This is a genomic window from Paenibacillus sp. Y5S-9 (genome assembly GCF_036894235.1).
In the GTDB taxonomy this organism is placed as follows: Bacteria; Bacillota; Bacilli; order Paenibacillales; family Paenibacillaceae; genus Paenibacillus.
Window position 1 is genome coordinate 4267687 of record NZ_CP145887.1, and the last position, 57671, is coordinate 4325357.

Genomic DNA, 57671 nt, shown 5'->3' on the forward strand with positions numbered 1-57671 from the left:
CCAGACGGTTGATTGGGTCCCAGAAGTTGCCGACATAGTTGGCAAAAGCAACAAGTAATCCCACAGTCAACTGACCATCCTGAATCAGATAGGCACCAAACCAGAAGAGGATTAATGTACCGAATCCGCCGGTAATCTCAATCAGTGGTCCGAAGCCTTGGTTCATCGCTGACGCTTTATCCCATGACTTTTTGCTGGACAGATTCATGTTGTCAAAATACTTCATGTTCTCTTTTTCCTGTGTATAAGCCTGAGTCACGCGAATCCCCTGAATGGATTCATTCAAGTGAGAGTTAATCCGGGAGTTCTTCATGCGTACATCCTGCCAGGCACGACGGATCAGCACCCGCAGCTTGGTTGAGATGATAAACATGATTGGCACCGTAATAATTACGGCAAGACCCAGTTTCCAGTTAATCAACAGCAAGATTACAATGATCCCGAGCAGTTGCACACAGTCGATCATGACGTTAACTGCACCATTGGTGAATAGATCCTGAAGGGAGTTAATATCATTCGTCACACGCACCAGTACGGAACCCGCCGGTCTTTTGTCAAAAAAGTTAAAGGACAGCTTCTGGATATGCTTGAACAGATCCGAGCGAAGATCATAAATAACACGCTGTCCGATAATGTTTGTCAGTTTGATCCGATAAGTATTAGCAGCCCATTGAACAAGGTACAACAACAATATGGAGCCTGCGATAATATAAAGCATAGTCATGCTTGGTAACCCTGTTGCCGGTGCGATGGCCCGGTCAATCGCCAGACTGATGAGAAAAGGTACGGACAATTTCGTAATGGTACCCAAAATCATCATTAGAATAACAAGTGGTAACAGTTGTTTCGCATAAGGTTTCATGTATGCAAATAAACGTCCGAACTCTTTCCAGTTAAACGGTTTTTCAATAATTTCATCATCCTGATACACAAATCGTTCATTCAGTTTCTTCTCAGAGGCCCCTTTGGCCTCGCGCCTGTCTGCTATCGTTTCGGCACTCATGAATTCACCTGCTCCCCAGCCTCCCGCTTACCGCGGGCAATATAATCTGCATATTGAATTTTATAAACATCCTGGTATGGTCCAGGCACTTCAATGAGTTCGGTATGTTTGCCCCGTTGTACCACGCGGCCTTCATCGAGCACCAGAATCTCATCTGCATGTCGTAGTGAAGAAATACGGTGTGCAATAATAAATGTCGTTCTGCCGCGCATAACTTCCTGGAAACCGGATTGAATCTCATGTTCTGTCTCCATATCCACAGCGCTGGTTGCATCATCAAGTACCAGAATTTTCGGATTTTTCAGCAAAGCCCTTGCGATCGCAATCCGCTGTTTCTGTCCACCCGATAATCCCATGCCGCGTTCACCTACTACCGTGTCATATCCGTCCGGGAACTCCATAATAAATTCATGAGCCTTGGCCAGCTTCGCTGCACGGATAATCTCATCCATGGTGACATTCTTAAGTCCGTAGGAAATATTATTGCGAATACTGGATGAGAACAGGAATGTTTCCTGGAAAACAGAAGCGATCTGACTCCGCAGACTGCGAATGCCTATATCTTTGATGTTTTTGCCATCCAGCTTGATCGTACCCGAGTTGACGTTATATGCACGCATCAGAAGCTGAATGATGGTTGATTTACCAGACCCTGTCCCCCCGAGGAAACCGATTACAGAACCGGGTGCAGCATCAAAATTAATATCGGTTACCGCTGGCATTTTGTTGCCGTAGGCAAAGGTAACGGATTCAAATGTCACATGGCCGTTCACCTGGTCTGCCTCCACAATGACCGGATCTTGCGTTTCTTCCACGTCCACTGGCGTATTGAGCAGTTCGAGCACCCGTTCACCTGAAGCTTTGGATTGCGTATAGTTGTTGATATGGAACCCAAGGTTCCACATTGGACCGATTATGTACCAGATCAAACTGAAAAAGGCAACGAGTTCACCGAGTGTCAGCGTCTTCTGTATAACCATTCTTCCACCAATCACCAGCAACAGCACGATACTCACCGAAGCAAGAATCTCCATGATCGGAAAATAACGACTCCACAATGTTGCAGCATGAATCTGATTTGTCTTGTAACGCTCATTACGTGTAGAGAATTTCTCCACTTCATAAGGCTCACGCGCAAAGGATTTTACCGTACGTACGCCAGTGATATTCTCCTGTACCGCTGTTGTCAGTGAACTGAGCGCCAGCCGCATCTCCTGAAACGCAGGGTGAATTTTGGATTCGAATCTCAGCGCAACGAAGGCAAGTAATGGGATGCATATGAGTGTGAACAGTGTAAGCTGCCAACTCATGGTCATCATCATGATTGCGCCGAATACGACCATCAAAACCATGTTGAGAATCTGGGCGAAACCAAATCCGATAAAGTTACGGATGGCTTCCAAATCTCCCGTGAGGCGGGACATCAGATCACCTGTCTTGGCCGTATCATAATAACGGAAGGATAAAAATTGAAGCTTTTCATAACATGCGTTACGAAGTCTGTACGCCAGGAAGTTACCCAAGCGTCCTCCAAAAAAGCCATGTAAAAATTGCATTCCCGCTTTCAAAATAACTACACCTAACACAGTCAAGGCAATTATGGGAACGTCTTCAAAAGTTCGCGGAACAATAACATCATCAATCAGTATCCTCAGCATGTACGGATACACCAACCCAAGTGCGGTCGCTAAGGCGAGGAACAAGATTGATACAAATAAATACGTTCGCTTTTCCCAAAAAAAGTTTTGCAGTTGCCTAAGAACATCCATGTTTCTCCTCCTCTTATGTCGTTCAAAAATACTATGAACATTTATGAAGTTTATCACCGTACCCCATTCGCGGCAAAGCGAATAACAGACCATATTCTGCCTGCTTTCAGCTTATTGACGCATTAACGAAGGTAAATACCCACCTTTCAATCAAATGTTTGAATATTCTCTTTATTTCAGGTTGTTCGCACCAAAAAAAGGCTCCCTATATGCCTTTTCGGCAGGGGCCTTTTTGGGTTGATTTTCGCAACATTTTCAATGTGTTGCTGTATCATTCATTTTGTTTTACAAAGACTTCCAGAGAATACGCGTTATGCCGCAATTTTAACTACGTTCAATCTGTTCCAGTTGGTTAGACAAGTTGGTCCATTGCTCCGCCGGAATTCCGCTCTCCAGTGTATCTTGAATTCCACTTACCGCCTCGTCCAGACGTTCTTCCAACTGACGGGATTGGTGTTGCAATGATTGACAGAGCTGGTTGTCATAAAACTGAATCAGTTTGTCTTGCGCAGCAGGAAGAACTTCAATGATCATCTGTTTGAGGACAGGATCAAGTGCCTCTTGTAACCGCTGACGTCCATCCCCTTCGAAGAACTGTTTTGGATTGCGGAAATAATTCAAATAGCTTTTCCATCCAGACGGTTCTTCCAGACGAACTTCTTCAAGCACAGGTGTACTCCAGCGTTCGTTCAGTGGCAGTGACACATCCACGCCTCCAGATAACTGTCTCACCTCGTCTATACAATCCGTAACTTGCTTCATCAGCCAGGTCTGACCTGCCTGTTCAAGTCTGAGGGTGGTAGCAAGCAGTTCCTGCTCCAGTTCAATGGCAATCATACGTAACAGTTCACGTCCACAGGCTGCAAAAGCCGTCTTCAGATTGCCCCGATCCTCCCGAAGTACGGAAGGATGGAATGCTTCTGCCATGAATAGGCCCAGACGATAGGCAAGTCGCTGCCGCACATGGAACAGTAATTCTACTGTTTCCTGTGACAATTCTTCCTTCATGGATCTTGCTGCAAGTTGCTGTATGCGCTGGCGTGACTGTCCCTGTATAGTCTCCAGTTCATCCCGTCGTTGCTGCAATACTTCTTCGCCCTGAGCCGCATCCTCTGCACGCTTCTTCAGCCGCTGAATGACACGTGCCATCTCTTCGGAAGCGCCACCTACGGCAAGATCGGCTAATTCTCTGCCTGCAAATTGATTGAACTCTTCCTCAAAACGGATAAAACCGGATTGCTCCAGCAGCTTCGAATCACCTGCCATCTTGCCTTCCATCGCCAGTATGCTGGATACCGGGAAGAGTCGTGGTGCCCGAATTCCATTACTGCGCAGTTGGGTACTCACATGATCGAGAACCTGCTCCAGTTCTTCCTCAGAGGAAGACAAGTCACTGGCATTCACAACAAAGAACATCTGATCCATGGCAGAACTATCCTTAACACGTCCCAACTGATTCAGGAACTGGCGATCTCCTTGGGAGAAAGCATGGTTGTAATACGTTACAAAAATGAGTGCATCTGCATTCTTCATATAATTGAAGGTTACACCCGTATGACGAGCATTCACGGAGTCTGCTCCTGGTGTGTCCACCAATACAATGCCTTGTTCAGTCACATCGCAACTGTAGTACAGATCAATACTGTCTACAAAACAGGACTTTTTCTCGTTTGCAACAAAGTTACGATACCCGTCCAGATCCACCAGCACATCCTGACCTAACTGGTCCGCTGTTTCTTCCCAACCGGCTGCCGCAGCCTGCAAAAAGCTGTAATGCGGGCGCCCCGCCGGATGTACATCCTGTGGTGAGAGGGAACGTACTCGCTTCTGCCACTCCGCTCCAGGCTCACCCAGTCCGAGCAGACGGAAGGAATAGCCGAGGTCTTCCTGGAAGGCGTCCCGGGTCTTCATGCGGACCCGGGCTGTTCCATGCTCCGCGCCCCCGGCAGGAGCCATGATCCGGTTAATCGCCGCAGTTGTTGGATGCGGTGAGACGGGCAGTACGGCTTCGCCCAGCAACGCATTGGCGAAGGAGGATTTGCCGGCGCTGAATGCTCCGAACAGCGCCAATGTGAACGTGCCGCCCGCAAGCGAAGCCGCGCGTGCACGCAGATCCCGTACCGCCGACCCCATGGCGGGGTACGGCTCCACCAGCGCAGCAGCGGCTTCAAGCCGTGCCGCTGCTGCGTCCAGGCGTCGGCGGCGTTCAGCGCCTGCCGCCGACGATGGCCCAGGCACCGCCGCTGCTACTGCGCGCTGCGCTGGCGGTGCCTCTTGCGTCTGTGGCTGCGCAGCCACAGACGTTGACGTGCCCGCATGCGAACCGGGAGCTTCGCCCGGTTCAGGCACCGCGGGCACGTGCGGGCCCTTCACCTCCGGCAATAGCCCGGAGGGGAGGGGGCCCGCATGGGGCAGCAGGCTGCGCAGCCCTGCTGCCTCGACGGCGGCGCTGCGCTGGAGCGCCGTGTAGCGCGCCGCCGCCGCGGATTGCGCCAGCAGCGCTGCGCGGCTGGCGTCCAGCGCCTGGAGCGTGGCTTCGCCTCGCGCTGCCAGCGCTTCCAGCATGCGGTCGGCCAGCATCATGGCCGACCTGCGATAGCGGGCCTCAATTTCGCCCCGCACATCTTTACTGAACTGAATCACATACTCTGGAGATACCTCTGCACTCGCACTACGTTTCATCTCCAATAGTGCTTCATCTACAGCAGGCAGCTCCGTATTAAGCGCTTGCTCCCACTCCGCTCCCCATAGCTGATGGGATTCACCCAGCTGCCTCAGCATCGTACGAATATGTACTTCCACTTGTCCGGAAGCCTGATCCTGTAATAACCGCACCAGTTCAGAAGCACGGCGTTGTTTCTCCTGCTCGGTTTTGCCACCTGAGAATAATAAACCTACCCTGAAGCCCGGTTTGCGGCTCTCCAAATAGGCAGCAGCAGACGCACGAATATCCGCAGGAGTAAGATTGGCATTCGCCAGAAGAGGTTCAAGCTCTGCCCGGAATTTCTCGCGCACTCGCGAAGGCCCGTTACGAATGTCTGCTGCTTGTTGATCAAGAAGCTCCAGCTCTCGTTCCAAGCGTTCAATTCCTTCCTTGCCACCAATCTCATCCAGCAGAGAATTTTCTTCGTCTTCACGTTTCTCCGCTTCTCGTGTCAGATGTTGCTCCGTTACATGACTGGCCGAACTTGCCAAACTGTGCGTAATTAACGCTTCCTTCTCTTGCATCATATGTCCAATGAGTTCCGGAAGCACATCCCACTGGTTGTAGCGATGCTGCTTGTCGCGAAGGGAAGTAAACAACAGTCCGTCATATCTGACTTCCCAGGCTGCAAATATAGCTTCGACACCTTCGGTATATTGGTCAAAAGAAAGCTCACGTTCACGATGCTTGTCGATCTGGTTCACGATCAAAAACAATGGTTTGCCCCAATCCGACAGACTCTTGGCAAATGAAAGGTTCGTCTCGGACTGAACATGATTATAGTCCATGACATAGAAGACCACATCCGCCAGATGGAGCGCGGAATGGGTCGCGAGACTATGTCCGCGATCTGTTGAATCCACACCTGGTGTATCCAGCAGGACAGCATCATCTTTCAGCAGCGGAATATCATCCCATACCTCAATTGAGCTGTAAGCTCCACCATTTTTGCAATACGCCTCCAATTCCTCTGGAGAAACTTCAAGTGTTCCTGCTCCATTGTCAGCGCTTACGTTTGGAGTAGTATAAATAAGCGCTCTTGGCTTACCATTACGTATGGATACCACATTTGCACTTGTTGGAACGGGACTTGAAGGCAGCACCCGCTTACCGCATAAACTGTTGATGAGACTCGATTTGCCTGCAGAGAAATGACCACAGAACGCAATCGTCAGATGTTTCATTTCCGCCTTGCTGATTAAATCCGTTATAGCCTGTACAGCCGTATGGTCCCCTGTCTGCTCCATCGCTTCACGCAGCGGAAGCAGAGGTTTGGCCATTTCTTTTGGGTAATCTGTTCTGGACATGACTGGCCTTCCCCCTGGCTCCTCTAATTTGACATCCGTTTCCACGTCTATCTCTTTTACAACATTTATTTTAACATTATCAAGTTTGAATTTGAACGGTTGGAATTGAATATACATAAATGAACGTATAAGTTCTATAATCTAAAAAAAATAAAACCGAACAAGTCGGTTTTATCTGTAATACGTTTTATACTCGGTATTTAGCAAATGCTTACGCCAAGTGTCTGTTGCATGAATGCGATGCGATCACCTTAACCACAACGATCCTCATGACATTAATACAACAGAACCAATAGTGTAATCACTTCTTATGAAACTGCGTTCTCCATGGAAGGCAGCAAGATTTCAAATACTTGTCCATGTTGCAGAATTGTAATGTCTCTGCCTTTGTCTCTCATAACAACAACTTCGGGTTTAACGGACATACGCTCCAGATAATGTTCAGGCACGTCGCCAGAGTGGCTTACTGTGATGCCTTCTACTTCTTTTTCTTCATTTTCAGCCATTTCCTGTTCAACGATTTGTTCAAAAATATCGGAGAAGGCCTCAAAATTGTCAGTATACACGGAAATGCATTTCATGATTATTCATCCTTTTCTGCTCATTAATTTATTTTTCGTTTTCGGGTGGTGACACGTTCCTTATCTTTCCTGATTTGGGACGTTTTCATACGTTTTTTCCCTTCCCTGCATATGTCCAGCAATGGACAGATATGACAAGCAGGGTTCTGTGCCTTGCAATGGTAGCGTCCAAAAAATATAAACCGGTGGTGAGTTAAAGTCCACTCGTCCCGGGGTACGCGCTTCATTAGTTTCTTTTCGACTTCAAGTACGGAGTCATCCCAACCTGCAAGCGCCAGCCGCTTGGATACACGTTCCACATGAGTATCTACCGCAATTGCCGGTACTCCAAACGCATTGGATACAACTACATTCGCGGTTTTCCGCCCGACACCTGGTAGCGTCACAAGCTGATCATGTTCCTGCGGTACATCGCCGCCATACTGCTCTATTAAAATTCGGCACATGTTCTGAATATGCTTGGCCTTGTTCCGGTACAAACCGATTCGCCGAATATCCTGTTCCAACTCTTCGAGAGGGACCGCCAGATAATCTGCTGGGCTTCTGTACTTCTGGAACAGATCTGCGGTTACCTTGTTCACCGTTTCATCGGTGCACTGGGCAGACAAAAGGACAGCTACCGTCAATTCAAATGCATTGCTGTGATTTAATTCGCAATGTGCATCAGGAAACATTGCTTCCATAGTTTCGAGTATATGTCTAACCGTCGCTGCATTCATGAAGAGCTACCTCCCACAAAATGACTCCACGCTGCGGAGCCTTACTTCGAAGCTTCATCCGAGTACTTTGCGGGGACCTCAAAAAGCTTGCAAAAAAAACGTCTTGATGCGGGAAAGATCCCGTATCAAGACGGTCATTCTTTTGATCCTCGAAAAGAAACGATTACTGTTTTTGAATCTCCAGAATAACATTGTTCAGGAGATACAATACAATATTATCATTATCTCTGAGAGATTGCACGCTTAAAGTATTGTCACCCTGGTGAACAAATACACTTGATCCGAGTGCAAAACGATAGTTCGTGTCTGCTGTCGTTTCCCGTTTAACCAAAATCTGGTTACCAACGCCATCATAAGACCAGAATTGTTTGCTCATGACAGTTAATACTCTGAAGCGTGTGGAATTATCCGTATCTTTTGTCATTTCCACACGATCTCCTACCGTAAGACTAGTCAATGAAGTTAATGTGGAGCCAGATTTTACGACTTTAACAGAACCGCTAACAGGCACGGTTTCAGTCTGGCCGTTAAACTGTTTGAGCGTTACAGATGAAGCATCCACTGCTGTAACTTCAGCCAGCGTACGCTTCACAACTTGAACCGCTTTTGGCGTAGCTCCTTCAAACGTTACATTAATCAGGTTACCTGCTGTCAGTTGTGAAGGCGTGATCGTCTGACCACTCTCTCCTGTCAGTACCGCTTGATCCACGTAGAACTGACTTGTCAACAGATCGGATTTTACTCGAATACGACTATTTGCTTCCAAGGCAACCACTTCGAATTGAGCCACAGTGTTCAGTGCAACCTTCTGCACAACATCCTGATTTGCTCCAAGCGTTACGGTAACTTTGTCACCAATCTTCAAATCTCCCAGACTTGCGCCGGATTTGTTATAAATCTCAACTGTAGGAACCGTAGAATAAGGCACTGTAATTGTCTGATTACCAGACAACAAGCTGATTTTCTTGCCAGAAGTATCAATGTTGCTGATCGTACCTTCATACTTGTAAATCACTTTAACGGACAATGCACGTGTTCCCACATAGGTCAGATCCAATTTGCGACCATCATTTAAGAGTGACTCCAGACCAGCCAGTGTAGGTTTGGTTGTATTATAATCCAGCTTGGTTTTCTCATCCAATGTAAATACAAACGGTTTTTTGTTGTTATCTAACACGGTAAGTAACTTTGTTTTACTGTTGTAAGACACAACCGTTACCCCGTTCATAGGTTCCATTTGACGTCCAATCACCTGAATACGCGTTACCTGGTCGTCAGAGTTCAATGTCAACTCCACCTGATCTCCGTTCGTTGCATCCGTGATGAGATCATTCAGCGTTGCATCCTGAATGCCATTGATAATGACTTCCGGCTTTTCAGTCAGCAATTTCGCCTCAAGGGAACCCCCTTCACGTTTGAACGTTAACGTGGACTGGTTACCACCAATCTCAACCAGTGTTCCGCGCACAGATTGCTCCACACCTTGAGACAACTCGATCGTTTGCACGATGCTGTCTTTCACGGTATATTTCACGGCACTGCCTGCTTTAAGCTCTGCCAGAGAGAGAATGCGGTCCTGGTAACGAATAATCAGATTGTCATTATACGTATATTGCTCTGTATTGCCCGCTGCGTTAACAAGCTTAATTGTTTTGCCAGAAGTGGATACTTCAGCGATTACGCCATTGTCACTCTTGTTAACAATGCCTGATTTCACACGAATAGCGACTGTTTTTTTGTCAGCTGAGAACGTCTCACGCTGAACTTCGATGATACTATCTGCCGTAATATCGGACAGTTTGATTGCATTACCATTCTGATCGATGAATGCAGTTGCCTCATCATAACTGTACGTTTCGTAATTCTCGCCCACAAAGATACCAATTTTATTACCAGACAATGAACGCGCAAACGTACCTTCAACGCTCTCCACCTGCGGTGTAGCATCAACAACTTCCACATAGGAAGCCCCACCTGCCGAACCTACAACCATAACTTTCGTATATAGTTTCACATCTGTGGCGGAAGCACGAGTTTCACTGTCTTTCGTAAAGTAAGGCGTACTGCTGTTCACTGCGAAGTTAACGGCTTTGCCGTCCACAACCAGCGTGATCTGCCCATCTTTCAATCCTGTCACATAACCCGTGGATGTGTTCGGGTACTTTGTATCCGTTAACGATTCACCACGACTGAAGAAGGTAGCCAGTTGAGCACGGGTTACGGAACCGGTTGGATTGAATTTGTTGCCTTCCACACCTTTGGCCAGATCCAGGCTAACAGCCAGATTGACATAACCTTTACCACTTTCGGAAATACTTGCATTATCAGCAAATCCGGTAGATTGATTATTTTGTGCCTTTGCTTCAGCATCCTTGTCCAATGAACGGATTAACAATTTCGTAATCCATTCCCGTGAAGCCGGCTTTTGACCCCAGGAGATCTTGGATACATCCACTGTTGATTCTTCCGTTTTGTCAATCAGTCCCAGTTGAAGTGCCAGCGCGACATATGGCTTGAAATAATTTCCCACTTCCATGTTTGTCGGTAATGCCGCAGCCGTGTCGGTATTCAACTGGCCCTCTTGATTCATAAAACGGATTGCCATCGTTACAGCTTCTTGCTGTGTTACCGCGTCTCCTGGACGGAACAGGCCGTTGTTACCGAGAAGAATGCCTTGATATGCCAGTTTGTACACATGTTTTTCAGCCCAGTATCCGACCTTGATGTCACTGAACAAACCAGTTGGTGCAGCCGTATTTGTTATTGCAGCAGTCTGACCCTGCCCCGTTTCTGTTGATTCTGCTGCCATGGCAGCTCCGCCGGCGCTAAGGGCCATCATGCCTGCAAGCACGGCTGATACTACTTTTTTAGAGTGTGATGGATTGTTATATTTAAAAGTCACCTATGATTCCCCTCTCTCATGTAAAACGACCCATATTCCGTGGATTCACGGTACAACAGCATGCTGTACAGCCTATTCGGATCTTGTCATTGGATGTTCAAGATCCACATGGCCCATCAGACTCTCCGTCTGCTGACCATCCACCAGTAAATCAAGTGATTTTACTTCATCAAACTGGAAGAACGTTTGTTTTAGAGCATCCAGCGCATAAGATTCTCCACCTGCTCCAAGACGCGCCGTATCTGGCATATGAATATCCAGCGTAAGAGCTCCATCCTTGAACTGAACAGACTTCAATTCAATTTCTTTAGACCACAGCGGAACAAGCTTAGCGTCTTTGCTCTGTTGCAGTGATTCAAAGGCAGCTTTATATTTGGCATCATCCGATGCGTATGAAATCTCTGCCGAAGCTTTGTGCAACTCCAGTTCTTCTTCATCCGTATAGAATACAGTGATCGTTTTCTTTTCATTACTTTCGGAAGTTGCCGGCTTCTCCGTAGACGTTTCGCTTGGCGGAGTAGTTGTAGTCGCTTCCTCCGAACTGCCTTCCGTCGATTCTGTAGGCGTTGTATTCTCTTCAGGCTCAGCTGTTACCGGTTCGGTAATTGTTTCACCTTCAACCTCGGTTACATTGTTTTCAGTTCCTGCGCCTTGCGTCTGATTCGGAGCAGCTGTTGGCTTACTTCCACATCCAGCAGCAACTGCCATAACCGTTACCAGCAAGGCTGCAATCCATATTTTCTTGTTCATTCTAACTCCGCCTCCTCAACATAAGGGCTTGTCCCTTATTTAATTCCCAGATACTCCTTGATTCCTGCAACAATCCCTTTGGCAACACTGTTCTGGAAACTCTCAGTGAACAGGGCTGCTTCGTCGCTCTTATTGCTAAGGAATCCACCTTCCAGCAGAACTGCTGGCATTGTCGTTTCACGGGTCACATGGAGACTTGCCGTTTTCACTCCACGATCTTTCAGTCCGGAAGACTGTAAAAGATACTTGTGCATCACTGTAGCAAGTGCTTTGCTGTTGGAGCGTGTATAGAATGTCTCTACACCGTTCGCAGCAGCAGGGCCACTGTTAGCGTGAATGGAGATGAAGATATCCGCTTTTATGTCTTGTGCAATCTTCACACGTTCTTTCAATGCCAAAAATGTATCATCGCTGCGCGTTAACACAACGTCAATTTTGGATTCTTTTTTCAACAAGGCTTCCACTTTCAGAGCCATTGCCAGATTGAAGTCTTTTTCACGTTTACCAGTTACACCGATTGCCCCAGGATCCTGATCTCCGTGACCTGCATCGATAACGACAACTTTTTTGCCATTATTACCAACCGGAGGAGCAGGTGTACCACTTTGATTGTCGAGGTTAATCATAACCAGTCCGGAATCATTTTGCACACTGTACCCTTTTGAACTGGACAGATCTATTACAAAACGAATTGTAGATGGACTGTTGCTGTATAACGAGTAACGAATCTTCGACACATCCGGATAGCCGCTAACGACGAGTTGTCCATTCTGGTTGCTGTCTAGAGCCTGTCCTTCACTGAACGAATCAGCAAATGCGGTATTCGGCAAGTCTATAACGATTCGATCTGGTCCTGTCATCGTGAAGACGTTCGGCTTCGTACTTCCGCTAGTTGCAATCATGAAGCGGTTGTCGCTGAAGCTGATGCCGTTCACCAGTACAAGACCTTCCTGATCCGATCCTCCGCCATTATTGCCAGAGTTCGGAGGTGTGGTTGTCCCGTTTCCGGAACCTGAATTCTGGGTAACTAATGTTACCGTCTTCGTGGTATTGTTCCAACCCACCTTAAGACCCATTTCCTCACCAATAAATCGGAGAGGTACGAGCGTAGTACCATTTTTCACGAGTGGCGGGGCATCCAGGTTTACGTTACTGCCGTTCACCGTTGCCGTCTTCTGTCCAACAATCATCTGCATGGCAGTGTTGTCTTTGCTAATAGTCACCGTTTGCGTTTGCTGCTTCCACTCCACGCTATATCCAAGATTTTCGGACACAACCCGGATCGGAACCATCACCTTGCTGTTGATAATTTCCGCTTTTGTATCCGATGGCTGTACGATTTCTTTTCCGTCTAGGATAATTTTCGTGTCTGTTGCTGCGTGACTATAGCCCGGGAATACGAGCCCAAAGACAAATAACAGTACCAAAAAACCGAACTTCTTCATCCTTCACCCCTACCATTCTCATATTTTTTTGCCGCATGTTGTCATTTTCCAACTCCGACTGACCGCTTGGGCATTACCAGACACCTATTAGACGCCCCTCGCTCTTAAAAGTTGCGAATTTATTCCAACATAACAGAAAAAAAACGTTGTCAGATCAAGCTTTTTTTACATTTTAATGTCTTATTTTTTCCTTATTTATCAAATATACATCTCTAAACAACGTACTACCCTAACCTTCACATTTGCGCACAATTCAATTTACAGTCCCAAAAATTCAACTATTCCGTCTACAATCGCCTGTGCACATTTGTCCTGGTATTCTTCCGTGAGCATAACTGCTTCATCTATAGGGCTACTTAAAAAACCAAGTTCAAGTAACACAGCAGGCATGGTTGTTTCACGCGTCACATGCAGACTAGCCGTTTTAACCCCACGATCCTTGAGTCCTGTTATCGGCAATACATATTTGTGAAGAGTATCAGCCAATGTCTTGCTTTCTTTACGACTGTAGAGCGTTTCAATGCCGTTTGGTACCGGTGTAGTGAATTTGTTTCCATGAATGGACACAAAAACATCTGCCTGATTCAATTCAGCAATATCCACACGCTGTTTGAGCGAAAGTTCTGTATCATCCTGGCGTGTAATGACTGTTTGAATATTTGGGTATTTTTGAAGGATTGCCTGTACCTTCAGTCCTACAGCCAGATTGAAATCCTTCTCATAAGCTCCTGACAAACTCACTGCACCCGATTGACGACCACCATGTCCCGGATCAATGACCACAATCGTTTTACCATCATTTGTAGGTACTGCCGGTTGGCTTGTCGGTTCTCCACTCGTGGCTGTCAGGTCAACGAGCAAGACATTGTTATCTCCAACAGACCATTTGGCTGTAACCGTCTGATTCAGATCCAGAACGACACGCACGGTAGAAGGCGATTTACTGAACATGGCATACCGGACTTTGGAAACTAAGGATGAATCCGTAACGAGAATCTGTCCACTGCCATCCACATTAGATGCTTGTCCCTGAATGAATTCCTGAGAGAATGTCGCCGATGGCAGATCAACAATAATTCGGTCTGGCCCACCAATACTGGATACTTTGGGGCTAATTTTACCGTTTGTTGCTACAATCAAGCGATCTCCGCTGAAGCTGATGCCTTGAAGCTCTGTCAGACCATCCGGGACAGGTGCCTCGACGGGGTCACTGTCACTTTCCGTTTCAACTACGGGAGGAATACTAAATAGGCTTACTGTCTTAGTTCCATTGTCCCAACCAACACGCAGACCCATGCCTTCCCCGACAAAGCGTAACGGAACAAGCGTCGTTCCCTGTTTGATCAGTGGAGGCGAATCCAGATTCACCACGTTTCCATTCACTGTAGCTGCATCTTTACCAGCCGTCATTAGAATCGTGCTGTTTCCTTTTTGAACCTGGACTGACTGGGTTGCTTTTTCCCACTTCACCTTATAACCCAGATTCTCGGATACAATTCGAATCGGAACCATGACCGTTTTTCCGATATTTTCGGCAGGTGCTCCCGTCTGCTGGTTAATGGTTACACCGTCGAGTACAATCGAGGGAGTGGTGTCTGCATGGGCCATGACTGGAAATAAACATAGGAACAGAAGAAAAACGACTGCTGGCGACCATTTTTTCATACCTCATCCACCATTCTTTTTGTCTTTTGAACATCCGACCTGATTCTCTGCACAGCATAACATCAATGAGTCTATGTAACCTTCCATAATCTACTAATCAGTTTATCAGATATTGTCCCTTCATCCGGTTACAACGTTGTCATATTCAGTCGGAAATAAGATAAAAAAGCAGATCACATTTAAGAACATAATCTCTTTTACATGAATGTGTATCGATTTCGTATCAGTGATGTCATAAATTGATGAAATTCCATCTATTAATGTAACTTTAAAGTATACATATATCGGAATAGGAGTATTACAAAAAAACGGATCATTAGTTCAACGTACTCTTTAAGATGGAAATGAAAACTCACACAAGTGTGCTCAAAGATAGACGCGTTTGGATTATACTCCAATCAAAATTGCTTCACTAGAACTGAATAATGGCGAAGATTACATGTTGAAATATTCCACCAAGAAGGATCAGGACTTCTATGTATAGCTGACTTATTAAGCTAATTTAGCTTCTGATATTAAAAAAAGCTTCTGTCTCACCGATGGGAACAAGATCCCTTTGGCGAGGCAGAAGCTTTCTGCTATGCGATACTTTAACGATTAACCGAACAGTTTTGCCGCGTGGCGTTGTTCGTAAGCAGCGATTTCATAATCATGTTGAAGAGTCAGACCGATATCGTCCAATCCTTGCAACAAGAATTGGCGACGGTGCTCATCCAGATCAAAATCGATATGCAGTCCGTATGCATCAGTAATCGTTTTGTTTTCCAGATTTACATTCATCTCATAACCTTCATGTGTCGCTGTACGTTGGAACAAGTCTTCAACTTGCTCTTCTGACAACTTGATTGGCAAGATTCCGTTTTTAAAGCAGTTATTATAGAAAATATCTGCAAAAGATGGAGCGATGACACAACGGAATCCATAGTCCATAATTGCCCATGGCGCATGCTCACGGGAAGATCCACAGCCAAAGTTGGCACGTGAGATCAGGATCGATGCCCCTTCATAACGAGGTTTGTTCATTTCGAAGGAAGCATTGTTGTTCCCCTCTTCATCAAAACGCCATTCATAGAACAAAAATTGTCCAAATCCGGTACGCTCAATCCGTTTCAGAAACTGTTTCGGAATGATTGCGTCTGTATCTACATTGACCCGGTCTACCGGTGCAACGATGCCTTGTAATGTTTTGAATTCTTCCATATTAAACGTTCTCCCTTCTGTCTGTTATAGATTAGATCGCTGCTTCTGTTTTAAAATTCCAGTCCCGTACATCCACAAAGTGACCCTTAACCGCTGCAGCTGCTGCCATTGCCGGAGATACCAGATGCGTACGTCCTCCGCGTCCTTGGCGTCCTTCAAAGTTACGGTTGGACGTCGAAGCACAACGTTGTCCTGGCTTCAATACATCCGGGTTCATCGCCAGACACATACTGCATCCAGCATCCCGCCATTCAAATCCGGCTTCCGTAAAGATTTTATCCAAACCTTCTTGTTCTGCTTGGATTTTAACTCGTCCTGAACCTGGTACAACAATTGCTGTAACCTGACTGGATACCGTGTGACCTTTAGCCACTTTTGCTGCTGCACGCAGATCTTCGATCCGACCATTGGTGCAAGAACCGATAAATACATAATCAATTGGAATCTCGGCGATTGGTGTTCCCGGTGCAAGTCCCATATATTCAAGCGCTTTTTCAGCCGCTTTACGTTCGTTTTCTGTTGGCAATTCAGCCGGAACAGGAACTTTCGAAGAAATATCGGTTCCCATGCCAGGGCTTGTTCCCCAAGTTACTTGCGGAATCAATGTCTCCACATCGATTTCAACCACATGGTCGAACTCGGCACCTTCATCGGTTACAAGCTGTTTCCAACCTTCTACAGCTTCATCGAACTTGGCATCCGCTGGTACGTATTCACGTCCACGCAGATATTCAAATGTTGTTTCATCCGGCGCGATCAATCCTGCTCTTGCTCCACCTTCAATGGACATGTTGCAGACTGTCATACGCTCCTCCATGCTCAACTCACGGATGGATTCACCTGTGTACTCAATAACATAACCTGTTGCAAAGTCTGTACCGTATTTCGCGATGACTGCGAGGATCATGTCTTTTGCGGTTACACCCGGGTTACGTTTGCCGACAAAACGAACTTCCATCGTTTTAGCTTTCGCTTGTTGCAAACATTGCGTTGCCATAACATGCTCAACTTCACTTGTTCCGATTCCGAATGCCAGTGCGCCAAACGCACCGTGTGTGGACGTATGACTGTCACCACATACAATCGTTTTACCCGGATGAGTCAGACCCAGTTCAGGTCCCATAACGTGTACAACGCCTTGATCAATGGTGTCCAGATCATACAATTTCACGCCGAAATCACGGCAGTTTTGCGAAAGTGTATCAATTTGTTGTTTGGAGATAGGATCTGTAATGTTGAAACGGTCTTTCGTTGGAACGTTGTGGTCCATTGTTGCAAATGTCAATTCAGGGCGACGAACTTTACGTCCGCTGAGACGAAGACCTTCAAATGCCTGCGGAGAAGTTACTTCGTGCACCAGATGCAGATCGATATACAGAATGCTTGGTTTGCCTTCTTCTTGATGAATTACGTGATTTTCCCAAATTTTCTCAAACATCGTTTTTTTACTCATCATTTTCACCTCATTATAAGTTCGGTCCTTGGAAGAGCCTCTGTTTTCTTTAAAAAGTGAAGCTCTTGAATGACATAAATATATCACCCTGTCCTTCATTGTTCCAAGATATAATATCTATAGATGTAATAGGTTTAACCTATAATGAGAGAAAGACAAATAAACCACTGCTCATCACAGAGGTTTCAATTGATAACAATTATCATTATCATATAAGTCTTATACTACGTTTCCGCTGCTTCGCTGTCAATGCTTTTATACAAAATAAAGAAGCCCTCTCCTGATATTTGAGTTTACCGGTAGTTCCGGCAAAGAGAATGATTTCTTCATCTGTAGTGATATAATGGTGGCATAACGAAAGGAATGACCAATGACAATGGAATTCAGACAACTTCAATATACGTTGCAAATTGCGGCCGAACGCAATTTCTCCCGGGCAGCAGAGAAGCTGCATATTGCCCAGCCGTCATTAAGCCAGCAATTATCCAAATTGGAAAAAGAATTGGGTGTGCTGCTGTTTCAGCGTAATACAAGTACCGTGGAGTTAACCCATGCGGGTGTTACGTTTGTGGAGCAAGCCCAGAAGATCGTAGATGCCGTGGAGCTATTGCGTCAGGAAATGTCCGATATCTCCCAGCTTCGCAAAGGTAAAGTCGTTGTGGGCAGCATGCCGATCACGGGCTCACACTTGCTCCCACATGTGCTTCCTGCGTTCCAACAAGCTTATCCCGAGATTGAGGTTACTTTATTGGAAGACTCCGGGCTTACACTTGAGAAATTGACAGCAAGCGGCAAAGCAGATCTCAGTCTGTTATCTCTTCCTTTACAAGAGCCAAGTCTTGCCTACGTTGCCATTGGAGAGGAAAAAATTGATCTGGCGGTTCCCCCGAATCACCCTTTGGCGCGCAGGGCAGATCCGGAAAATCCGCTTCCGGTGCGAATTGAAGAGCTTCGTGATGAACCCTTTGTTGTATTGAAAAAAGGACAAGGTTTCCGCAAACTTACTTTTGATCTCTGTGAGCAGGCCGATTTTGACCCCAATGTTGTGTTTGAAAGCACCAATATTGAAACCGTTCAGTCGCTGGTCGCCACAGGTATGGGTATTACCTTGGTTCCTCGCTTTATTGCCCGGGCTCCGCGCAGTGAGTTCGTGCCTGTGTATGTGCCACTTGCTGAGCCTACTCCCAGCAGAACACTTGTTGTGGCTTATCGTCAAGGCAGAGTGCTGTCGAAGGCAGCCGAAGCATTCATCCATACGTTTCAACAAACCGTGGCCGAACTGTCAAAGGGAGACTAAATTTTTTTCCTATGGGTATGGGTACATTTCATACTGAACCAAAACAAAGGCTTGACCCTTATGGGCCAAGCCTTTGTCATATACTCGTTTCCCGCATCCGCAGGATAGAGTTCTTACATTGCAATCACAGTAACTGGTTACAGTACAATGTTGCTTGTTAAGTTGTTTAGCTACAATGCTAATTTATAATGTTAACGTAGAAACGTACATAAGAAAACTTCATGTTTGGCGGTTTATTTTCGCAAATTACGATCGCTTGTCAGCCTGTTTTGCTGATTCATTACACGGCCTTCGTCCTGAACAGTTGAATCAGGGGGTGATAGCCCTCCTGCTCCATTCTCTAAGAATGCCCTTAAGTGATCTTCCCTTGTGTTATCCTGTTCCAGTCTCCTGAGCGTATCTTTCACATGGTTGTCCATTGATTGATCATCCTCCTTGGTGACGGGATAGTTATCATTACCCGCGTCCTGGAAGAATAAACACTTTTACTGAGGAATTTTATTTCCGTTTTTATTTTCCGCCAAAATAAACGCCAGGTCGACGGTCTTCAAATACGGGAATACGTCCGCGAACCTCATCCACCAGAGATGGACGAATAATTCCGGTCACGATCTCTTCCCCTTCGCCACCTTCAGCCACAATCTCACCCCAAGGATCAATGATGAGGGAATGTCCGAAAAATTCGGTCTCTCCCCCTTTACCTACACGGTTACATGCGATCACATACATCTGGTTCTCAATCGCTCGTGCCGTTAGTAACGTACGCCAGTGGTGCAGACGAGGTTTCGGCCATTCGGCGGGTACAATCAATGCCTTGGCACCATTTAAAGCAAGGGTGCGGGCAAGTTCCGGGAACCGGATATCATAACAGATCGAAGCACCGGCTGTAAGACCATTTTGCAATTCAAAAATTTCAGGTTCTGTACCAGGCTGTAAATATTTCTCTTCGTCCATCAGACGGAACAAATGTAATTTATCGTATCGTGTTACCTGTTTTCCTTCACGATCATAAGCGTACATTGTATTGTATATTTGACCATCCCGTTTCTCGGCAATTGAACCGCCAACGATGGAAATTTGATGTTTTTGAGCAAAAGCAGACAGCCATTCCCGAGATTTCTGGCCTTCCGGGTCAGCGAGTTCATGAATTTGAGTCAAAGCGTATCCGGTATTCCACATCTCAGGTAACACAGCCAGCCCCAGATCCGGATATTGTTCTACCGCACGCTCAAGCAACGTCTGCATATGTTTATGATTGGCCTCAGGGTCTCCGAGTTGAATATCGCCCTGAATCAGGGCTACACGCATTTCTCCCTGTTGTTTTTCTGTCATGACAAGCACTCCTCTGAACCGTAATACCTGCTATCATAGCTTGATCCTCCTAAGGACTGCAAGCCTGTTGTTGTTATGAACTTGCACATAACAACTCAGGCAGCAGGGTCAGCAATCGATCACTCGTGAGCGCATCACCCACATTCCAGGTCGACTCCTCCACAGGATACACCCGTCCATTCTGCACAGCCGGAAGGGCCCTCCAACTGGGACTTTTCATCAGCATCTCTGTAGCCTGTCTTGCCACGACTTCCTCAGGCAGCATGACAAATACATGATCTCCTGCATACTGACGTACCGACTCAGCCGAAATTTCCTTATAGGCTCTGCCCGCCGCAAGTGCTTCCTTCACTTTGGTAACTGGCCTGAATCCCATCGGATGATATAACAATGGCGCGAGACCAATATTGCCCATAACAAATAATCGTGCACCCCGATGGTATGTAAATACGGATGCCGTTTCCCCCTCTTCAATCAAAGTATGGATCTTCGCCCACATCTGCTCAGTACGCTCCTCATAGGAGGTTAGCCATTGTTCAGCCTGAGGTTGTCTGCCAAACCAGCTGCCCAATCTGCGCATTCGTTCTTCCAACGTGGCATGAGAATTGAAAGCAATCGTCGGTGCAATCCGGCGAAGTTGTTCATACTGCTGTTCATTGCTGCTATCCAAAATAATCAAATCCGGCTTCATGATAACAGCTGCTTCCACATTAACCGGAGCGACCGCGTCATATGTCCGATCTTCCAACAATTGAATGCCCAGCACCAGCAGATCCCCAGCGGAATCTCCGTAATACATAATTCGCTTCGGGTTTACTGGAATATTCACATCATGACCCAACCAATCTTGTACCAAAGTCTGCTGCTGAATCGATCTGTCATATTGACGAGGAGATAATCCGGTCATTTGGCGAAAACGCCTGCTGAAATAATACTCATCTTTAAATCCCACGCGGCTCGCTATATCCCGAAGTGGTTCATCCGATTTGCGAAGCCATTCCTTAGCATGTTTGATGCGTACATGATTCACATAATCGAGTGGCTTGTGACCCGTGAGTTGTCTGAAAAGGGTCGTATATTGTACAGGTCTGATCTCCGCAAGACGTGCCAGTTTCTGTACAGTGATTTCTTCAGCATAATGGTCGTCCACATACTGAATCGTACTGTGTAGTCTTGCTTCCATACTCTGCTCCGTCTTTGGAGAAGTGTACCGGGTAATGATCATCTCCATCCATTTTTGGAATTGCGCATTCAAATGACTGTATTCGGCATCTGTTTTATAATTTCGAATGACATACATTTGCTCCAGCAGCCCACTTAACGGAGCATAGGGATAACCATTCAATTGGTTTCTGTGCTCAAATACAGGGCGGGTAAAGAGCTCGGGATCACCCGTCAACACATGAATAACATCAAAAGCCATTACGATATATTTCAATTCCGAGTTGTTACGATGTTCAATCTGGTAACCCTCTCCCGGAGAAAGCGGATAGACACATCCCGTAGTAAACGGAAACTGTTCATGTCCAATATATAAACGCCCATCCCCTTCTTCGCAGATCAGGAAGGCATGTTTCTCGCAAGCAACCTCCAGCATCACCTGTTCAGGTGGTTCAATTCGTCGTACCAGATGATCCAGCCGAAACATGAATGCTGAATAGAACAACGCTCCCCCATCGGCATCCAAAGCCTGCATGTCGGTTCACCTCGTTTTTCTAAAATGAGAATAATTATCAATCATTCTGTATGGTCTGATTATAAGCGAGCAATTGTTAATAATCCAGATATGAGTTTAATCAGCAAAAAAGAGCGTTCAACGAAATGTTGAAGGCCCCTTTCACTTTTTTATAACTGCATTACTCAAAGGTGTTACTCCTGCCTCACTAGCTCGTCACCATTATTGAATCATCTGTTTTGGCAGCTCTTGTAACAGCCACTCCCTCGAAAGAGCATCACTAGAAGCTTTTACGATATTAAAACGATATACTTTTCCTTCTTTCACCGCAGGCAGGTTCTTCCAGATTGTACTATCCAGCAATTCCTTGGTGGATTGTTTCGCATCGTCGGTCACAGGATCCAGTATAAATATCCGATCACCGGCAAATTCAGATAATTTTTCAGTCGAAATCTCTACAAATCCCATGTCTTGATCCAATACTTTCTGAATTTCTGCAGTTGGCTTCAGTCCGTCTTTTCCATATAACAACTGTGGCAATCCTGAGCCCGCCATGACAAACAGACGATTCCCGGGATACATGGTGAACACCGAAGCCGTCTCCCCTTCTTTCAATCCGTTCTCATGGAGTTGCTTCCACATCTCTTCTGTTGCTTTTTGATGATTCGTAATCCAATCCTCCGCTTCTTGCTTTTTGTTCAACAAGTCGCCAAGGATACGCATACGATCTTCTATTGACCCGAACGAATCAAATGTAACCGTAGGTGCAACTTTTGAGATCTGATCGTATTGTGCCTCATCACTGTTCGAGAAAATGATCAGATCGGGATTCAAGGCTAGCGCCTTTTCCACACTGATCGGAAATCCTACATCCTCTGCCTGAGCAACCTGTTCATCATATACAGTTCCATCCTGACGAAGTATGCCTACAGGAACAACACCAAGTGCGAGCAAATCCCCGGTAACTTCTCCATGATAGATGACTCGCTTCGGATTTACAGGAACCTCTACCTCATGGCCAGTCCAATCTTTGAATACCCGGGTCTCCCCCTCATCTGTCTCTTCCGTTGCGGTCTGTTCCTCATTGGTTGTCTTTCCATCAGCCTGTGTTTCTGTAGCTGCTTTGGAATCATCTGAGCCAGCAGCAGGTGTTGTAGCCTGATTTCCACAAGCCAGCAGCAGAATGGATAACCACGTAATCGTAAATAGTACTGCCGTATTTCGTATGCCCTTTTTCATTGCTATTTCTCCCCCTGTATCATGTGCATTGTGCAATATAATTTAATGATATTGATTATCATTATCGGATATTATCATAAAACATGGCTTCTCTCAGCTCAATGGACAAAACTAAATGCGCACTTTCAGTTTTGTACAATACTCCGCTCTTTGCTCCTATGTACTGTAGATTCAAGTGCATTTCCCTCTATACAGCTCGGGATTGGCGTGATAAATTAATGAGAACTATTTGCCATTTTTAATAACCGGAGTGATGAATATAATGACCCATTCAGACCATATAACTGCTCGTTCAGCCTTTACGATACCAACTTCTGATGTAATGACACAGCTGCCAACACAATTTTTTGCTACCCTTGTTCAAAATGTAAATCGTGAAATCGCAAGTGGACATGACGTGATCAATCTGGGTCAGGGGAACCCGGATACACCTACACCCCCCCATATTGTGAAAACATTGCAAGAGTCGGCTGAGAATCCCCTCTACCACAAATACTCCCCTTTTAGAGGGTTCTCTTTCCTGAAGGAAGCTGTCGCCAAACGTTATAAGGAAGATTACAACGTTGATCTGGATCCCGAGACTGAAGTAGCCATTCTGTTCGGGGGCAAAACAGGACTGGTTCAGTTACCTCAGGTCCTGCTTAACCCCGGTGACACCGTTCTTGTTCCCGATCCCGGTTACCCGGATTACTGGTCTGGTGTTGCACTCGCCAAAGCAAACATGTCATTTATGCCTTTGCTGGAGTCCAATGCATTCCTGCCGGATTATGAAGCTGTTTCAGCCGAAGATCGGGAGAAGGCCAAGCTGATGTTCCTCAACTATCCCAACAATCCAACGTCGGCAACGGCTCCACTTTCGTTCTACGAAGATACGGTTGAATTTGCCATTCAAAATCAAATCGTCGTTGCCAGCGACTTTGCTTACGGTGCGATTGGATTCGACGGACATCGTCCAGTAAGTTTCCTACAAGCCCCTGGTGCCAAAGAAGTGGGCATTGAATTCTATACGTTATCCAAAACGTACAATATGGCTGGATGGCGTGTTGGATTCGCGCTAGGTAACGCAGAGATTGTCTCTAAAATTAATCTGCTTCAGGATCATATTTATGTCAGTCTTTTCGGTGGGATTCAAGCTGCGGCAACGGAAGCACTTACTGGATCTCAGGAATGTGTCACTTCGCTGGTTTCACGTTACGAATCCCGTCGTAATGCATTTTATGACGCTCTTTCCTCGATAGGCTGGCAAGCTTCGAAACCCGCAGGTTCATTCTTCAGCTGGTTGCCTGTACCGGCCGGTTATACCTCCGCTTCATTTGCAGACTTGTTACTGCGAGAAGCCAAGGTGGCCGTAGCCCCTGGTATTGGTTTTGGTTCGCATGGTGAAGGCTATGTGCGCGCAGGATTGCTAAGTGATGAAAACCGATTACGCGAAGCTGTGGAACGGATTGGCAAGCTGAACTTATTCAAGTAATTTACAGGACCATAACCCCTTTGCATATGCCAAGTTTCCATGGTATGTTATAAGAAATATTGAACGAAACGTGATGACGGGACCAGTAAGAGAATATCAGTCGCGCACAGAGAGTAAATTCCACCCTGCTGAAAGAATTTACCGCGGCTCTTCTCTGAAACCTACCCCTGAGCGGCCTGTTACGTACAGGACAGTGCCTTCTGTTACAGGGCATGAAGCCGGATGATCTAATCATCAATAAAGGTGGTACCGCGGAAGTAACAAACTTTCGTCCTTTTTAACTAAAGGGCGGGAGTTTTTTTTGTACCCGCTAAAGCCTGCTCCAGAAGCACTTATTAATCATGTTTAAGGAAGTGAAACCATGACTTCACGTATTGTAGTTAAGATTGGAAGCAGCTCGCTTACCACAGAAGAAGGCGGTCTGGATCGCAGTGCGATCACTTTTTTTGCCGGAGAAATTGCAGCATTGGCTGATCAGGGTCATGAAGTACTTCTGGTCACGTCTGGAGCGGTAGCTGCCGGATTCCGGGAGATTGGTTACCCTCAGCGGCCTAAACAGTTGCATGAGAAACAAGCTGCAGCGGCCGTTGGGCAGGCATTATTGATGCAGGCATATCAACAGGCTTTTGCAGCGCACCGCGTTACTACAGCGCAAATTCTGTTAACTCGTACAGACTTTCACAGTCGTAAACGTATGGGTAATGCAGGCATGACCGTGGAGGAACTGCTCAAACAGCGAGTGATTCCGATTTTCAATGAGAATGATACAGTATCGGTGGACGAATTGAAGTTCGGGGATAACGATCTGTTGTCCGCATTGGTTGCAAACCTGGTGAAGGCACAGCATCTAATTATTCTTACGGATACCAACGGCCTGTACACCGCAGACCCGCGTAAAGATCCTTCTGCCGTGCGTTACGACCGTATCCCCGAGATAACGGCGGAGATCTACGCTTTTGCCGGCGGTTCAGGTTCAGCGGTTGGCACAGGCGGCATGCGATCCAAAGTTGATGCAGCCAAGGTTGCTACACGTGGAGGCGTACCTGTATTCGTGGGAAGTGTGAAAGAACCCGGAGATATGCAGAAAGCGGTTGATGGCACGGGCAAAGGAACTTACTTTGAGACACGACTCGCTTCGTTATCCCGTAAAAAGCAGTGGCTTGGCTTCATGTCTACTCCACTGGGAACCGTCGTTGTGGATGATGGTGCTGAAGAAGCTCTTGTCCATGGGGGGCACAGTCTTCTGCCTGTAGGGGTCAAACGCGTACTGGGAACGTTCCATGCAGGAGACGTCGTAGAGGTCATTGGATTGGATGAAACCTTGCTTGGTCGCGGTATTGTCAATTATGATGATGACCAGCTTCGACTTATTGCCGGACTTCCCAGTGGCGAAGTGATGAAACAACTTGCAAGCATCCATAGACTTGAGGTTATTCATAGAGACGAATGGATTACGTTAAAATAAACAAGAAGTTATATAGTGTTTGAAATACTTAACTTTATATATATGAGGAGGAATTACGATGAGTGAAGTCAGAGAAAAAGCCATCAAAGCTCAAGCCACGGTTCCACAGCTGAACCGATTGAATACAGAACAGAAAAATACGGCCCTGCGTGTCATGGCAGATGCTTTGATTAAGGAGACGGATTCCATCATTACGGCAAACGCCGAAGATCTGGAACGCGGCAGAGAACAAGGCACGCCGGAATCCATGCTGGATCGGCTCGCACTTAATAAGGAGCGCATTGCTGGCATTGCTGAAGGATTACGTCAGATTGCAGATCTGCCTGATCCAGTCGGTGAAGTGTTAGAGACATTTACCCGTCCAAACGGATTACATGTTGAAAAATTAAGAGTGCCGATTGGCCTGATTGGCATCATCTACGAAGCTCGTCCTAATGTAACTGTAGACGCAGCCGGATTATGTCTCAAAACAGGTAATGCGGTGCTTCTGCGCGGCGGCTCCTCTGCCCTGTCCTCCAATCGTAAAATTGTGGAGGTGCTGCATCAGGCACTCACAACGACAGACATGCCTGCTGATGCTTTGCAATTGATTGAAGATGCAGATCGTGCTTCCGTAGATGAGATGCTCAAGTTGAACGGACTGCTGGACGTCATCATTCCACGCGGCGGGGCTTCCCTCATTCGTAATGTGGTTGCCAATGCAACCGTACCTGTAATTGAAACTGGGGCGGGTATCTGTCATACCTATGTGGATGAATCAGCCGATCCAGTTATGGCTGCCGAAATTGCCATCAATGCCAAGGCACAACGTCCATCCGTATGTAACTCCATGGAAACATTGCTGCTGCATGCAGCATATGCGGAAGAGCATCTGCCTGCTCTTGCCGAGCAATTCCGTGAGGCCAATGTGGTCTTGAAAGGTTGCGACACCGTGCGCCGTCTTGTCCCTTCTGCCCTTGAGGCAACCGAGGAAGACTATGCGACCGAGTACAACGATTATATTTTAAATATCCGTGTTGTCGAGAACCTGGACGAAGCGATGCAGCACATCGCACATTACGGAACCAAACATTCCGAGTGTATCGTAACGCGGGATACAGCCCATGCAGAGCGCTTCATGCATGATGTGGATGCAGCAGCCGTCTATCACAATGCGTCCACACGTTTCACCGACGGGTTTGAATTTGGCTATGGAGCCGAAATCGGAATCAGTACCCAGAAACTGCATGCACGTGGACCGATGGGATTGCCAGCACTGACGTCAACCAAATATCGGATTACAGGCAATGGACAGATTCGTCAATAATATCCCAGCACCAGTTATATAGGAGGAACGATAAATATGAGTCAAGAGCAACAGACGTTACTACAACAGAAGATTACTTTCCACGGAGCAGGCGCGATGGCTGAAGCCATCGTGCGCGGACTGATCTCCCGCCTAGTCGTTCGTCCTCAGGATATTACGATGCTGAACCGCAGCAACCAGAAACGTCAGGAGGAGCTCAGTAACCGTTATGCAGTACATACCGGAACGGCTTCACAATCTCTGGATCACCTTGCCTCCACTCCGGTCATTGTACTCTGTATGAAACCCAAAGATGCTGCCGCAGCGCTGCGCGAACTTGGGCCACTGTTATCACCGGATCAACTGATCGTGTCTGTCATCGCCGGATTATCAATCCGCACGATGCAGTCCTTGCTTGGTCGTAAACAACCGATCGCGAGAACCATGCCAAATACATCCAGTACCATTGGACTTGGTGCAACCGGTCTTGCCTTCTCTGCGGAGATTACGGATGATCAGCGCAGTACGGTGATGACCATGTTTGAAGCGGTTGGTATCGTGACTATCGTACCTGAAGATAAACTCGAAGTGCTCACTGGGATTTCCGGAAGCGGCCCTGCTTATGTATACTATTTAATGGAGGCCATGATTGCCGCAGGTATTCGTGGTGGTTTATCCAGCCAGCAATCTCGTGATCTCACTGTTCAGACGGTGCTTGGCGCGTCACGTATGGTACAACAAACCGGTTTGGAACCGATGAAGCTTCGTAGTGATGTGACATCCCCGGGAGGGGCAACCCAGGCAGCACTGAAAACGCTGGACGAAGGAGATTTCTTTGAAAATGTAATCGCAGCCGTCAACCGCTGTGCAGAGCGCTCACGGGAGATGGGAGCTGCTTTGGAAGGGGATTTAAAATGAATAACATGTGCACAGCCACATATCGTCTGCATGATGATCATGCAGACTTTCGCAAGAAGGCTCAGTCCATCGCGATTGGCATGACCGTTGGTAGCTGGACTGAGTTGCCGCAAGCCCAGCGTGAAGCGATGCAGAAACATCTGGGTGAAGTAATCAGCGTAGAAGTCCATGAAGCTGAAGGAATGGCTGCAGGTGAGCGTTACGCCGATATTACCATCGGATATCCCGATATTAACTTCAGTCGTGATATCCCTGCCCTGCTCGTGACGGTCTTTGGCAAAATCTCAATGGATGGCCGGATCAAAATAACAAAGCTTGGTTTCTCGGATGGTTTCCTCAGTGCATTCCCGGGACCCAAGTTTGGACTGAATGGTGTTCGTGATCTGCTTGGTGTGCATGATCGTCCACTGTTAATGAGTATCTTCAAGTCAGTTATTGGGCTAAATGCAGATGAACTGCGTGAACAATTTATTCGTCAGGCCCTTGGGGGCGTTGATCTGATCAAGGACGATGAGATTCTGTTTGAGAATAAATTGACTCCCATCGAAAAAAGAGTCGAGGTCTGCATGAAAGCTGCCGAACAGGCACGCCAGGAGACTGGCAAGAAACTTCTGTATGCAACCAATCTCACAGGGCCTACATCTCGTCTGAAAGAGCAAGCTGAACGTGCCATCGGCGCAGGAGCCAATGCCTTGTTGTTCAACGTATTGTCTTACGGATATGATGTCCTGCATGAACTCAGCAGTGATCCAGATATCAATGTGCCAATTATGGCTCACCCTGCACTTGCGGGTGCATTGTATCCTTCACCATATTACGGCATCTCGGCTTCGGTTGTACTTGGCCAGTTGATGCGTCTTGCGGGTGCCGATCTGGTGCTCTTCCCTTCTCCTTATGGTTCGGTTACGATGCCGAAGGAAGAAAATATGGCAATCACAGAGCAATTACTGACAGCTGATTTGCCTGTAAGAACCAGCATGCCAGTACCCTCAGCCGGTATCCATCCAGGCCTTGTACCGCTTATTTTGCGCGACTTTGGCACGGATGTCATCGTTAATGCTGGCGGCGGTATTCATGGGCATCCTATGGGCACTGAAGCAGGTGGACGTGCATTCCTGCAAGCGATCGAGGCAGCTCAGCGTTCCATTCCACTTGCTCAGTATGCAACCGAGCATCCGGAACTGAAAAGCGCACTGGATCTGTGGGGTGGCGAACGATGAGAAGTGATAAAAAAACAGTCATTTTCTGTGATTTTGACGGTACGATTACCCTCTCGGACAATATTGTCGCAATCATGAAACATTTCAAGCCTGAGGGCATTGAAGCGATTATGAAAGATACGATTGAGCAGAACATTTCGCTGCGTGAAGGTGTTGGAGCCATGTTTGCTCTGTTGCCCGCATCGCAAAAAGATGAAATTGTGGAATTTGTGCTTGGACAAGCTGGGATCCGTGAAGGATTCAGCGAGTTTCTTGACTACGTTCGCAGCGAAGGGATTGAATTCAATGTAACCAGCGGTGGTATGGACTTCTTTATCGAACCCTTACTCGCGCCATTCGATATCCCTAAGGATCATGTCTATTGCAACGGAGCTGACTTCTCGGGTGAAACCATTCGGATTGAATGGCCGAATCCCTGCCAGCCTCCTTGTGAGAAAGGCTGCGGCATGTGTAAAACAACAGTGATTCGTACCTTCCCGGAAGAACAATATAATCGAATCCTCATTGGAGACAGTCTGACAGATTTTGAAGGTGCAAAGATTGCCGATCTTGTCTACTCTCGCTCCATTTTGACGGACAAATGTATTGAACTTGGTGTGGACCATGTGCCATTCGCTACCTTTTACGATATCATCGAAGATATGAAACAGAAGCAAACACAAGGAGTGCTGTAAACGATGGGCTTTGAAAAGATTACATTGGAACACAAACGTCAGGTCCTTGAAGAACTGGCTGATATTAAAGCATTGTTCGCAAGTCGTAACTGGTTCCCCGGAACAAGTGGCAATCTGTCGATGCGTGTAGGAGATTTTGACCCGGAGCAATTTTATTTTGCGGTTACCGCCTCAGGCAAAGACAAATCTCTTCGCACACCGGAAGACTTTCTTTTTGTGGACAAACACGGCAAAGCGATTGAAACAACAACGTTGAAACCAAGTGCCGAAACGTTGATTCACTGTGAAATCTATCGTTTGACCGGCTGTGGTGCTGTATTCCACGTGCATACGGTGTTTAACAACCTGATCAGTGAATTCTTTGGAGCAGATGGACACGTACCGATTCAAGGAATCGAATTGATCAAGGCTTTCAACATTTGGGAAGAAAATGCGGAGATTCGTGTACCTGTCCTGCCTAACTTTGCAGATATTCCATCTATCGCTGAATTGGTGCCAGGTGTACTTGATGCCAACGTACCAGGGATCTTGCTTCGGAACCACGGCATATATGCGTGGGGTAAAGATGCTTTTGAAGCGAAACGTCATCTGGAAGCGTTCGAGTTCCTGTTCGAAGTGATGTACCGTCAACTTCTGTTGAAGGGCGCCACGAAATAGCAATCATTTATTCGAAATCAAAGCTGCACAACCAAAAACACGCCAAGGCTGGTATACATAGCCCTTGGCGTGTTTTTTTGTTATGGGATAACAGCGATTGAAAGGTTGCTCTGTCATCGAAGTGTCAGTGTAAATAATCTTTATTTAACTTGGATAGTAAATTACAGTCGATCATCCCGATCCTTGAATAAAAAGAGACTGTCTGCTCCCTCATCATCTCCTTGAGCAGCACTATGGATACCCGTCCCCCTCTGCTTGCCAAACAGCAGTTTCAAACCGCCAAAAATGAGCAGCAAGGATACAATGACAGTGTTCAAATAGGAACGAATCTCGTATGTCATAAATGCATTAGGGAACAGCTCATTCAGCTGTGGAATGACAAGTCGGATCGTCAGATAATATAGACCTAGTGCTGCAATCCCGAATCCAATCAGGCGCTGATGGCGGGCCCAGTCCTTGAAGATCGGTTGATCTATCAGTGGCTCGCGTCCATAACGACTGGAGCACTGTAGTCCGTCAAAGAAGCTGTAGAACCAGATCAGTGGAATCATGAACAGAAACACCGATAAGTGAAGCAGGTCCAGAACATAGATGCTGCCCAGGAACAGGAACATCAATTGCATGCCTCTTTTTTGCAATCCCAGATATAGATGACCTGCACCTGGAAAAGCGGATAGCAGCGTTGCAAGCACTTTGCTACGTCGTCCGGCTACTCTACCCATCTCCAATTCCTCAAATAATGTCCGATCCTGCAACACCTCACCAGCCTGCTTACGGTGGACATGTTGCACCGCATCAAACATGCAGTATACCCATATTACAGGCAGAATGAGTAAGAACATTAAAAATACCGATTCATTGGTGATCGAAGCTACAAAAACCATCATGGCAAATGAACCAAAGAACGCCATCAGGAAGGACAACCCACGATGCAACAATCCCAGGTGAAGATGTCCCAATCCTGGAACAAATGATAGCAAAATGGTGAAGAATCGTTCACCCTCACTGCCTTTTCGATACATGGGTTGACCATAGGGACCCTCAGGATGGCCATATCCACCACCTGGATGTTGATGTAGCTCATCTTCATTCATCTGCTCCATAGGCCCTTGCTGACCCATGTATGCTCCCTGGTAGGCTGCTCCTTGGTGTGGAGGAGCTCCATAAGGCGCACCGTATCCCCTATAATGAGCATCTCGGGCAGAAGGTGCACGGAGCAAAACAATAATCATGTCCAGCATACTGATCCCCCAGAAGAAAGCGGCAAAAAGTGCACCGATAATCATTAAATCTTGATCATTAGTGACCATTGCTAGCATGAATGAGCCAACAGCTGTTCCGAAGAAAAGCAATGGATAAATCACAGCCCTTGCGGCCCGTCCCCAATACATGAAACCAAGACCGGGTATCAGGTTTAATAGAAATGCGAGTAATTTGTTACGATCTGAGTGCACAGTCGTCATCCTTTCTTTTCAGGCAATGCGAAACCATTTATGGTTTAGGCTTGAAGTTATCCAGCCATGAAGTGGCTGTCTCCGTCCATTTCTCGGTAAATGACCCTCTGTGGTCGCCATCTTGGAACTTGTGATATGGTGCTACCTTGTCAAAAAGTCCAGACGAGAGGAAGATCAATGTCAAACAGGCCGCTACCGCGTAATGGAACACTTTATGATCAAGCCAGCGCCGGTTTCGTCCAGCACGGGATTTGCGTTGTACCTTGGGTGATTGAATGCCCTCAATCCGATGCATGACTGAATCCGCAAACCCTGTTGGGTCATGTAGCGGAGGCAGTTCTCCATGGATACCAAGCGCTTCCAGATAGATGTCAATCGCATCCGGATCTTCCATCAGAAGCTGTTCCATTTGGTTCGCTTGAGTTTCACTCATATGGCCTTCAATATAATCAGTCCATTGCGCAGCGGTATACTTCTCCTGTTTACTCACGCCATTCATCCTCCTTCCAATGTTTTCGAATCCACTGCCGGGCACGATACAAGCGGGATTCCACGGTCTTCACAGCCACCTGTGCATCACTGGCAATCTGCTCATAATTTTTTTCGCTTAGATAATACGCAGTGATAATGTCACGATGCTGAGCAGGCAACTGATTAATTCGTTCGCGAAGTTTATCCTGACGCTCTTCACGAACGAGACGGGTAAGAACGTCTTCATCCCGTCCGGGCATATTGATTATTTTTTCTTCTCCACCCAGATCCTCAGCAGTTCGTCTGCCCAGCTTGCGTTTGGCATCAATCGCTTTGTGAAAGGCAATTCGGGTTAACCACGTTTTGAAACCTTCAGAACGGTAGTCGGGGAGAGATTTATACATCTGTATGAACGCCTCCTGAGCTGCATCCTGTGCTTCCTGATCGTTCCTGAGTACGGAATAGGCCACATGATATACATGCTGGCTATACTTATCAATCAGAGTACGCATCTGGGATGTATCTCCTTGACGGATTTGTTCGATTACGCGCGCTTCATCAATAACTCTCCCCTCCTCTCCAATACAATAGACGACAGCTTGTGCGTTAACCCCTGCGTGATCTATCAAATTTTTGTAAAACAAAATGAAATCATTGCCTGAAAGGTTGATGTTGCTGATCACTCATCCAATCTTTAATCCAAAAAAAACAGGCACAGAATGACTTCTGGCCTGTTTCTTGTCCCTGCCTACGCTGGAATTAACGTCCACCATTACGAAACCGCTGCGTGTACGCCTTCGCGTCTTGAACGGTCTTGACACGATTGCGACTCCACTCAAGCAGTATTCGATCGATATACCGGAAATGTACTTTGCCTGCAAAAACCGCTTCCTTCAGAGCCATTAGAATCAATTCCTCTTGATAACGGTCCTGATCCAACCAGCTGGATATTGTCTCGCACTCCATTGGAGAGAGCGGACGTCCAAATTCTTTTTCAAAGATGGAGAACATATTCCGTTCTTCCTCTTCTTTTTGAACACTGTTCGAATCTTGACGTGCTGTATTGATACTCTGCTGCTCCGCACGGAATGCGGCTACTTCTTCAGCAGTGCACGCTGCAAGCTTGGCATATAATCCATGTAAGTCATATCGCTCGTACTGGATGTCCCGTTCTTCGTCACGGTGCTCGTCAATAGCAATATACCCATCCCTCATCAGACGTTGCAACATTCTGGCAATGCCTTCAGGTGCAAGTCCCATGCGCGCCGCAAGCTCTTCAAGCGTAGGAAACTCATTGAACTCTGCCTGACGGAACCCTAGCAGTTGAATCAGAAGAAGCACTTCTGCATCTGATAGACCAAGCTGGTGATAAAAACGTAACAAGGCATACGGCAGATGGGCTGTACCCGATGTCATGCCATAAGCTGCTCCATCCAACCAAGCTTTGGATGTGGTGTCTTCCATAGATGCTCCTCGGTTAAGCATTAAGGGTACAGACGATAGAGCATACGTGGGAATGCGATTGTTTCACGTACATGATCCAATCCACAGATCCATGCTACCGTCCGCTCCAATCCCAGACCGAAACCGGAGTGAGGAACCGATCCGTATTTACGCAAATCCAGATACCATTGGTAAGCTTCATCCGAGAGATTGTGCTCCTCAAAACGTTGTTGCATCAATTCCGGATCATCGATACGCTGCGAACCGCCAATAATCTCTCCGTATCCTTCTGGTGCAATCATATCAGCACAGAGAACAACTTCTGGACGATTCGGATCTGGTTTCATGTAGAATGCTTTGATTCCAGCAGGGTAATGCGTGATAAAGACCGGTGTATTGTACTTCTCAGCAATTGCTGTTTCGTGCGGTGCACCAAAGTCTTCTCCCCAAGGAATATCAAAGCCTTGACCATGCAGGAATTCAATTGCTTCATCATACGTAATACGCGGGAATGGAGCTACAATGCCTTCGAGTTTGGATACGTCACGACCGATAGATTCCAGTTCTGCACGGCAGTTTTTCACCACGGATTGAACGACATGAGCGATAAATTTCTCTTGTACGCGCAGACTTTCCTCATGATCTACAAATGCCATTTCCGGCTCAATCATCCAGAACTCAATCAAGTGGCGACGTGTTTTGGACTTCTCAGCGCGGAATGTTGGACCGAAGGAATATACCTTGCCCAGCGCCATGGCTGCAGCTTCCATATACAATTGACCACTTTGTGTCAGATAAGCATCTTCATCAAAGTATTTGATGTGGAACAGGTTCGTTGTTCCTTCCGCAGACGATGGTGTCAAAATCGGAGGATCAACTTGTGTGAATCCGTTACCATCAAAGAACTGCTGAACAGCGCGAATAATCTCTGCTCGAATCACCATAACCGCACGTTGCTTCGTTGAACGAAGCCACAGGTGACGATGGTCCATCAAGAAATCAACACCATGCTCTTTAGGCGTAATTGGATAGTTTTCAGTCAGGTGAATGATCTCAACCCCTGTAACAGTCATCTCGTAACCAGACGCACTGCGAGGTTCTTCACGAATAATACCTGTAACATACAAAGAGCTTTCTTGTGTCAGGCTCTTGGCATTGTTCCAGATCTCTTCACTAACTTCACTTTTTACAACAACCCCTTGGATATATCCGGTTCCATCACGCAGCTGCAAAAACTGAATTTTACCGCTGGAACGTTTGTTGTTAATCCAGGCACCGATTGTTACGGTTTCGCCCACATGCTCGTTCACATTACGAATTACACAATTCGTATTCATGCCCATATCTCCCCTTGGTTCCTGAATTTGAAAATGCAGCGGGCAGGCTTATGCCTGTCCTCTGCACTTCCTTGTCATTCTATATTTACTTTACAGTTAGATTACTGAGAATTCAATACGATTCGGTGTGTATCACGTGCAATTACCAATTCTTCGTTAGTTGGCACAACGAGAACTTCCACTTTGGAATTCGCTGTTGTGATCCGGCGTGGTTCGCCGGAACGAATGGCATTCAACGCTTCATCCAGTTCAACACCCAGATAAGTGAGCTGCTCACATACTTTTTGGCGAAGTACAACGGAGTTCTCACCTACACCAGCCGTAAAGACGATCACGTCTACACCGTTCATTGCAGCTGCATATGAGCCGATGTATTTACGCAGACGGTATTCGTACATTTCAAAAGCAAGCGTGGAGTTGGCATCGCCATTCTCCATACCTTCCGTAATCTCACGCATGTCACTGCTGATTCCCGAGATCGCAAGCAATCCACTGTGTTTGTTCAACATGGAGTTCACTTCGCTTACGCTCAGTTCTTCCTTGTTCATTACATAAGGTACGATGGCTGGGTCGAGGTCACCAGAACGCGTTCCCATCATCAGTCCCTCAAGCGGAGTCATACCCATCGAAGTATCCACGGATACGCCACCTTTAACTGCTGTTACACTACCACCGTTACCCACGTGACAAGTGATGATTTTCAGATCTTCCACTGGACGATCCAGATATTCAGCAGCTGCCTTGCTTACGAAATCATGGGAAGTACCATGTGCCCCGTAGCGACGTACTTTATATTTTTTGTAAAGTACACGCGGAATGGCATACAGGTAAGCTTTTTCAGGCATCGTCTGATGGAACGCTGTATCAAAGACCATTACCTGAGGCACACCTGGCATATTTAATTCAGCCGCACGAATACCCATCATTGCTGCAGGGTTATGAAGTGGAGCCAAGTCGAACAAACGACGAATTTCAGCTTTGGCTGCATCATCTACCAGTGCAGATTCTTTAAATGCTTCACCACCGTGAACAACACGGTGTCCAACAGCTTGAATTTCACTTACAGAATCCAGTACACCATTTTCTTTGTGAGTCAAAATATCAATGACTTTACGGATTGCTGTTGTGTGTTCCAGAATTTCACTAACTTCTGTAACATCCTCACGGCCTGTTGGTTTGTGCGTCAGAATGGAGGAATCCATTCCGATCCGCTCTACCAGACCTTTAGCCAGGACAGATTCGTCAGTCATATTATACAGTTGATATTTGAGCGAGGAACTCCCCGCATTAATTACGAGTACTTTCACAGTCGGTCACCATCCTTGTCGTACTTGAAGAATCCTTCGCCTGTTTTGACACCCAGGTGTCCTGCACGCACCATTTTCTTCAGGACTGTAGAAGGACGATATTTCAATTCTCCGAATTCACGGAACATTCTTTCGAGTGCAGCTTCAACAGAATCCAATCCGAAACGGTCAGCCATTTCGAGTGGTCCATGTTGGAAGTTGTATCCGATACGCATTGCATCATCGATATCTTCAGCAGATGCAACACCTTCTTGCAATACATGCAACGCTTCGTTAATCAGCAGACAGATCAAGCGGGAAGTTACGAATCCAGGTGATTCATAGATCATGACTCCTTTTTTGTCCGCTACTTCTTCAACAAAACGTCTGGTCTCTTCGAAAGTTGTATCCGAAGTTTTCAGTCCACGAATAATCTCTACAAGATCAACCCGGGATACCGGGTGAATAAAGTGCATACCAATAACACGCTCTGGGTATTTGGTCGAGCTTGCAAGCTCGGTCAAACTCAGCGTGGATGTATTACTTGCCAGAATGACATTGCTTGGACAAACTTGGTCCAGTTGGCTGAATACTGCTTTTTTCGCATCCAGATCTTCTGAAATCGTCTCAATGACCATGTCGCAAGTTCCAAGTTCAGCTAAATGAGCTACCTTGGTAATACGGGAAAGAATCAATTTCTTCTCCGCTTTTGTAATCGCCCATTTCTCCAGTTGTTTATCCAGATTGGTTTCGATCATGTCATATGCATGATCCAGCTTTTGTGTTGTGTGCTCCACGAGAAGCACATCAAGTCCTTTGGCTGCGAGCATCTGGGAAATACCTTGCCCCATCGTACCGCCGCCGACAACTCCTATTTTTTTGAAAAACATGGTTCTGCTCCATCCTTTCGGTTCTCTATTTCTCTATTGTACCCTGTTCGCCGAAAATTACAAATTTCGACCCAACATATAATAATATCTTAGCACGAGTGAAATGTAAAAAAAAATAACCAGCATAAATAAATTATGCTGGTAGAAGGGCACTGTCACGAAATTGACAACGAAATTGCTCTCCGGACAAAACTTCCTCACGAATTAAGATGTCGAGTGAATTGTCGAAAATTGTCCGTTGTTCTTCAAGCAACCGCTTTGTCTGTTCCATCAGTTCTTGCAGAATTAATTTATTCTCACGCATCAGTTCCTCGGTTGTGACCATATCCATGTTCACAATCCCAAGTGAGGTCAACCCCGAAGCCATCATGGTCTGTACAACATTGGTTGCCTGATCGAAGTCATTGCGTGAACCTGTGGAACGACCACCGTAGTACATTTCCTCCGCAGCTGCTCCTCCGAGTGCAATCATGATCTGCTCTTCCAGAAAGCGCTTCGTATAGAGGAACTGTTCCTGTTGAGGGTTATGACGCACATATCCCAGCGCCTGACCACGCGGACTGAGTGCCACCTGGCTTACACTGCCTGGACGAACGAGTTCTGCCATAATGGCATGTCCCAATTCATGAATGGCGACCCTTTTCTTCTCTTCCACACTGGACTCACGGTCTGTCTTCTCACCCATCATGACTTTATCAATAGCCAGGGACAAGTGCCGCTGTTCGATGTTCAACAGCCCGTCCCGCATGGCGTATATTGCTGCTTCGTTCATCACACTTTCGAGCTGTGCACCGGAGAAACCATACGATTCTTCAGCTGTTTTCTCCAGATTAACTTCCTTCATCAGAGGTTTATTCACCGCATGCAGTTCCAGAATATGCTTTCTGCCCTTTTTATCAGGCAAGTCCACTTGAATGTGGCGGTCAAAACGTCCCGGGCGCGTCAGAGCGCTATCGAGCATCTCTTTGCGGTTTGTTGCAGCGATAACAAGGATTCTCGGCGTATCGGAAGAATAGATTCCATCCATTTCCGTCAAGAGCTGATTGAGGGTCTGATCATATTCACGCTGTTGACCGCCCTCACGTTTCCCCCCGATGACATCGATTTCATCGATAAATATAATAGCGTTTTCCTTATTTTCCTTGGTGGCACGAGTTCTCGCGTCCTTGAACAAATCCCGAATTCTGCTGGCACCCACACCAACATACATTTCCACGAACTCACTGCCAGATGCTGCTACAAAAACAGAATCGGTGTAATGGGCAGCAGCCTTGGCCATCAACGTTTTTCCTGTCCCTGGAGGGCCCGTCAGCAAGATCCCTTTTAACGGGCGAATCCCGAACTTCCGAATTTCTTCATGTTTGATGAGAAAGTCAAGTGCTTCACGCAATTCCTGCTTGGCACTGTCCTGTCCGCCAATTTCTTCAAAAGTGAGCTTGGAAGGTCCTTTTTTCTTCCGTTTACGTTCCTGTGCAGCGCCTACTGTAATCCCGCCACGCATTTGCATCATGAACAGCAAAGCTCCGACAAGCACCGCTGCAATAAGAATCGGAACAATATTAACACCAGTAAAAGCAAGAAAAATAATCAATACGGGAAAAAATCCGATGGCAACTTCTTTTGTCCACTTAGGCATTAGGCCACACTCCTATCTGACCGGGCACACGCGGCAGAATAATAAACTTGCTGGCATCTCCGTCTCTGAGACTGACATATACATTGTTGTCATCCATCGCTGTATTAACCTTAATTCCATTGGTCGCCATCTTTGACAACGTTGGTGTAATCTCGGTGTATTGCTTGTTCTCCATCGCCTGAGCTACGGTAAACATCGCATCACCCCACCAACTTTCCAGTGCTTCACTGGAATGATCCACAACGTCCAATTTTAGTGATCGTGTTCCAATCAGGGTCTGTCCTTCTTTGTGAATATATTGTACCAGTCTGCCCAAATCAACATCAGGTTGCAGATCCAGTTTCAATTGTACGTCATTGCGGTTAATAGTTAATTGAACGTCATTAACTCCATCGTACTGGGTAACCATCTTTTCAATCGGATTCTGCACAGCCACCTGACGATATACAAACCAACCTCCAAACAACACAACGGCTGAAATGACGGCAGTTAAAGCAATAGGCAATACTTTTAGTTTCAAGTGAATTACCCCTCCCAGATTTTGGCCCAACCTACTGGCTTATTGGTATATAAGAATATGTGCACATTGACTCCTGCGATAATTTCGACAGGTTTATTTGTTTTGAATGTAACTTTGAGTACATATCTGAGTATATCACATCGTATATACAATTTCGAAGGCGAAAATATGAATAAATTATTAATTTTAACTATTTAAATTATTTAAATTATTTAAGTTTACGGGCAACACAAAGAACCGGTTCAGTCGGATATCCGTCTGCCGGTTCTTTTGTTTCATTCATTCTCTAGCTATGTCACTCTATTTGTTCTAGCTGTTCGGGAGTGTGTAGACCAGGTCCACCTGTTCTCCGTTGCTAAAACGATAAAAACGATAGTGGTTATGCGTACCGTCTTTATAATACACTTGCCACACATATATTCCATTCACAACTCCAGGCATGATTCGCTTAATCTCGCCGGCAGGAACTTCAGAACTGAAGCGATTGCGGATCTGCGCTTCGGACATGCCATTCTGCAGCAGCTCACTGTGTACAGCGTTTGCACCCTTAGCCGGTTGATTGTTTGCATCGAATTTAACCCAGACCATAACATCCTGGTTATCCTTGTTTTTGCCGATCAGGGTCCAGTAGATGTTATCAGAGCCTTCTTTGTCTCCCCAGATGTACTTACGCAATTCATCATAGGATGTAATGCCCAGTTGCTCCTGTGCTGCCTGTATGGCGAGCGCTTCTTCCTTGCGCTGGTCCTGCGTGACATGGACGTAATAACGCTGAAGTCCAAACAGAATCAGAACCAGTGCAAGCAGCGAAATCCATATCCACTTCTTTTTTTTCTTCAAAAGTCGAACTTCCTTTCCCTATGATGCTCTATCCTGCAATTAACGAGCAAGCAGACCATCAAATGCCAATTGAGACTCACGCAAAATACGCTCTTCATCCAGCGTCAGACATTCGCCATGTTTCACCACTTGTTTCCCATCCACCCATACGTGCTCTACATCTTTGGCAGAAGCCGAGTAGATCGTATGTGAGATCAGGTCTGTATGTGGATAGAAATGTGCTTGTTCAATGTCCAAGGCGATAAAATCAGCCTTCATGCCGACCTGAAGCGCTCCAGTATTGTTCAAGAAGATGGATTTGGCGCCATATGAAGTTCCGAGTAGTAATGCTTCACCCGCTGGCACTGCCGTCGGGTCACCAGACACGCCTTTATGAATCAACGCAGCCAGTCTCATTTCCTCGAACATATCCAGGTTGTTGTTACTTGCTGGTCCGTCAGTTCCGAGTGACACGGTAACTCCTGCTTTCAGCAACGCAGGTACACGCGCAACACCGGAAGCGAGTTTCAGGTTACTTCCCGGGTTATGGGATACAGCCACATCATGACGAGCCAGAATCTCAATCTCTTCGTCATTCAGATGCACCGCATGTGCAACCAGGGATGGACGGGAGAAAAAGCCCAGTTTCTCCAGATGTGCTACAGGACGCAGTCCATAATCAGCCACGTTCTGCTCGACTTCACGAAGCGTTTCCGACATATGTGTATGAAGAGGAAGGTTTAGGTCGTTCGCGACCTGTACAAGCTTCTCTATGTAGTCAGGAGGGCATGTATATGGTGCGTGTGGCGAGATTACGGTTGTAATTCGACCATCTGCCTGTCCATTCCACTCACGTGCAAACGCTGCCGACTCCTCCAGCTTCCGCAGTTGCTCTTCTTCCGAGCATAGCCCAATCACACCACGTGCCAGTGCTGCTCTAACGCCGGATTGCTCCACAACTTTGGCAACTTGATCCATGTGATCGTACATGTCCAGGAAAGCTGTAGTTCCGCCTTTCAACATTTCAAGCACCGATAGTGAAGTTCCCCAATATACGTCTTCTGAAGTCATTTTCGCTTCCATCGGCCACATTTTTTCCTGCAACCATACTTGCAACGCAAGATCGTCTCCGTGCCCTCTGAGCAACGACATCGCTGCATGACCATGCGTATTGATCAGACCCGGCAGGAAGAACAGTCCTTTTCCATCCACTTTGGTACAATTTTTGTCTTCATCCGGCAATGTCTCACCAATATGCACAATCTTGTCATTCTCAACAACCATGTATCCGTGGACCACGTTCCATGTTGTGCCGCCTTCATTAACGGCAAATTTGCCGTTGTGAATTACCCATCTATTTGTTGTCATCTTCCTCGTCGTCCTTTCCAGTCTCCAAGTAATAGGCCAAACTAAGCAGATCCGTTGTAAAGTCAGCATGGTGAATGCGGATATGCGGCGGTGTTTTTAGAATTGTTGGTGCAAAATTAAGGATCGCTTCAATTCCCGATTCAATAAGCTGATCGGCTACATTTTGAGCTTCCGTATCTGGAACTGTAATAATACCGATGCGGATGTTATCCGTTTTAACCGCTTCCGTCAATTCATTCATTGGTTTTACCGTCAAACTGTTGATTTGACTACCAATCTTCGGTCCATATGCATCAAATACAGCAACAATCTTCATGTTGTCTTTCAGATATGCGTTGTAGTTGGACAAGGCCTGTCCGAGGTTACCCGCACCTACCAGAGCTACATTAATTTGCTGATCGATTTTGAGAATGTGACGAATTTTCTCGATCAAATAGGATACATCATACCCGATCCCTTTACGACCAAAATCACCGAAGTAAGCCAGGTCTTTACGAATTTGGGCCGGATTCAGATCCAGCCTTTGTCCAAGCTCTTGAGAAGAAACAGTAGCCACCTCACGCTGGTGCAACTCGCTCAAATAGCGCAAGTATACAGGCAGACGTCGTACCACCGCTTCCGAAATTTTATCCGATTTCATTCTTGCTCCCCCTTACCAAGGCCACGATAAAATAATAGATGAAAAGATGAGCATTCTGTATAAACTCAATGATAGACGTGACATTTTATACAGAATGCTCCTTGTAATTTAGGTTATAAGTTCTTACGTGCAACTGCTTTAATCGGATACGGAAATATCTAATAAAGTTTAACGCCAAACGATAGTGTCATGCAATGATTTAACGAACAAAACAACCATTATTCTTATTCATTAGCAGGTTTTTCCAACCACTCGGTGATTCGTGGAACCATCTGCTCCGTGAGCATATGCTCCATTTTGGGACCTGGTAATGAATATAAAAAGAATTTACCATAGTACGCTTCAATCACACGTGTATCATAAACAATGACAATTCCTCTGTCCTTTGCTGTACGCACCAATCGGCCAAATCCCTGCTTGAAACGAATGACCGCTTGTGGCACTGACAGTTTCATGAACGGATTTTTCTTCTGTTCCTGAAGCAACTCACTCTTGGCTTCCACCAACGGATGATTCGGCGGCTGGAAAGGCAGTCGCACTATAGCGAGACAGGTTAGAGCCTCTCCCGGGATATCTACCCCCTCCCAGAAGCTGCTTGTGCCCAGAAGTACTGTTGCTTTGGCATCTTGGAACCTGCGAGTCAATTTGGAACGACTTCCACTATCAACGCCTTGACCAAGCAACGAGATGTCGTTGCCAGACAGCGCCTCCTTCAGCGGATCATAGACCTGTCGCAACATCTTGTATGAAGTAAACAGAACCATCATGCGTCCACGCGTAGCAATTGCCGTCTCTGCGAGTGATTGCACCAGCATATTAACAAAGTGCGCATCACCCACACTACCCTTCACACTTGGGAAATCACGCGGAATCACCAGAAGTGCCTGATCGCGATAGTTGAAAGGTGATGGCAGCATCGACGTTAACAACCGATTATTCTCAGAGGCTTCCTGTAAGCCGAGCTGCTCAATCATGAACTGGAATGACTTATCCACAGAGAGCGTAGCCGAAGTAAGCACAACACTTTTCTTTTTATCAAAAAACAAATCCTTTAGTTGTGCACTGACATCTACAGGTACGGCATACAGCTGGAGTGATTTACTGCGGAACTGGCCGCTGGCTTCCATCCAGTACACCGTTTTGGCGTCATCCATTCGCATGAAGAAACGTAGATTCTCCTTCAATGTGGTCAGATCTTTCAGTAATCCTGTAATGTCCGTAATCAGACTATCCGATTGATAATCATCCTGATCCTCTTTCACTTCAAGCAGCAATTTGTCCCCTTTGCGAACCAAATCGCCCAGAGTCACATAGATCTGGTTCTCCAGATCCTGCAACTCCTGCCATTTTGCAGGTTTCTGAGATGCTTTCAGACGCAGTGAAAATTGCCCCGTCTCGCCCGGTGAAGCATCACTTCGTTCAGGCAACAGACCAAACAAGGCATCGCTCATACGATCCCACAGTTCCTTGACCTCAAGAGCGAGCGGGAACATCTGGTCCACCATGGAGCCCCATTGCACCGAATTTTCATGCCCGGATAACTGCGAACGAAGCATAGGCAGCTGACCATTACGACTGTCTTTAAACAGGCGGGTCAGTGTATGAACCAAAGTGAAATATTTCATATGCATTCCAAGATGTTTACCAGCGACATCCTCCAGATGATGTGCCTCATCGATTACAAGACTCTCATAGGCTGGCAGCAGCTGATGCGCGGCTTTCACATCCGTAAATAATTTGGAGTGATTGGTGATTACGATATCAGACAACCCTGCCTCATGTTTGGCACGATGGTAGAAACATTTGCGGAACCATGGACAGGATCTTCCCAGACATGATTCGGATTCGCTCTGTACGGTCTCCCAGAAGTCCCCTCCGCGTCCGCTAAGGTTAAGTTCCTCATCATCTCCGGTTTCGGTCTGCGTAAGCCAGACGATCATCTGAGCAGCTGTGAAATAATCCTCTTTAGGTGTGGCGAATTCACGTTTATTGATTTTGTGTTCAAATTTGCGCAGGCACAGGTAATGTCCACGTCCTTTGAATACAGCAGCCTTAAACGGGAACGGAACCACTTGAGTCAGCATCGGAATGTCCCGCTCTCTCAATTGCTCCTGCAGATTGATCGTATGCGTGCTGACCATGACTTTCTGTTCTTGCTTCACACTTTCGTAAATAGCAGGCAACAGATACCCTAGAGATTTACCGGTACCCGTTCCAGCTTCGATCAAGAGATGTTTCTCTTCATCCAGGGCTTGCCTTACACTGCTGAACATCTGAGTCTGCGCTTCACGCTCTTCGTAATGATCCAGTGTATCCTTCAGGTTCTCCCGAACCTGGTCCATAAACTGTTCGAAGCTTACACCATCAAGGGGGTTAGCCTCCCGCTCATCGCGTGGTGCACCAATGTCGGTCCAATCACTTACATTAAGAGCAAGCTGACGATAATAGGTATGTCCGTCCAGATCCTGAATCGGCTCTGCTTCCTTCTCACTGCGCATCCCGTCCAAAAACCAGCCCAAGTCACTGTCTTCTGGTGCAAACAGGTCACTGAGGCGCTGAATCGTTATGAGCGGTAATTCCTTTAACTCATCCAGACACTTGAGCAGCACATAGGCTGTCGCCAGTGCATCACTGTCTGCCTGGTGAGGGCGATCATGTTGAAATCCAAATTCGGAAGACACATAACCGAGTTGATAAGAACCCAGTGATGGGAATGTAATCTTCAGAAAATCAATCGTGTCCAGAATACGGCCAGTGAACGGCAAATAACCGCAACGGTCAAGAGCATTCTGCAAAAAGTGAAAATCAAAAGCGACGTTGTGTCCAACTAGCACCACATCATTAAGCAGCGGAACCATCTCCATCATCATCTCTTCGAGTGAAGGAGCGTCCGCTACATCTTCATCGGTAATACCCGTCAACCCCGAAATAAACGGGGGAATCGGTACACCAGGGTTCACATAAGAACTATATATTTGAGTTATGCTGTAGTCATGATCTATGATGGCAAGTCCGGCCTGTATAATCTCACCGTCGGACTGCGTGCCGGTTGTTTCGAAATCCAATACGGCAAATTTCATTGCAATGTACGGTCCCTTCCATTCCAGTCTATGTTACAGCATAGCAAAAAAAAGGGGATTTGAAAATTAACTGACAAAAAAGCGGTGTCCCCGCCGCTATGCCAAAGGAGGGAACACCGTTTTTTTGTCGCCGAATTCCCGCTTAATGAAGGGTCGTCAGCTGATTAGCATATTGCAATTTTCCCCTGTTCAACCTGCAAGCTTCCATGTTGTACAGTGGTTCGGTCAATGTCGGGTCATACTGAAGGGCCTGTGCAAAGAGTGAACATGCAGCTTCGGGATTCGCAAGCTTGGCTTGAATACAGCCCAGGGCGTTACATACAAGCCCTTTTAAGCGAGGTGAACCCTTAAGGTACATGATCTGCTGCAAATGTGTCCCCGCTTCCGCCATTTGTTCCAGATTCAGATACGAGAGCGCCAGGTAAAAGCGAGTCAATGCACTCTCCGGATGGTCGGTCACAACCCGGGAGAACTGCATGATCGCCTGCGGATACATCTGTAGTTTGAAATAGCCCTGACCACGACTGAAACATTCCAGATGGAGTTCAGGCAGAGCGGTAACAGCTTCCTGTTCCGGTTCAAGGGAAGCAGGCTTATCCATCTCCCGCTCCCTCACCTGGCTCATCTTTTCTTCAAACATCAGCCATTCATCCAGCATTCCGTCACTCATCCGCTTAAGCAAATTCCACTTTTGCAGCAATTCTTGTTTGTTCAGGCCTTCAGCGGAAGGATAGCTCTTGATAATTTCATCTAACATGTCGTTCATTTCTGCGAAAACATGCTGGAACATCGATGCATCCCCACCCTTGAAAAAATGGATTAGTGCAGTGACCTGTACTCATTTTTTGCTTCAAGGGCCGATTTCATTCTCCTTACCAGTCGATTACATAATTGTCGCGTGGACTTCCTGCTTCATCGTTTGTACAGGTTTATTCTGTCCATCTACAAATACAACGGTTGGTTTGTGAGTATTTGCCTCTTCTTGGGACATCATGGCATAAGAAATGATAATGACGTTATCTCCAGGCTGCACCAGACGTGCAGCTGCGCCGTTAAGACATATGACCCCGCTCCCGCGCGGTCCTGGAATCACATAAGTTTCCAGACGTGCACCATTGTTGTTGTTCACAATTTGCACTTTCTCGTTTTCCATCAAGTCGGATGTTTCCATCAAGTCTTCATCTATGGTAATGCTACCCACATAGTTCAAGTTGGCTTCCGTTACCGTAGCCCGGTGGATTTTGGATTTCATCAGTGTTCTAAACATGGGACAATACCTCCGATTTTTGCAACCTTATATTGTCAATCAATCTTGTTTTTCCGAATTTCACCGCAAGTGCAATGAGCAGATCATCACGTCCTTGAACTTCTTCCTGATCTGCGAGCGGCTCCAGACTTGGAAAAGCCTGAATCTCGGCGTAGTCGATAACGGCAAGCGGTGAGCTTGCAATCTGCTCGCGCAGAATACGACGGATATCTGCAGCGTTTATAGCTGCACCTGTATCTGCGGCTTCCTGAGCTGCACGCAGTGCCTTCGACAGAACCAATGCCTGTGTACGCTGTTCTGCGCTAAGATAGACATTTCGTGAACTGAGGGCAAGCCCATCCTCTTCGCGAACAATCGGACAGGGTACAATTTCTACAGGCATATTCAAATCATTCACCATCTGTTGAATGACCGCAACCTGCTGAGCGTCTTTCATTCCAAAAAATGCACGCTGTGGCTGTACGATGTTAAACAGTTTGGAGACTACGGTCGTTACCCCGTCAAAATGCCCCGGACGGGAAGCGCCACATAGGCGCTCCGTCAGTTTTGAGACCGATACGGTCGTTTGTGTTGCCTGTGGATACATCTCTTCAACAGAGGGAATAAATACGATATCTACTCCTTGTGAGCGTGCTGTTTCCACATCTCTGGCTTCATCCCGCGGATAGCTGTCAAAATCTTCATTAGGGCCGAATTGAATCGGATTAACAAATATGCTTAATACCACGATATCGCTCTGTTTTCTTGCTGCCTGCATCAAGCTTGCATGACCTTGATGAAGATAACCCATTGTCGGTACCAGACCTACAACGGACGCACTGGACCGAATCGCTTGACGCTTCAAGCTTAGTTCCTGTCTTAACTCTGCGATTGTCCGTAATACTTTCATGAGTTACTCCCCACCTTTTCCTTGCGTTGTCCGCCGTACAGTTGATCCAGAACACCATCCGCAGCATTGAATACATGCTCTTCGGCCGGGAACGAACGATCTTTAACTTCTTTCACATAAGCTTCGATGCTCGTTCTGATTAATGTACCCACATCTCCATAGGTTTTGACAAATCGTTTGGGTGTATACGGAGAGGCGTATTGAACCACATCGTGGAATACCAGTACCTGACCATCACAGCCCCGTCCTGCTCCAATTCCGATGGTAGGGATGGACAGTTCCTCCGAGATCGCCCGTGCAACTTCTTCCGTAACCAGTTCAAGCACAATTCCAAACGCGCCTGCAGCTTCCAGGGCCTTGGCTTCGTCCATCAGACGTTTCGCGTCCGCTGCATCCTTGCCCTGAATGCGGTAACCACCAATCTGATTAACCGATTGAGGTGTAAGTCCGATATGTCCAAGAACAGGCACGCCTGCTTGCACGACTGCTCTAACGGTGTCCGCTATCTCGACTCCGCCTTCCATTTTAACGGCATGGGCATGCCCCTCTTGCATCAGTCGACGTACACCCTTAAGCGTCTCATCCACGCTGCCATGATAGGTCATAAAAGGCATATCAGCCACAATAAATGTCTTCTCAGCACCGCGCACTACGGAACGTGTGTGGTACACCATGTCGTCAATGGTCACCGGAAGCGTCGAGTTATAACCCAGTACTACATTGCCGAGTGAATCACCAACTAGGATCAGATCAATACCTGCTTCCTCTGCTAGGAGAGCTGTCGGATAATCGTAAGCCGTGATCATGGTAAGCGGCACGCCGTCCTGCTTGTATTTTTTCATTTTCACAATATTCAACGCTTGTTTGTTCGCCATTTTCTCTCATGGCTCCTTTCTTCTTTTCAAATAAACGCAACAAAAAAACCTTTTAGTTTTCCACTAAAAAGTCCCGAAAAGTCAAAAAAGAGTCACTTGCGATCGTCCCTTCTGTCTCGGTCCTCTTCGGCTCAGAGCAGAATCCAACAACTCACTTAAACGTATTTCATTCTTGCACTGCGGTCTGCTTATATAAAACACATCAAAGCAGAACAAAGGTTACTGTTACGGGAGTGCAATTCGGTCTGCATTAGCCGATACCGCCTCACGAACACAGTATACCAAAGTTCTGCTCAAACTTCACGTCTTATGTTCATTTTACCAGTGAAAATTCGACAAATTGTTTACGATTTCCAGGAAATCTCACCAGAGATGATTAGTGAATGTTCTCCATCGTGCTTATCCACGATAAGTGCCCCGGAAGGGTCAAGACCGATTGCCTTCCCTTCAATGACACCATGAGGATTAGTCACTGTAATCTCTCGATTCATCGATACGGACAGGGCCTCCCATAGAGCTGAGATCACGCCGAACCCTTCTTTTTGATACAAAAAATACAATTGTTCAAGCTCCGTCAAAATGGCAGCCGTTAGTTTGGTACGATCAACGGATTGTCCCGTCTCCATCTTGAGCGAAGTAGCGATTGTGGTCAGATCTTCCGGATAATCCTCGGGATCAAAGTTCACGTCAACACCTATACCTGCAATGCAGTATCTGACTTCATGATCTTCCACCGTAGATTCAAGCAATATGCCACATACCTTACGTCCGTCAATCAACACATCATTTGGCCATTTGATGCCTGCATCAGCTCCTGAACAAGCTCGAACGGCACGACATACAGCCACTCCTGTTAATAAAGTTAGCTGCGGCGTATGCTGAAGTGGTAGATCAGGGCGTAACAGGACACTCATCCAGATTCCTTTACCCGGAGGAGAGAACCACTGTCGACCGAAACGTCCTCTTCCTCCTGTTTGTTCTTCCGCAATGACCACAGCACCTTCTGCCTGCCCTTTCTCAGCTAGCTTGAGAACATCCCCTTGCGTAGACAGGGTCGAAGTCAACAAAACAGCCTTACGGCCAAATAAGGTTGTATCAAGTGCCAATTGGAGGGCAGTAGCGTCAATGCTATCCGGCTTCGTTACCAGACGGTATCCTTTGCGGGATACCGCTTCAAACTCATATCCCATGTCTCGCAACTTGTTCACATGTTTCCACACAGCGGTCCGACTGATGGACAGATTACGACTAATCTCTTCACCCGATACAAATCGTCCTTCTGCATTTAATAACATATGTAGCAAATCTTCATGCTTGGTCATCTTGAACCACCCGCTTCACTTCTGCACTTAGTGCTGCATGCTGATTCTCTATCGTTCCAATCGCTGTTTCTCGTAACAAATGTTTCATCAGTTGACCCAGCCAAGGCCCGCCTTTGCGCTGCACCATTTGCAACACTTGTTCCCCTGTGATGTCCAGCTCTTTCAAGTCATGCACAGGAATCGATTTACTCCATTCGGCTGCAAGCTCTTGAACCAAAACAACCTGCATTGCTGCCTGTTCGGACTGATTCCGCCATCCTGCTGGCAGTACAGACTGTATTTGAAGCCAATCATCCGCCGCCTGAACACCACAAGCCAGAACAGTAACGATCCAATCGGAACGGAGACTGACCGTATCCTTCTGCTCCTGAACGGAAGTATGAATCAACTGCTCCACCTGAAGGACACCTGTTATACGAGAACGATGTTCATTAGAGAATGTCCACTGACGTAATAATACGTCTCCTTCGTCCTTGCTATAACCGCCAGCAATCAGAAGGAGTGACCAGCGGAGCAACACATGCTGACCTGACAACTGTTCCAGATTGGATAACAACGTCTTGTTAAAACGCGCCGAACTAACCGGCGCTTTGATGTGCGCAAGCGCATCACTTCTGTATAACAGTTCCAATCCTCTTAATGGATGGGGTCCCGACATCATTTTTACCATCTCGGTGCGTACTCGTTCCATTGCTATATGTTGAAGCAGGTCTTTCTGCCTTACAAGACCCTTCCACGTGTTATGGGCAATTTTGAAATCAAATACGGAAGCAAACCGGACACAGCGGAGCATCCGCAGTGCATCTTCACCAAATCGTTCCATCGCAGAACCCACACATCTGACTCGCTCTTCCTTGATATCTGCCTGTCCACCAAACGGGTCAACGATTGTCCCAGTGACGTCCATAGCAAGAGCGTTCATCGTGAAGTCACGCCGTTGTAAGTCTTCCTTGATATCCTGAACAAATTGAACCGTAGCTGGTCTGCGGTTATCCTGATATTCGGATTCTGTTCGAAATGTGGTCACTTCAAAGTAATAACCGCCTGAACGAACGGTAACCGTACCGTGTTGCAAACCTGTAGGAATACAATCGTCAAACAGTTCCATGACTTGCTGAGGAGAAGCAGATGTCGTGATATCCATGTCGTCTACTACTCGTTCCAGCAATTCGTCACGAACGCAACCACCTACCCAATATGCCTTGTAGCCATGTTTGTTTAATGTTGTGAGTACATTCTCGCTTTGAATTGCCATTTCACGATCTACCTGTGTCCATTGAACCACCACATATCACCTCTTCTCTTGCCTGTTGTGGTATGCACAGTATAATTTCGTCAAACCCATTGATTAACCGCAAACCGGCTTCAAGTTCGGAACTTCTCTTCCCAGCACCCGGTAATAAATCTGTTCATATTCATGCCGAATGGCATCATTGCAAAAGTCGTGATGTGCGCGTTGAAGGCATGCTTCCCTGAACTCCGCAGCCAAACGATCATCTGTTAACAAACGGATTGTGTTCTCGGCCATGGATTGTGTATCCCCGATCGCGGATAAGAATCCCGTCTTACCGTGTAAGACCAGTTCCGGAATTCCTCCAGCCTGTGAACCGATCGTGGGTACGCCACAAGCCATTGCTTCGAGCGCCACAAGTCCGAAACTTTCCTTCTCCGATGGAAGCATCAACACGTCAGCCATGGAAATGACTTGAGCAATGTCATCCTGTTTGCCAAGGAAATGAACTTTATCATTCAAGCCGAGATCATTAATCTTCCATTGCATCTTCGGCAAATCAGGCCCTTCACCTACAAATAACAGTTTGGCTGGAACCTGCTCCTGTACTTGACGGAAGACCTCTACCACATCCTGAGTTCTCTTCACCGGTCGGAAGTTGGAAATGTGCATTAATATTTTTTCGTCGGGCGCAGCAAAGTCTCTTCGCAAACTTGCAGCATCCCGCGGATAATATATTCGTTTGTCAATAAAGTTATAGGTTAGATCGATTGGACGCTGAATATCCAGCAATTCGACCGTTTCCCGAATCAAATCTTTGGATACTGCAGTGACCGCGTCACTTTCATTAATAGCTAGACGGATCAGATCCTTCAGAGATTCATCCTGAGCCAGAACCGTAATATCCGTTCCATGTAACGTGGTGACCACTTTCAGGCCATCCCCTACCATTTGTTTGGCAAGAAAGGCACATACTGCGTGTGGAACGGCATAGTGAACATGCAGCAGATCGAGCTGCTGTGACTTAGCCACCTGAGCCATCTTTGTTGCCAGTGACAGGTCATACGGAGGGTAACGGAACACATAATAATCATTTACTTCAACTTCATGATAAAAAATATTCTTCTGGAACGTACCCAGTCTGAACGGGATACTGTTGGCAATAAAATGAACCTGATGCCCCTGTTCGGCAAGTAATTTGCCCAGTTCCGTTGCGACAACGCCAGACCCGCCGAGGGACGGATAACAGGTGATGCCGATTTTTAGCTTTTTATCCATCCTGTGGACGCTCCTTTGATCTCCCGCTTAAGCAGGTTGATATAATGCAACGGAATAATGAAACCCTTCGTTTCATTAAACGTAAAATGTGAAATCGTTTATTTGGCACCCGTGCCAAATTGATGAACCACGTAAGGTGTAATTGTAGCAAACCCTTCTGCAAACGGTATGAGACTGCGTTGTCCGAGCAAGGAATCACGGGCTATTACACGTTCAATATACCCTTGATTCAATGGCGTCGAGACCGCTCCGGCTCCCAGTTCGAATTGGGAACGATAAGAGAGCAATGAAGCTTCTTTTTGCTCATAGTGTTCCGTAATATCGACAATCAAATCCGTAGGCCCGATGTCATTAATAAAGTAAAAATAAAGTTCCTTCACCTGCACGGCAGGCATGTCCGGCATGTAGTTGCGAAGCTTGGCGTTAAATACAGCCTCCTGCACAAGCTTACTGCAATTGACATGATCCGGATGACGATCTTTCCAATAGGGAGCAAATACCATCCTAGGGGCATGACGCCGTATCTCAGCCGTTATCGCCTGTACATGTTCAGGAGTAAGATACAAACCACGATCAGGAAGCCCCAGATTCGTTCGACACGAAAGACCGAGGACGCGGGAGGCTTGCTCCGCTTCCTCGGTTCTGCGCTCTACTGTTCCGTTCGAAGACATCTCAGCACGAGTCAGATCACACACGCCTACTTTCAAACCAGCAGCGGTATGTTTGGCAATCGTTCCACCCATACCAATCTCCGCATCGTCCGCATGTGCTCCAAAGATAAGAATATCCAGGCTCATTCGGAATCACCCGAATTTAATCCAGCCTCCGGCTTGTATTTATGTACCAGCTCTCTCCAGGCAAAATCGCCACGATCCAGAGCCTTAACCAGAATCTCAGCGGTTGCGATATTGGTGGCAAGTGGAATTCCCTGCACATCACAAAGACGCAACAACGCATTAATATCTGGCTCGTGAGGTTGTGCCATCAGTGGATCACGCAGGAAAATAATCAGATCCATCTCATTTTGCGCAACCAAAGCTCCAATCTGCTGATCTCCGCCCAATGGGCCTGATTCGAATCGATGAATCTTCAGAGACGTTCCTTCCATAATACGAAGGCCCGTTGTTCCTGTAGAATACAATTGATGGTCCGTAAAAACAGGCTCATATGCCGTCACGAAGTTAACCATCTCTTCTTTTTTACGATCATGGGCGATAAATGCTATTTTCAACATGACAATCTCCTTTAGTCGATAAAGTGGTCAAATCCGTAGATCATTCCTGTATATTCCATAACCTTTTGCACACCAATCTTAACACCAGGCATATAACCTGCGCGCTCGTAGGAGTCATGCCGAATTTTGAGTGACTGTCCATAGTCTCCGAAAACAACTTCCTGCTGCGCGAATACACCAGGCAATCGTACACTGTGAATTCGGAATCCGTTGTAATAACCGCCGCGTGATCCTTCAATGGTTTCTTCCTCATTTGGGTTACCCTGACGAAGTTCTTCCCGATTGGCAGCAATCAGTTCGGCAGTTTTGATCGCTGTTCCGGAAGGAGCATCCAGCTTCTGATCCCCGTGATATTCGATAATCTCCACATTTGGCATATGTTTGGCAGCCTGTGCTGCGAATCGCATCATCAGAATGGCACCGATCGAGAAGTTAGGGGCAATAAGCCCTCCAATTCCTTTGTCCTGGCATTGCTTGTCCAACTGTTCAATCTGCTCCGGCGTAAAGCCGGTAACACCCATGACAGGTCTGACTCCATGACGGATCGCGATCTCGGTATGTGTAAAAGCATATTGAGGCACTGTAAAATCAACCATAACCTGAGGTTTTGTTTCGGCAAAAGCCATTTCGATATCATCAGTCACCAGCACCCCACACTCTGGCAAACCAACAAGGGTTCCTGCATCCGTACCTGCTCCGGAGCGGTTGACAGCCGCTGCAAGCTCCAATTCCGGGTCCTGAAGTACCAATTTCACAACTTCACGGCCCATACGGCCAGCCGCTCCGATCACGGCAACTCTGATTACTTCACTCATATTGACTGCATCTCCTCGCTATGTTGGTTCATATCGTTGAATCCATTTCAACTCAAAAGAAATCTTTGCAAAATGAATTCTTATTGAATGGATTTCATACGTTGCTTGATTTCCTGTAACATCTGATGCAGTTGCCCATTCTGTGGGTCCAGCAAAATTGCCTCACGCAGCGCCTGAATTGCATAGTCAAATTCATTCAAATCACTGTAAGCCAGCGCAAGCATAACATGAGCTTCCACTGAGAGCGGATCAAGTTTGACCGCTTCTTGCAGAAGCGTTGACGCTTCCACATAGCGCCCCTGTGTTGCAATACCCGCCTGCTCCAACAGCAACTTCGCTCTGGAGGTCAATTGTTTTGCTTCTAATGTCTGCAGATGCAAAATATACTCTTCTGTTCCTGGCGACAATTCAACTGCCTTACGCGCATGTTCAAGCGCTGGAACAAGATGCTTGCTGCGGGCGTGTGTAATGGAACAGCGATAATGTAGCTCCGCATGTTTTGGATGAGCGTGAATGGCTGACTCGAACCAGCGAATCGCCTGCTCAAAATCATTTTGCAATATACAGCGGTAAGCCTGCTGCATATATTCTTCCGGTTTCATCATTAAGCTGACCCTCCCCGATCGGGTGATGGTACAGCATATGTAATCTACGCCTAATCGGTGTTTTTGGGAGTCCACCGATTGGCATCGCGGGTGTTAAATTTATGCATGACTTTATCGTGCGCCTCAGCCAGATCAATTCCCAGTGAGTTTGCAAAACAAATCGTGATAAATAAAATATCTCCAAGCTCAAGTTCAATGGAATTGGCTGCTTCGGAAGATTTCTTAGGCTTCTCGCCGAATTCATGATTCACTTCTCTGGCGAGCTCTCCAACCTCTTCAGACATCCGGGCCAACATGGCCAGAGGACTGAAATACCCCTCCTTGAACTGGGAGATATACTGATCAACCTCACGCTGCATTTCTGCGATGCTTTTCTCCATGAGAACGGATTCTCCTTTTGAAATGATGTCGTATTTGTTCCTAATAATATCAGTTATTTAGATTCACTTCCACCATCATCAGCGACAAATCATTTTTAAAGAATCAATAAACAGGTATACTAGATGGGAATGATTGCTTCTTCATTCTAATTTATCTACAGCGAGGGATCTTATGAGCACTGCCAAAACCTGGGTTCAAGTTAAACTGGTTCTTCCCATCGTGCTGGGTACAGCCTTATATGCCTTTGGGCTCCTCTATTTTATTATCCCCAACCAGCTTATGGAAGGTGGCCTCACCGGGGTTACGGTGCTGATCAATTACGCTTTTGGCATCTCACCTTCACTTACAACCTTGATTCTGAATGTTCCCCTCTTTCTGATCGGGCTCAAAATTTTGGGCGGCAGACAGATGATCTATACGGGTATCGGAATCGGGGCACTGACTGTTTTTCTGTGGTTGTTTGAGAAGTTGATTCATCTGGGCTGGATTGAACCATTACATACCGAGAATGACTTACTGTTAGCAGCACTATATGCAGGTGTTACCCTCGGAGCCGGCCTTGGTATCGTATTTCGTTGGGGTGGAACGACGGGCGGTTCAGACATTATCGCTCGTATTCTCAACCGCAAGTATGGATGGAGTATGGGACGAGTATTACTGGGCATCGACTTCGTCATTATCGGGCTCTCTCTCATCTACATCCCCAAAGAAAAAATTCTGTATACGCTTGTAGCTGTATTCATCGCCTCCAAAGTCATCGACTTTATTCAGGAAGGTGCATATTCTGCCCGGGCATTTATGATCATTAGTGACCACGCACCCGAGATTGCGGACCAGATCACACGGGATATGGATCGTGGCGTTACCCTCATTCCAGCCATTGGCGCGTACTCTAAACAGGCCAAACACATGGCCTACTGTGTGATCTCCAGGCAAGAGTTCAGGCGACTGCAGACCATTGTACGTTCCATTGACCCCAGAGCTTTTGTCATCATCAGCGATGTTCACGATGTACATGGCGAAGGTTTCAAAGAAAGCTGATATAACACAGAAACTACAAGAAAACCTCTTTTCCCATGAAGAGCCATTAGCGTGGCTGTTTATGCGGAAAGAGGTCTTTTTTATATACCACGATCAACTTCATATCCGATTAGCGCCGAAAAGGAAAAATCCCCTGCTGCTGCGCACGATATTTACGATATCCGGCGTAACTTAACGTCGCGACAATGACCGAACTAATGAGCAACCCGGCTGCCCTGCGATCAGGACCCTGTACAAACGGTACAAAAGCACTCTCGTCCTTCTCGCGACCAAACAACTGGTTCACCAGTTCCTCCCCATGGCCCACCATGCTCTTTAATTGAGCCAGATCAGGCTGCTTTGCAGCGGTAAGCCCTTTGGTATGAGATAACCAAGCGTCCATCTGAGCAATCTCATACGGTTCACGACGAATCAGTGCAGCAGGACGAATCGTCTCATAATGCTCCTCCAGAACGGTGTAGCGGTTTGCCAGTACAGCCGCAGTTTGGCCTTGATTTGTAGCAGCGGATAAAGCGTCCAGATCGTTTTTCACGATTTTATAATACTGGAGCCATAAAGGCTTGGTTGGATTCGCAAGACTATCTGCTGCAAGTCTGAGTTTGGCAGAGGACTGCTGAAGAGAAGCATCGTCATTTTTCACCTTCACAACGGCTTGTTTCACTTCAACTATGGTTTCGGACAAGGCGTGAATGCCCTCGACGGTTGTTTGTCCCTCAAAGGAGATATGCTCCAGACTTTTACTGATACGCAGAATGCTGCCTCGCACTTCTTCAATATTGTTCTCGAGCGCCTGACGATACAATATGGCTGCTTCCTCATTAAGCTGTGCAATTGAATTGTTTGTGGACACTTGCTGATCTGAAATCGAATTCAATGCTTCACTTTGTGCGGATACACGATATGCTAAGTTCGTCCAAAGCAGCAGAGCCATGAACGATACCACCAATAAGCCAGTTTTGATCCCAAACGTTCTCTTCATGGACATCCCTCCCACCACCAATGTATGGCGGGGGACAGTTCGTTAGAACAAGCAGAGGACGATTCCGTATCCTACTAGA

Annotated in this window: 49 protein-coding genes and 1 other annotated feature (1 of these 50 running past the window's edge); of the genes, 9 read left to right on the forward strand and 40 right to left on the reverse strand. The window is 46.7% G+C overall.

What is annotated here, in order from left to right:
* The 11 genes from V6669_RS18725 to leuC all read right to left on the reverse strand — a co-directional run.
* Window positions 1-1003, reverse strand: partial view of an ABC transporter ATP-binding protein gene (locus V6669_RS18725; protein WP_338587521.1) — the 5' portion only. Its footprint begins 848 nt before the window's first position; the window shows 1003 of its 1851 coding nt (coding positions 1-1003); it begins with the start codon at window positions 1001-1003; the stop codon falls past the left edge of the window.
* Window positions 1000-2772, reverse strand: coding sequence for an ABC transporter ATP-binding protein (locus tag V6669_RS18730; RefSeq protein WP_338587522.1), 1773 nt, complete (start codon window positions 2770-2772; stop codon window positions 1000-1002). The genes V6669_RS18725 and V6669_RS18730 overlap by 4 nt, the downstream gene beginning before the upstream one ends.
* Window positions 2773-3096: 324 nt before the next feature.
* Window positions 3097-6783, reverse strand: coding sequence for a dynamin family protein (locus V6669_RS18735; RefSeq protein ID WP_338587523.1), 3687 nt, complete (start codon window positions 6781-6783; stop codon window positions 3097-3099).
* Between the two features lie 308 nt (window positions 6784-7091).
* The gene (locus tag V6669_RS18740) at window positions 7092-7364 is read right to left on the reverse strand and encodes a hypothetical protein (RefSeq protein ID WP_017687779.1); all 273 of its coding nucleotides are present in this window, start codon (window positions 7362-7364) and stop codon (window positions 7092-7094) included.
* A gap of 23 nt (window positions 7365-7387) precedes the next feature.
* Window positions 7388-8083 (reverse strand): endonuclease III, encoded by a 696-nt coding sequence (gene nth, locus V6669_RS18745; RefSeq protein ID WP_036607558.1) that lies wholly within the window; start codon window positions 8081-8083, stop codon window positions 7388-7390.
* Between the two features lie 163 nt (window positions 8084-8246).
* Window positions 8247-10985, reverse strand: a complete 2739-nt coding sequence (locus V6669_RS18750) for an S-layer homology domain-containing protein (protein ID WP_338587524.1) — start codon at window positions 10983-10985, stop codon at window positions 8247-8249.
* Window positions 10986-11057: 72 nt separating this feature from the next.
* A complete protein-coding gene (locus tag V6669_RS18755) occupies window positions 11058-11735 on the reverse strand; it encodes a GerMN domain-containing protein (protein ID WP_074095599.1) in 678 nt (225 codons plus the stop codon).
* A gap of 35 nt (window positions 11736-11770) precedes the next feature.
* Entirely contained in the window at window positions 11771-13180 is a 1410-nt protein-coding gene (locus V6669_RS18760; RefSeq protein WP_338587525.1) for an N-acetylmuramoyl-L-alanine amidase family protein, read from the reverse strand.
* Window positions 13181-13438: 258 nt separating this feature from the next.
* Window positions 13439-14845, reverse strand: a complete 1407-nt coding sequence (locus V6669_RS18765; RefSeq protein ID WP_338587526.1) for an N-acetylmuramoyl-L-alanine amidase family protein — start codon at window positions 14843-14845, stop codon at window positions 13439-13441.
* Window positions 14846-15442: 597 nt separating this feature from the next.
* A complete protein-coding gene (gene leuD / locus V6669_RS18770; RefSeq protein ID WP_338587527.1) occupies window positions 15443-16045 on the reverse strand; it encodes a 3-isopropylmalate dehydratase small subunit in 603 nt (200 codons plus the stop codon).
* 31 nt (window positions 16046-16076) lie between these two features.
* Window positions 16077-17498, reverse strand: coding sequence for a 3-isopropylmalate dehydratase large subunit (gene leuC / locus V6669_RS18775; protein WP_249912599.1), 1422 nt, complete (start codon window positions 17496-17498; stop codon window positions 16077-16079).
* A 376-nt stretch (window positions 17499-17874) separates the two neighbouring features.
* Here leuC and V6669_RS18780 point away from each other — a divergent pair, with 376 nt between their 5' ends.
* Window positions 17875-18795 carry a LysR family transcriptional regulator gene (locus tag V6669_RS18780; protein ID WP_338587528.1) on the forward strand — a complete coding sequence of 307 codons (921 nt, stop codon included), beginning with the start codon at window positions 17875-17877 and terminating at the stop codon, window positions 18793-18795.
* Between the two features lie 510 nt (window positions 18796-19305).
* Here the strand turns inward: V6669_RS18780 and V6669_RS18785 are convergent.
* From V6669_RS18785 to V6669_RS18795, 3 genes are all read right to left on the reverse strand, one after another.
* Window positions 19306-20127, reverse strand: coding sequence for a carbon-nitrogen family hydrolase (locus V6669_RS18785; RefSeq protein ID WP_249912258.1), 822 nt, complete (start codon window positions 20125-20127; stop codon window positions 19306-19308).
* Window positions 20128-20200: 73 nt separating this feature from the next.
* Entirely contained in the window at window positions 20201-21823 is a 1623-nt protein-coding gene (locus V6669_RS18790) for an AraC family transcriptional regulator (protein ID WP_338587529.1), read from the reverse strand.
* A 201-nt stretch (window positions 21824-22024) separates the two neighbouring features.
* A complete protein-coding gene (locus V6669_RS18795; RefSeq protein WP_338587530.1) occupies window positions 22025-23041 on the reverse strand; it encodes an ABC transporter substrate-binding protein in 1017 nt (338 codons plus the stop codon).
* A gap of 262 nt (window positions 23042-23303) precedes the next feature.
* Between V6669_RS18795 and V6669_RS18800 the strand changes: the two genes are divergently transcribed.
* The 7 genes from V6669_RS18800 (at window position 23304) to V6669_RS18830 (ending at window position 30731) form a co-directional block, all read left to right on the forward strand.
* Window positions 23304-24512, forward strand: coding sequence for a pyridoxal phosphate-dependent aminotransferase (locus V6669_RS18800; RefSeq protein WP_338587531.1), 1209 nt, complete (start codon window positions 23304-23306; stop codon window positions 24510-24512).
* Between the two features lie 64 nt (window positions 24513-24576).
* Window positions 24577-24791 (forward strand) — a binding site (T-box leader).
* 82 nt (window positions 24792-24873) lie between these two features.
* Window positions 24874-25977: a glutamate 5-kinase gene (proB, locus tag V6669_RS18805; RefSeq protein ID WP_338587533.1), complete on the forward strand. Its 1104-nt coding sequence runs from the start codon at window positions 24874-24876 to the stop codon at window positions 25975-25977.
* 58 nt (window positions 25978-26035) lie between these two features.
* Window positions 26036-27283: a glutamate-5-semialdehyde dehydrogenase gene (locus V6669_RS18810; protein WP_338587535.1), complete on the forward strand. Its 1248-nt coding sequence runs from the start codon at window positions 26036-26038 to the stop codon at window positions 27281-27283.
* A gap of 36 nt (window positions 27284-27319) precedes the next feature.
* A complete protein-coding gene (proC, locus tag V6669_RS18815) occupies window positions 27320-28180 on the forward strand; it encodes a pyrroline-5-carboxylate reductase (protein WP_338587537.1) in 861 nt (286 codons plus the stop codon).
* Window positions 28177-29400 (forward strand): 2,3-diketo-5-methylthiopentyl-1-phosphate enolase, encoded by a 1224-nt coding sequence (locus V6669_RS18820; protein WP_338587539.1) that lies wholly within the window; start codon window positions 28177-28179, stop codon window positions 29398-29400. Before proC ends, V6669_RS18820 begins: the two co-directional genes overlap by 4 nt.
* Window positions 29397-30074, forward strand: a complete 678-nt coding sequence (locus V6669_RS18825; protein WP_338587541.1) for a 2-hydroxy-3-keto-5-methylthiopentenyl-1-phosphate phosphatase — start codon at window positions 29397-29399, stop codon at window positions 30072-30074. Before V6669_RS18820 ends, V6669_RS18825 begins: the two co-directional genes overlap by 4 nt.
* Window positions 30075-30077: 3 nt before the next feature.
* The gene (locus V6669_RS18830) at window positions 30078-30731 is read left to right on the forward strand and encodes a methylthioribulose 1-phosphate dehydratase (protein ID WP_036607600.1); all 654 of its coding nucleotides are present in this window, start codon (window positions 30078-30080) and stop codon (window positions 30729-30731) included.
* A 161-nt stretch (window positions 30732-30892) separates the two neighbouring features.
* Here the strand turns inward: V6669_RS18830 and V6669_RS18835 are convergent, their stop codons facing one another.
* The 25 genes from V6669_RS18835 to V6669_RS18955 all read right to left on the reverse strand — a co-directional run bounded on the left by V6669_RS18835 (window position 30893) and on the right by V6669_RS18955 (window position 55571).
* Window positions 30893-32185, reverse strand: a complete 1293-nt coding sequence (locus V6669_RS18835; RefSeq protein ID WP_338587546.1) for a multi-tm2 domain protein — start codon at window positions 32183-32185, stop codon at window positions 30893-30895.
* Window positions 32186-32222: 37 nt separating this feature from the next.
* The gene (locus V6669_RS18840; RefSeq protein ID WP_338587548.1) at window positions 32223-32675 is read right to left on the reverse strand and encodes a hypothetical protein; all 453 of its coding nucleotides are present in this window, start codon (window positions 32673-32675) and stop codon (window positions 32223-32225) included.
* A complete protein-coding gene (locus tag V6669_RS18845) occupies window positions 32668-33168 on the reverse strand; it encodes a sigma-70 family RNA polymerase sigma factor (RefSeq protein ID WP_152416945.1) in 501 nt (166 codons plus the stop codon). Before V6669_RS18845 ends, V6669_RS18840 begins: the two co-directional genes overlap by 8 nt.
* A 247-nt stretch (window positions 33169-33415) precedes the next feature.
* Window positions 33416-34120, reverse strand: coding sequence for a DnaD domain-containing protein (locus V6669_RS18850; RefSeq protein WP_338587553.1), 705 nt, complete (start codon window positions 34118-34120; stop codon window positions 33416-33418).
* Between the two features lie 20 nt (window positions 34121-34140).
* Window positions 34141-35436 carry an asparagine--tRNA ligase gene (asnS, locus tag V6669_RS18855; RefSeq protein WP_017687752.1) on the reverse strand — a complete coding sequence of 432 codons (1296 nt, stop codon included), beginning with the start codon at window positions 35434-35436 and terminating at the stop codon, window positions 34141-34143.
* A gap of 101 nt (window positions 35437-35537) precedes the next feature.
* Window positions 35538-36743 carry an acetate kinase gene (locus tag V6669_RS18860; RefSeq protein ID WP_036671987.1) on the reverse strand — a complete coding sequence of 402 codons (1206 nt, stop codon included), beginning with the start codon at window positions 36741-36743 and terminating at the stop codon, window positions 35538-35540.
* Window positions 36740-37612: a 3-hydroxyacyl-CoA dehydrogenase NAD-binding domain-containing protein gene (locus tag V6669_RS18865; RefSeq protein ID WP_062835158.1), complete on the reverse strand. Its 873-nt coding sequence runs from the start codon at window positions 37610-37612 to the stop codon at window positions 36740-36742. The genes V6669_RS18860 and V6669_RS18865 overlap by 4 nt, the downstream gene beginning before the upstream one ends.
* Window positions 37613-37745: 133 nt before the next feature.
* Window positions 37746-39248 carry an AAA family ATPase gene (locus tag V6669_RS18870; protein WP_338587555.1) on the reverse strand — a complete coding sequence of 501 codons (1503 nt, stop codon included), beginning with the start codon at window positions 39246-39248 and terminating at the stop codon, window positions 37746-37748.
* Window positions 39241-39768: a hypothetical protein gene (locus tag V6669_RS18875; RefSeq protein WP_017687748.1), complete on the reverse strand. Its 528-nt coding sequence runs from the start codon at window positions 39766-39768 to the stop codon at window positions 39241-39243. Before V6669_RS18875 ends, V6669_RS18870 begins: the two co-directional genes overlap by 8 nt.
* A gap of 309 nt (window positions 39769-40077) precedes the next feature.
* Window positions 40078-40608 carry a DUF5590 domain-containing protein gene (locus tag V6669_RS18880; protein WP_338587556.1) on the reverse strand — a complete coding sequence of 177 codons (531 nt, stop codon included), beginning with the start codon at window positions 40606-40608 and terminating at the stop codon, window positions 40078-40080.
* 39 nt (window positions 40609-40647) lie between these two features.
* Window positions 40648-41955, reverse strand: a complete 1308-nt coding sequence (locus V6669_RS18885) for an amidohydrolase (RefSeq protein WP_036671995.1) — start codon at window positions 41953-41955, stop codon at window positions 40648-40650.
* Window positions 41942-42595 carry a redox-sensing transcriptional repressor Rex gene (locus V6669_RS18890; protein WP_062835163.1) on the reverse strand — a complete coding sequence of 218 codons (654 nt, stop codon included), beginning with the start codon at window positions 42593-42595 and terminating at the stop codon, window positions 41942-41944. Before V6669_RS18890 ends, V6669_RS18885 begins: the two co-directional genes overlap by 14 nt.
* 224 nt (window positions 42596-42819) lie before the next feature.
* A complete protein-coding gene (gene dinG / locus V6669_RS18895; RefSeq protein ID WP_338587558.1) occupies window positions 42820-45675 on the reverse strand; it encodes an ATP-dependent DNA helicase DinG in 2856 nt (951 codons plus the stop codon).
* 142 nt (window positions 45676-45817) lie between these two features.
* Complete coding sequence (locus V6669_RS18900) at window positions 45818-46465, reverse strand: tetratricopeptide repeat protein (RefSeq protein ID WP_338587560.1); 648 nt, start codon at window positions 46463-46465, stop codon at window positions 45818-45820.
* 93 nt (window positions 46466-46558) lie between these two features.
* On the reverse strand, window positions 46559-46942 hold the full coding sequence (gene panD / locus V6669_RS18905) for an aspartate 1-decarboxylase (RefSeq protein ID WP_017687742.1): 384 nt from the start codon (window positions 46940-46942) through the stop codon (window positions 46559-46561).
* Entirely contained in the window at window positions 46935-47831 is an 897-nt protein-coding gene (gene panC / locus V6669_RS18910; RefSeq protein WP_338587561.1) for a pantoate--beta-alanine ligase, read from the reverse strand. The genes panD and panC overlap by 8 nt, the downstream gene beginning before the upstream one ends.
* Entirely contained in the window at window positions 47828-48706 is an 879-nt protein-coding gene (panB, locus tag V6669_RS18915; RefSeq protein WP_036672039.1) for a 3-methyl-2-oxobutanoate hydroxymethyltransferase, read from the reverse strand. Before panB ends, panC begins: the two co-directional genes overlap by 4 nt.
* A 344-nt stretch (window positions 48707-49050) precedes the next feature.
* Window positions 49051-50028, reverse strand: a complete 978-nt coding sequence (locus V6669_RS18920) for a biotin--[acetyl-CoA-carboxylase] ligase (RefSeq protein WP_338587562.1) — start codon at window positions 50026-50028, stop codon at window positions 49051-49053.
* The gene (locus tag V6669_RS18925) at window positions 50015-51313 is read right to left on the reverse strand and encodes a CCA tRNA nucleotidyltransferase (protein WP_338587564.1); all 1299 of its coding nucleotides are present in this window, start codon (window positions 51311-51313) and stop codon (window positions 50015-50017) included. Before V6669_RS18925 ends, V6669_RS18920 begins: the two co-directional genes overlap by 14 nt.
* Window positions 51314-51376: 63 nt before the next feature.
* Window positions 51377-52537, reverse strand: coding sequence for an N-acetyl-alpha-D-glucosaminyl L-malate synthase BshA (bshA, locus tag V6669_RS18930; protein ID WP_315936022.1), 1161 nt, complete (start codon window positions 52535-52537; stop codon window positions 51377-51379).
* A 98-nt stretch (window positions 52538-52635) separates the two neighbouring features.
* Window positions 52636-53334: a bacillithiol biosynthesis deacetylase BshB1 gene (gene bshB1 / locus V6669_RS18935; protein WP_338587569.1), complete on the reverse strand. Its 699-nt coding sequence runs from the start codon at window positions 53332-53334 to the stop codon at window positions 52636-52638.
* Window positions 53331-53771, reverse strand: a complete 441-nt coding sequence (gene mgsA / locus V6669_RS18940; RefSeq protein ID WP_017687735.1) for a methylglyoxal synthase — start codon at window positions 53769-53771, stop codon at window positions 53331-53333. Before mgsA ends, bshB1 begins: the two co-directional genes overlap by 4 nt.
* Window positions 53772-53782: 11 nt before the next feature.
* Window positions 53783-54586, reverse strand: coding sequence for a 4-hydroxy-tetrahydrodipicolinate reductase (gene dapB / locus V6669_RS18945; protein ID WP_017687734.1), 804 nt, complete (start codon window positions 54584-54586; stop codon window positions 53783-53785).
* Window positions 54587-54666: 80 nt separating this feature from the next.
* A complete protein-coding gene (locus V6669_RS18950) occupies window positions 54667-55191 on the reverse strand; it encodes a tetratricopeptide repeat protein (RefSeq protein ID WP_338587571.1) in 525 nt (174 codons plus the stop codon).
* A gap of 50 nt (window positions 55192-55241) precedes the next feature.
* Window positions 55242-55571, reverse strand: a complete 330-nt coding sequence (locus V6669_RS18955) for a nucleotide pyrophosphohydrolase (protein WP_017687732.1) — start codon at window positions 55569-55571, stop codon at window positions 55242-55244.
* Window positions 55572-55743: 172 nt separating this feature from the next.
* Here V6669_RS18955 and V6669_RS18960 point away from each other — a divergent pair, with 172 nt between their 5' ends.
* Complete coding sequence (locus V6669_RS18960) at window positions 55744-56613, forward strand: YitT family protein (RefSeq protein WP_221820340.1); 870 nt, start codon at window positions 55744-55746, stop codon at window positions 56611-56613.
* A 109-nt stretch (window positions 56614-56722) separates the two neighbouring features.
* Here the strand turns inward: V6669_RS18960 and V6669_RS18965 are convergent, their stop codons facing one another.
* Window positions 56723-57592 carry a sporulation protein YpjB gene (locus tag V6669_RS18965; RefSeq protein ID WP_338587573.1) on the reverse strand — a complete coding sequence of 290 codons (870 nt, stop codon included), beginning with the start codon at window positions 57590-57592 and terminating at the stop codon, window positions 56723-56725.
* Window positions 57593-57671: the final 79 nt, after the last annotated feature.

Bases quoted from the DNA above. Each gene is read 5' to 3' on its own strand.
- V6669_RS18730 (WP_338587522.1), bottom strand. From the start codon at position 2,772: ATGGATGTTCTTAGGCAACTGCAAAACTTTTTTTGGGAAAAGCGAACG.
- V6669_RS18735 (WP_338587523.1), bottom strand. From the start codon at position 6,783: ATGTCCAGAACAGATTACCCAAAAGAAATGGCCAAACCTCTGCTTCCG.
- V6669_RS18740 (WP_017687779.1), bottom strand. From the start codon at position 7,364: ATGAAATGCATTTCCGTGTATACTGACAATTTTGAGGCCTTCTCCGAT.
- nth (WP_036607558.1), bottom strand. From the start codon at position 8,083: ATGAATGCAGCGACGGTTAGACATATACTCGAAACTATGGAAGCAATG.
- V6669_RS18755 (WP_074095599.1), bottom strand. From the start codon at position 11,735: ATGAACAAGAAAATATGGATTGCAGCCTTGCTGGTAACGGTTATGGCA.
- V6669_RS18760 (WP_338587525.1), bottom strand. From the start codon at position 13,180: ATGAAGAAGTTCGGTTTTTTGGTACTGTTATTTGTCTTTGGGCTCGTA.
- V6669_RS18765 (WP_338587526.1), bottom strand. From the start codon at position 14,845: ATGAAAAAATGGTCGCCAGCAGTCGTTTTTCTTCTGTTCCTATGTTTA.
- leuD (WP_338587527.1), bottom strand. From the start codon at position 16,045: ATGGAAGAATTCAAAACATTACAAGGCATCGTTGCACCGGTAGACCGG.
- leuC (WP_249912599.1), bottom strand. From the start codon at position 17,498: ATGAGTAAAAAAACGATGTTTGAGAAAATTTGGGAAAATCACGTAATT.
- V6669_RS18780 (WP_338587528.1), top strand. From the start codon at position 17,875: ATGGAATTCAGACAACTTCAATATACGTTGCAAATTGCGGCCGAACGC.
- V6669_RS18785 (WP_249912258.1), bottom strand. From the start codon at position 20,127: ATGACAGAAAAACAACAGGGAGAAATGCGTGTAGCCCTGATTCAGGGC.
- V6669_RS18790 (WP_338587529.1), bottom strand. From the start codon at position 21,823: ATGCAGGCTTTGGATGCCGATGGGGGAGCGTTGTTCTATTCAGCATTC.
- V6669_RS18795 (WP_338587530.1), bottom strand. From the start codon at position 23,041: ATGAAAAAGGGCATACGAAATACGGCAGTACTATTTACGATTACGTGG.
- V6669_RS18800 (WP_338587531.1), top strand. From the start codon at position 23,304: ATGACCCATTCAGACCATATAACTGCTCGTTCAGCCTTTACGATACCA.
- proB (WP_338587533.1), top strand. From the start codon at position 24,874: ATGACTTCACGTATTGTAGTTAAGATTGGAAGCAGCTCGCTTACCACA.
- V6669_RS18810 (WP_338587535.1), top strand. From the start codon at position 26,036: ATGAGTGAAGTCAGAGAAAAAGCCATCAAAGCTCAAGCCACGGTTCCA.
- proC (WP_338587537.1), top strand. From the start codon at position 27,320: ATGAGTCAAGAGCAACAGACGTTACTACAACAGAAGATTACTTTCCAC.
- V6669_RS18820 (WP_338587539.1), top strand. From the start codon at position 28,177: ATGAATAACATGTGCACAGCCACATATCGTCTGCATGATGATCATGCA.
- V6669_RS18825 (WP_338587541.1), top strand. From the start codon at position 29,397: ATGAGAAGTGATAAAAAAACAGTCATTTTCTGTGATTTTGACGGTACG.
- V6669_RS18830 (WP_036607600.1), top strand. From the start codon at position 30,078: ATGGGCTTTGAAAAGATTACATTGGAACACAAACGTCAGGTCCTTGAA.
- V6669_RS18845 (WP_152416945.1), bottom strand. From the start codon at position 33,168: ATGCGTACTCTGATTGATAAGTATAGCCAGCATGTATATCATGTGGCC.
- V6669_RS18850 (WP_338587553.1), bottom strand. From the start codon at position 34,120: ATGGAAGACACCACATCCAAAGCTTGGTTGGATGGAGCAGCTTATGGC.
- asnS (WP_017687752.1), bottom strand. From the start codon at position 35,436: ATGAATACGAATTGTGTAATTCGTAATGTGAACGAGCATGTGGGCGAA.
- V6669_RS18865 (WP_062835158.1), bottom strand. From the start codon at position 37,612: ATGTTTTTCAAAAAAATAGGAGTTGTCGGCGGCGGTACGATGGGGCAA.
- V6669_RS18870 (WP_338587555.1), bottom strand. From the start codon at position 39,248: ATGCCTAAGTGGACAAAAGAAGTTGCCATCGGATTTTTTCCCGTATTG.
- V6669_RS18885 (WP_036671995.1), bottom strand. From the start codon at position 41,955: ATGACAACAAATAGATGGGTAATTCACAACGGCAAATTTGCCGTTAAT.
- V6669_RS18890 (WP_062835163.1), bottom strand. From the start codon at position 42,595: ATGAAATCGGATAAAATTTCGGAAGCGGTGGTACGACGTCTGCCTGTA.
- dinG (WP_338587558.1), bottom strand. From the start codon at position 45,675: ATGAAATTTGCCGTATTGGATTTCGAAACAACCGGCACGCAGTCCGAC.
- V6669_RS18900 (WP_338587560.1), bottom strand. From the start codon at position 46,465: ATGTTCCAGCATGTTTTCGCAGAAATGAACGACATGTTAGATGAAATT.
- panD (WP_017687742.1), bottom strand. From the start codon at position 46,942: ATGTTTAGAACACTGATGAAATCCAAAATCCACCGGGCTACGGTAACG.
- panC (WP_338587561.1), bottom strand. From the start codon at position 47,831: ATGAAAGTATTACGGACAATCGCAGAGTTAAGACAGGAACTAAGCTTG.
- panB (WP_036672039.1), bottom strand. From the start codon at position 48,706: ATGGCGAACAAACAAGCGTTGAATATTGTGAAAATGAAAAAATACAAG.
- V6669_RS18920 (WP_338587562.1), bottom strand. From the start codon at position 50,028: ATGACCAAGCATGAAGATTTGCTACATATGTTATTAAATGCAGAAGGA.
- bshA (WP_315936022.1), bottom strand. From the start codon at position 52,537: ATGGATAAAAAGCTAAAAATCGGCATCACCTGTTATCCGTCCCTCGGC.
- bshB1 (WP_338587569.1), bottom strand. From the start codon at position 53,334: ATGAGCCTGGATATTCTTATCTTTGGAGCACATGCGGACGATGCGGAG.
- mgsA (WP_017687735.1), bottom strand. From the start codon at position 53,771: ATGTTGAAAATAGCATTTATCGCCCATGATCGTAAAAAAGAAGAGATG.
- dapB (WP_017687734.1), bottom strand. From the start codon at position 54,586: ATGAGTGAAGTAATCAGAGTTGCCGTGATCGGAGCGGCTGGCCGTATG.
- V6669_RS18950 (WP_338587571.1), bottom strand. From the start codon at position 55,191: ATGATGAAACCGGAAGAATATATGCAGCAGGCTTACCGCTGTATATTG.
- V6669_RS18955 (WP_017687732.1), bottom strand. From the start codon at position 55,571: ATGGAGAAAAGCATCGCAGAAATGCAGCGTGAGGTTGATCAGTATATC.
- V6669_RS18960 (WP_221820340.1), top strand. From the start codon at position 55,744: ATGAGCACTGCCAAAACCTGGGTTCAAGTTAAACTGGTTCTTCCCATC.
- V6669_RS18965 (WP_338587573.1), bottom strand. From the start codon at position 57,592: ATGAAGAGAACGTTTGGGATCAAAACTGGCTTATTGGTGGTATCGTTC.